Consider the following 57,671-nt stretch of genomic DNA (forward strand, 5'->3'; position numbering starts at 1 on the left):
AGCTTTCGCCTCCAGGTAGGTCAGGCGACCCAAGAACCTCCCTCCAAGTTCCTCCCGACTGCGTCGGGGATACAGCGAAGCGCCTCACGGCGCACACCGGACTTGACAGTCTCCCCCCGACGTCTCACCGCCAACTGCGCACGAGCTCGTCAGTCGTCGTCAAAGAGGGCCAGCTCGTCGTCCGTAAGCCGACCGAAGCAGGCTTCCTCTGTGATCACGACAGTGGACTGATTCAAGGACTTCAACCTGCTGTGCCGGGCGTTCAGGATCCAACCCTGCTTCTTGTACGTAGCCATGAAGTGCGAGCCGTCCTCTCCGATCGGCGCTTCCTCGGAAGGCTGTGTCTCTTGCCAACCTCGCGCTGCAAGGCCCGACAGCACGGTGTCGAGCTGCCGACGCACCTTGACCGGGTCGGTCTCGGAGGAGCTCCACGTCGCACTGGACGTCCAAGAGACCACACACGGTGTCAGTCGAGGCGCGAGGGCGGCCAGCGTCCGCTCTCTGTCAGTGGCTGCTGAGCGGGCCGAACGGTCGCCCACGGAGAATCCTGCCTTCGTCCTTCCTCCGGGCAGCCCAGCAGCCGAGATGGCCGCGTCCAGATCCGCATGCACTGCTTTCTGGCCGAAGGGTGCGGAGGATACAGCGGCGGTCGGAGCGGAACCCCCAACGCCGCCACCGCATCCGGCAACGAGAACGACCCATGCAGCGGCCGCCGCTACCCGTCCGACTCCGATCACGGTGGTGCGCATGCGCTCTTCTCCCAGTGCGAGGGCCGCCGGAAACGGCGCATCCGGTACCGGCTGAGGGATTCTCGCACGATGGGTTCCCGGCCTTCCCCGCAAGGGTGCCGAGGGAGGTAGGGAGGTCAGGGCCGGGGCCGACCACCAACGGGCCGCCTCGCGTCGATGCCGATCGCGCGGAACCCGGACATCCCCCGTCGAACGGCAGCCTGTTCCCTTGCTCGTCCAGTTCGTCGCTCAGTAGCACCGGGATCGCCGCGCCCCATTCCCGCATCGCGTTGGCCAGGCTGGACCCCATGTGCGCGATCCCGCTGCGGTCGGAGATCGACGGGAACAGGTACTTCCGGCTGCGGGAGGGAACCTCCAGCTGACGTCGACGGGCCTGCCAGGTCCTGATCACTGCGGCGGTCTCGCGGGTGATGGGCAGCTTGCGGCCGTAGCGGCGCTTCTTGACGTTGTCCCAGATGAGGGTGTTCTCGTCCGCGCGGGTCTCCAGGCACTTCAGCCGCAGGCGGGCGATCTCGATGGGACGGCGGCCGGTGTCGCGCAGGACCAGGTAGGCCGTCTGCATCATCAGCTCGATGTCCGCCGGCTCCATCTCTCCGTAGGAGAAGCCGACGCCCATCAGGGCAAGGTGGGCATCGAGTCGGGCGATGACGGGCTCAGGGACGGCCCGGCCGGCAGCATCCTCGCTCGTCTCCTCGGGCGGCAGGACCAGTGTCTTGTCCCGGTCGAAGCTTGGAGCACCCGCTTTGCGGTGCGCCGCGGTACGACCAACACCAGCCGCGGGGCGGCCAGGATGCTCATCGCCTGGTCGATGTACTCGAACGCCCCGAACAGGTAGCGGAGCATGCGGATAGCGCAGATCTCCGGCTCGTCGGAATCCAGGATGCCGCCGGCCAGCTCCAGGTTGATGGCCTCCTTCTCGCGTTCGTAGTCGTTGAGGAGCTCATCCGCCAGGTAATCCGGGTTACGCAGCCAAAAGTCGAGCTTCTGCAGCCGACCCTCAGCGCGCAGCACAGCTACCGCATCCTTTGGTGCAGCCTGCTGCTCTGCGCCGCTGACGCTGCTGGACCGGCTGCTGCCTGTGTACGCCGAGGTCCTCGCGGACCTGCGCGCGGCCGGCGCCGAATGGGTGCAGATCGACGAGCCCGCCCTCGTCCAGGACCGCTCCCCCGCCGAGCTCAACGCCGTCGCCCGCGCCTACCGTGAGCTCGGCGGCCTCACCGACCGCCCCCAACTGCTGATCGCCTCGTACTTCGACCGCCTCGGTGACGCGCTTCCTGTACTGGCCAAGTCTCCGGTCGAGGGCCTCGCCCTCGACTTCACCGAGTCCGCGGCCGGTAACCTCGAAGACCTGGCAGCGGCTGGCGGCCTGCCCGGCAAGCGCCTGGTGGCGGGCGTCGTCAACGGCCGCAACATCTGGATCAACGACTTCGAGAAGTCCCTCGCCACGCTCGGCACACTCCTCGGGTTCGCCGAGCGCGTCGATGTCGGCGCCTCCTGCTCCCTGCTGCACGTCCCGCTGGACGCCGCAGCCGAGCGCGACATCGGTCCGCAGATCGCCCGCTGGCTCGCCTTCGCCCAGCAGAAGACCGCGGAGATCACGGTCCTGGCCCGCGGGCTGACCGACGGAACCGACGCCATCACGGCCGAACTCGCCGCCAACAAGGCTGCTCTGCAGTCCCGTTCACGGTCCGAGCTGACCAAGGACCCCGCCGTACGGTCCCGTACCGCGGCGATCACCGACGCGGACGGACGCCGCTCAGCGCGCGCACCTCAGGCTGCCCCTGCTGCCGACAACCACCATCGGTTCCTTCCCGCAGACCACCGAGCTGCGAACCGCACGGGCGGACCTGCGAGCCGGACGGATCGACTCGGCAGGATACGACGAGCGAATCAAGGACGAGATCCGCGAGGTCTTCTCCTTCCAGGAGAAGGCCGGGCTCGACGTCTTGGTGCACGACGAACCCGAACGCAACGACATGGTGCAGTACTTCGCCGAGCAGCTCACCGGCTACCTGGCCACCCAGCACGGCTGGGTCCAGTCCTACGGCACCCGTTACGTCCGGCCGCCCGTCCTCGCGGGCGACATCTCACGTCCCGAGCCGATGACGGTGCGCTGGACGACGTACGCGCAGTCACTGACCGAGCGGACCGTCAAGGGCATGCTCACCGGGCCGGTCACCATGCTCGCCTGGTCCTTCGTCCGCGACGACCAGCCACTGGGAGACACAGCCCGCCAGGTCGCCCTCGCCCTGCGCGACGAGGTGAACGACTTTGAGAACGCAGGCACTTCCGTGATCCAGGTCGACGAACCGGCCCTGCGCGAAAACCTGCCACTGCGTACCGCCGATCACACCGCATATCTCGAATGGGCCACCGAGTCCTTCCGGCTCACCACCAGTGGCGTGCGACCGGACACCCAGATCCACACCCACATGTGCTACGCGGATTCGGCGACATCGTCCAGGCCATCGACGACCTCGACGCCGGCGTCATCAGCCTGGAAGCCGCCCGCTCCCACATGCAGGTCGCCCACGAACTGGCCGAGCACAGCTACCCGCGCGAGGCCGGCCCCGGCGTCTACGACATCCACTCACCCCGCATCCCGAGCACCGAAGAGGCAGCAGCACTCCTCCGCAAGGGACTCGATGCCATCCCGGCCGAGCGGCTGTGGGTCACACGGGCTGCGGCGACGAGGTTCTCGAGGGATGCCCGGGTCTCGGGCCAGCCGCGGGTCTTCTGGCCGCAGTCAGATCCGCACGGATCTGGCCACCAAGGACGCCTGACCGCCCTGCGTTGGGGCCGGACACCTGCGGGTGCCCGGCCCCGGCCGGCCGCGCCGGAGCGCCGCAGACCCGAAGCCGCGTCGCGGAAGGACGGCGTGTGGCGTAGCCGCGACCCCGGCGCATGGTCATGGACGGTCAGCCCATGGTGGCCCTGACTCCCAACGAATACAACAGTCTTGCCGCCTGTGGGGGGCCGGTGCGGGGCTATCCAGTGGGGAGGATGGCAGGTATTACGACCAATCACGCTGCAGAGCACATCGGCATCAGCGGCCGTGAACTCATGAACGCCCGTGCCGCGACACCATCGACTGCCCACCCCAAAAGGGCGATATGTGCCAGCGCCTGGACCGCCTCGCGATTGCCGAAGGGGCTGAAGGCCACACAGCCCGTAAGAGCTCGAAGCAAGCGTCATCCGAGCGTCAAGAATCTTCAGCAGCGCCACTCCGCTCACGGCCTCAGGACCACACTCTGCCGCGAACTCGCAGGTCGAAGCGTTTAGTGCAGGCGCTCTCCCCCTCGACCCGTTGCACGGAGGGAAACAGGTCGAGTGACCCACCCGAGCCACATAACCGCAGGTCAGGCGCCCTTGTCGGCAGGCTCCAGAATGGCTACGCACTCCACGTGCGAGGTCATCGGAATCACGTCGGCCGGAGCAGGATCAGGAACCCTCAGTTCGCATACTGGCAGATCCCTCGCGGCAGGTAGGTGCCGTGCCCCGCGTGACCCACGTAGCTGCGGTTGTCGATCACCGGAACGCCGCGGGAGAGCACCGTCTCCACCCGCCCCGTCACGCGCTTGCCCTCGTAGGCCGAGTAGTCGACGTTCATGTGGTGCGTCTCAGCGGACACGATTTGCTCGGCATGCGGGTCGTAGACGACGATGTCGGCGTCGGCCCCTGGGGCGATCGTGCCCTTCTTCGGGTACAGGCCGAACATCCGCGCCGGCGTCGCGCAGGCGATTTCAATCCAGCGACGACGACTGATGTGCCCGTCGACAACGGCCTGATGAAGCAGGTCCATGCGGTTCTCGACACCCGGCATGCCGTTCGGAATCTTCGAGAAGTCCCCCCGCCCCATCTCTTTCTGGCCCTTGAAACAGAACGGACAATGGTCCGTGGAAACCACCTGCAGATCATTCGTACGCAGTCCACGCCACAATGCCGCCTGGTGTTCCCTCGGCCGCAGCGGAGTGGAGCAGACGTACTTAGCGCCTTCGAAGTCAGCTTCCGCCAGGTTGTCAGTCGACAGGAAGAGGTACTGTGGGCAAGTTTCGCCGAAGACAGGAAGGCCCTCGTCCCGAGCTCGCGCCAATTCGGCGACGGCCTCCTGCGCCGACACGTGCACGACGTAGAGAGGAGCGCCCGCCACCTGGCTCAGCTTAATCACTCGATGCGTCGCCTCCGCCTCAAGAAGCGCCTTCCGAACCTCACCGTGATAGCGCGGATCCCTCTCACCACGTGCCAGCGCCTGCTCCACCAACACGTCGATTGCGAGGCCATTCTCCGCGTGCGTCATGACCAGCCCACCGTTCGAGCCGGCACGCTGCATCGCCCGGAGAATCTGACCGTCGTCGGAGAGAAATACCCCCGGGTACGCGGTGAAGAGCTTGAACGAACTAAGGCCGGCCGAGACGAGTCTGTCCATTTCCTTGAGCGAGGACTCGTTCACGTCTGACATGATCATGTGGAACGCGTAGTCGATCGCGCACTTTCCATCCGCTTTCTCATGCCACGCATCGAGCCCCTCGCCAAGCGATCCGCCCTTGGGCTGAATGGCAAAATCGATGATGGTCGTCGTGCCGCCCCAGGCCGCAGCCCGGGTACCGGTCTCGAAGGTGTCGGAGGCGAAGGTGCCACCGAACGGCATCTCCATGTGGGTATGGGCGTCGACACCCCCTGGGATCACGTACTTCCCCGCAGCGTCGATGACACGGTCGGCCGTCCACTCATGGCTGTCATGGGTGGTCATGGCCACGACGCGGCCACCGTCGACGAGCACGTCGACATGCAGCTCGTCGGAGGCCGTGATGACCAGGCCGCCGGTGATCAGAGTGCGTGCCATAGCTTCTGCTCCATTCTCGTCGGATACGGGGTACTCGCTCGTGGGCCGTTCTGCATGCCCGATGCGTCCGATGGGGCGTCGCCGGCGGGGCGGATGAGGGGATACCGCCCCGCCGACAGGCTGAGATCAGCGCGTTCTTGCAGGTCAGATCCCTACTCGGGCTGAACTTTCCTGGTCACGCGAGCCAATGAAACCCTTGAAGGACGTGACGCCCTCCGAGACGAGGAGGTCCATCTCCTTGAGCGAGGACTCGTTCACATCGGAAAGGATCATGTGGAAGGCGTAGTCGATGGCGCAGTTGCCGTCGGCCTTCGCATACCAGGCGTCGAGTCCTTCGCGGACCGCGCGCCCCACGGTCTGGATGGCGAAGTCGACGATCGTGGTGGTGCCGCCCCAGGCGGCAGCCCTGGTCCCGGTCTCGAAGGTGTCGGCTGCATAGGTGCCGCCGAAGGGCATCTCCATGTGCGTGTGCGCGTCGACACCGCCCGGGATGACGTACTTGCCGGTGGCGTCGATGGTCCGGTCGGCGGTCCAGCTCGTGGCCGCGTCGGTGCCGTGCGCGGCGAGCGCGGCGATGCGGCCGCCCTCGATGAGTACGTCGGCGTGGAGTTCGTCGGACGCGGTGACGACGAGGCCGCCGTGGATGACGGTGCGGCTCATGTACCCCTCCTCACTCTGGCGGAATGGGTCTACGCACGTAGACATGGTGCGTGGTGAAGAACGTAGAAGTGGGTTACCCACTGTGGCAATACCGCTGCGGCTAACCGCTGAAGACGTTTCCGTTTCCGGGCATGGCGTACACCGTCGGCCCAAAGCCGGCGCGCCCTCACGACCGGATCACCGCAGGAAGGCCCCCGCACTCTGATCCGCCATCAGTATTTCCGCCCTGCGTGAGCCGACGCAGGGTCAGCCGCAGCGCGTTCGAACGCGTACGGCAGGATGGGCGATCGCGTCGGACCCCAGTCCGCACATCCGTGTCTCCCGACGCGAACCGCACACCCGAGAATCGAACAGGTAAAACGGTGACAAAGCATCCCGTCCGGCGCCCGGAAACGGCGGCGGTTCCCCCCATCGGTCGTGTTCCCCGGACAGCGGGGGCGGAACGGTGAACCGGGCCCTCACTCTGCACGACTTGATCGTCGCCGGTATTGCGGTGGCCGCCGGCATCGCGGCGGGCCTCCTGCTGCGCGTGACGCTGCGATGGCTGGGAGAACGAGCCAGCAGGACGCGATGGAGCGGTGACGACGTCATCGTCGACGCCTTGCGGACCCTGGCGCCCTGGGCTGCGCTGGCCGCCGGCGCGGCGGCGGCAGCCACGGCGCTTCCGCTGACCGCCAGGGTCGGGCACCACGTCAATATGACACTGACCGCTCTGCTCATCCTGGCCGCGACACGCACGGCGGCCCGGGTGATCACCGGTCTGGTGCGGTCCGTGGCGCAGTCCAGGTCGGGGGTGGCCGGATCGGCCACGATCTTCGTCAACATCACGCGCGTCGTGGTGCTGGCGATGGGTTTCCTCGTCATGCTCCAGACGCTGGGCGTCTCCATCGCGCCTCTGCTCACCGCGCTGGGCGTGGGCGGTCTGGCGGTCGCCCTGGCGCTGCAGGACACGCTGGCCAATCTGTTCGCGGGCGTGCACATCCTCGCTTCGAAGACGGTGCAGCCCGGCGACTACATCCGGCTCAGCAGCGGTGAGGAGGGCTATGTCGTCGACATCAACTGGCGGAACACCGTGGTGCGTCAGTTGTCGAACAACCTCGTGATCATCCCGAACGCCCGGCTCGCCGGCACCAACATGACCAACTTCAACCGGCCGGAACAGCAACTTTCGATCACGGTCCAGGTGGGTGTCGGCTACGACAGTGACCTCGAACACGTCGAGCGCGTCACGGCCGAAGTCGTCGAGAACGTGATGACCGACATCACCGGCGCCGTACCCGACCACGAACCGGCCATCCGGTTCCACACGTTCGGGGACTCCAGGATCAACTTCACGGTCATTCTGGGGGTCGGCGAGTTCAGCGACCAATACCGGATCAAGCACGAGTTCATCAAGCGCCTGCACGCGCGATTCCGGGCCGAGGGCATCACGGTCCCCGCTCCGACGCGCACCGTGACCGTGCAGCCGGGAGCGACACCGGTCACGATCCCCCACCAGCGCGAGGCGACGCAGTCGATGTCGTAGCCGTGGTCGCGTCGCCGTCATGCGGCCGATCGCGACTGCCTGGTCACACCACGCCCACGCCCATGCCACCTGACCTCAAATGAACCCGCCCGGACGGCCGGGCTGACCGAGCCACCCCGACCGGCCGGATCCCGCACCTCCGCGGGTCCGGCCGCGCTCCTCCCCCGCCGGGTCACCGTGTCAGGGCGCATCTGCGGGCCCCCGGGCGCAGCTCCCGAACCGGTGGGCGGGGGCGTGGTAGCGGTCCAGTCGCACAGGCACGACCGGCCCGCCGGCACACCCCCGTCGCCTCACCCCGCCGCCCGCAGCGCGGCGGCGAGGATCTCCGCGCCCTCCTCCGCCTCGGCGATGGACAGCGACAGCGGCGGGGCGATCCGGAGCACGCTGGTGTTGTGCCCGCCGCCCTTGCCGAGGAGCAGCCCGCCCTCACGGGCCGCTTCGAGCACAGCGGTTGCCGCCTCCGGGTTGGCCTCGTCGGTGCCGGGTTTCACCAGCTCGATGCCGATCATCAGGCCCCGGCCGCGCACCTCCCGCACGCACTCCGAGCCCGCGCCGATCGCCCGCAGCCGCTCGATGAGCAGCCCGCCGACGCGTCGGGCGTTGCCCTGGAGGTCGTGGTCCAGCAGGTACGACAGGTTGGCGAGGCCCGCCGCCATGGTGACCGGGGAGCCGCCGAACGTCGAAATGGAGTTGGCGTCCAGGCAGTTCATGACGTCGGCGCGGGCGACGACGCCACCGATCGACATGCCGTTGCCGATGCCCTTGGCGAAGGTGAGGATGTCCGGCGGGCCGTTCCGGGAGTGAGCCTGCCAGCCCCAGAAGTGTTCGCCGGTACGGCCCCAGCCGGTCTGCACCTCGTCGGAGATCCACAGGATGCCGTGCCGGTTCAGGACTTCGCGGAACGCCGCGAACAGGCCGTCGGGCGGGGAAGTGAACCCGCCGACGCCCTGGATGGGTTCGGCGATCAGCGCGGCGGCGCCGCGGGTGTGCCCGAGCAGGTCCTCCAGATCGGCCACGCACGCCTTGATGAACTGTGCGTCGCTGAGTTCCGCGTACGGGCCCCGGGTCCGGACCCCGCCGTGGACGTACAGCGTCTGCAGCGGGGACAGACTCGTCGGCGACCAGGCCTTGTTGCCGGTGATGGCGACGGCCGAGAACGACCTGCCGTGGTAGCTGTTGCGCATCGCGAGGATCTGGTTCGACCTGCGGTACGTGGTGGCGAGCAGCAGCGCCGTGTCGTTGGCCTCGGTGCCCGAGGTGGTGAAGAAGACCCGGGCGTCGGGGATGCCGGAGAGCGTGGCGATGCGCTCGGCAAGTTCGACCATCGGCCGGTTGAGGTACAGCGTCGAGGTGTGGATGATCCGCCCGGCCTGCTCGGTGACCGCCTTCGTCACTTCGGGCAGCGCGTGAGCGGTCATCGTGGTGAGGATGCCGCCGAAGAAGTCGAGGTAGCGCTTGCCGTCCGCGTCCCAGACATGGCGGCCCTCACCGTGGGTGATCTCCAGCGGATGCCGGTAGTAGAGCGCGAGCCATTCGGGGCTGACGGCGAGGTGGCGGTGGTGGAGACTGCTCACGGCTCCACCAGTCCCTCGTACGCGTCGGGGCGGCGGTCCCGGTAGAACGCCCACTGCTGGCGCACTTCCTCGATGAGACCGAAGTCGAGGTCGCGGACGAGGAGTTCCTCCTCCTTGTCGCTGGCCACCTCCCCGACGAACTGGCCGCGCGGGTCGACGAAGTAACTGGTGCCGTAGAAGTCGTTGTCGCCGTACTCCTCCTGGCCGACGCGGTTGATCGCGGCGACGAAGTACTCGTTGGCCACGGCGGACGCGGGCTGTTCCAGCTGCCAGAGGTAGCTGGAGAGGCCGCGCGAGGTCGCGGACGGGTTGTATACCAACTGGGCGCCATTGAGGCCGAGTTGACGCCACCCCTCGGGGAAGTGCCGGTCGTAGCAGATATAGACACCGACCTTGCCGACGGCGGTGTCGAAGACCGGCCAGCCGGCGTTTCCGGGCTTGAAGTAGTACTTCTCCCAGAACCCCTTGACCTGCGGGATGTGATGCTTGCGGTACTTGCCGAGGTACGAGCCGTCGGCGTCGATCACCGCGGCGGTGTTGAAGTAGAAGCCGGACTGCTCGATCTCGAAGACCGGCACGACGATCACCATGCCCGTCTCGCGGGCGAGCTCCTGCATCCGCCGGACGGTCGGCCCGTCCGGGACGGCCTCGGCCCAGCGGTAGTGCTCGGGCTCCTGCACCTGGCAGAAGTAGGGGGCGTTGAACACCTCCTGGAAGCCGATGATCTTCGCCCCCTGCCGGGCGGCCTCGCGAGCATGTTCCTCATGCTTGGCGATCATGGATTCGGTGTCGCCGGTCCAGGTCGCCTGGACGAGTGCGGCGCGTACGACGTGGGACATGAGCTGCTCCTTCGACGCGGCGTCAGAGAGCCTCTACGTGTTTTCTACGCACGTAGATTCGATGCACAGGAGGAGAACGTAAGCCCCGCCACACGGCGGGGCAAGACCATCGCCGTGAACCGGCCGAGTCGATCATGTTTCGTACCCGTGCGGTTCACACTCTCTCTTCCTTCCCCCGGGGAGAGCAGATGCCACGCCGACAGGCCAACCCGGCACGGAAGCAGGTACGGGTGATGGGCTCGTGAACCGCGCTCCACACCGTGCCGTCGGCGCTCGCCGCAAGGGCGTTCAAGGACAGCGCCCTGCCGGCCGTAAGCCGCCCCGGGCCGCGTGGGCGGCGGCCGACGCGGAGTACAGGGCGGCGGCGCGTACCGACTCGTGTTCCGCGAACCCCGTGCCGCGTTCTGCGGCCAGATCCTGGAGCGGCGACTCCACCACGTCCCACGGCGGGATCTCCGCCCCGTCGAGGCAGGCCCGCATACCCTCGGGGTCGCGCCGGCAGAACTCCCCGTACCAACCGCGCCCGGGGTCGAGCAGATCCGTGAGATTCCGCAGATACGTCACGAACTCGGCTATTTTCGCAGCAAGTTGATGCACCGTCATCGACGCCCTCACCCACCGTCGACTGGAGCGTTCCAGTCCGCAGGCATTCGACCGCAGGCGTGTTACGGGACGGCTACGCCCGCTTTCCACTGGGGTGCGGTCCGCGCACGGCCGGAAGCATGCACGCCCCCGCAGCCGCCGCTCAGAAGGTGACGGCGATCCCGGCGTGCGGCCGCTTGCCGAGGCGTACGACCATGGCCGGCCAGTCGACCAGCCAGAACTTCCAGGTGTACTTGCGGGCCAGCGCCCCGCGTACGGCACGCGTCCCCGCCTCGTCGAGCAGCCGCGCCGTACCCTCGGCGCCCGGCGCGCCGTCGGCGATCCGGCCCCGCACGTCGCAGACGGTCACCGTGACCCGGCTGTTGTTCCGGATCCTTTTGACCTTCCACGAGTCGCTCCGGGTCCAGATGAACAGCTCCTCGCCGTCGGCCGCCGCCCACACGGGCGTGGCGACGGGCGTGCCGTCCTTCCGGTACGTGGTCAGGCTGACGTACTCGCTGCGGTCGAAGTCCTGGAGTGTCTGAGGAGTCACGGGCGTGACCCTACGCGTCCTGTCTACGGGACACGTATGCCTCGCGCGCGCTCACCAGCTCCGGAAGATGCTCCCGGGTCCACGCGCAGGCCGTGTCGAGCGGGCCGAGCAGGGAGCGGCCCAGCGTCGTCAGTTCGTACTCGACCCGCGGTGGCCGCTCGTCGTGGACGGTGCGGGTGAGGAAGCCGTCCCGCTCCATGGCCCGCAGCGTCTCGCGGCACCTGGCACATCTCGCACCTGAACCTGGCGATCGCGCTGCTCGACGAGATCGACACACCGCGCCACCACCGCATTCAGCTGGCGGTCGCCGACTGAGCAGCCCCGGGACTGCCCGGCGCCACCCGGCGCCACCCGGCGTCACCCGGCGCTACCCGGCCAGCCGGACGGCCGCGTCCGGTTCCTCGGCGCAGCGGATCAGCAGATCGTCCATGGAGAGGCCGAGCGCGCCGGCCAGTGCCGCAACGGTGAAGAACGCGGGGGTCGGGGCGCGACCGGTCTCGATCTTGCGCAGCGTCTCGGCGGAGATTCCGGCGCTCGCGGCGATCTCGACCATGCTGCGCGCGCCTCGCGCCTCGCGGAGCAGGCGGCCGAGCCGTTCGCCGCGAAGGCGCTCTTCCGGGGTGAGAGGCGTTCGTACCATGCCGCCATTCTAGTGCCGGCGCCATTCTCATACCGCCGTTATTCTCATACCGCTTCGACCGGTATAGTAATTGGCATGGTGCAACTCAAGACGGATACATCCATAGAGGCGATGCGTGAGACCGGGCGGGTCGTGGCCCAGCTCCTGACAGCCGTACGGGAAGCGGCGGCGGTCGGTGTGTCGCTGCGCGAACTCGACGAGGTGGCGCGCGGAGTACTGCGCGAGGCGGGCGCCGGTTCGCCGTTCCTGAACTACAGGCCGCACTTCGCACCCACCCCCTTCCCCGCGGTGATCTGCACGTCCGTCAATGACGCGATCGTGCACGGTATCCCGACCGACCAGCGGCTGCGCGACGGCGATCTGGTGAGCATCGACGCAGGCGCGACGCTCGACGGCTGGGTCGGCGACTCGGCCGTCAGCTTTACCGTCGGCCGCGCCCGGCCCGCGGACACCCGGCTGATCGACACGGCGTTCGCCGCACTGGACGCGGGGATCGCGGCGGCGGTCGTCGGCAACCGGATCGGGGACATCGCACACGCGATCGGAACGGTCTGCCGGACCGCCGGATACGGCATTCCGGAAGGGTTCGGCGGCCACGGCGTGGGCCGCTCCATGCACGAGGACCCGGCCGTCCCCAACGAGGGACGACCGGGTCGTGGCATGCCGTTGCGGCACGGAATGGTGCTGGCGATCGAGCCGATGCTGATCGGCAGCGGCCGGGACGCGTTCCATCCGGACCGGGACGGCTGGACGCTGCGCACCTCCGACGGCAGCCGGGCGGCGCATGCCGAGCACACGGTGGCGATCACGGACGCGGGGCCCCGCGTCCTCACCGCCCTCTGAACAACCCGTACCCATGTCCCCGTCACGGCCACGGGGCCGGCCCGTGGCCGCCTTCCGGCCCCGAACCAGCCTCGTGGGTCACCTTATTGACGCATGATCATATTCAGTCGCTCGGCGTCACGACCATGGCGGATCCGCCGCCGCGCCGCACCTTCTCCGCCGCCGCGAGCCACCGCCCGTCCGGCAGCCGCTGCACACCGGTGGCCGCCCCGATCTCCGGGTTCAGTTTGAAGGCATGGCCGAGCGACTCCAGTTCCGCCCGCAGCGGACTGTTCCACAGCGCGGGTTCGAGCTCGGTCGTCGGCGAGTTGCGCTGACTGGCGCGTGGCGCCGCGATCGCATCGACGAGCGGAAGACCGCGGTCGACCGTGCCGATGAGCGACTGCAGCACCGTGGTGATGATCGTCGCGCCGCCCGGCGACCCCAGGGCCAGTACCGGCTGCCCGTGCTTCAGCACGATCGTCGGCGAGATCGACGACCGCGGCCGCTTGCCCGGACCCGGCAGATTCGGGTCGTGCACCGCCGGGTTGGCGGGCGCGAACGAGAAGTCCGTCAGCTCGTTGTTGAGCAGATATCCGCGCCCCGGCACGGTGATGGCGCTGCCGCCGGTCTGCTCGATGGTCAGGGTGTAAGCGACGACGTTGCCCCACTTGTCGGCGGCCGTCAGATGCGTGGTGTTCTCCCCCTCGTACGTCGTCGGGGCGGCCGTTCCACGGTTCGCACAGTCGGCCGGACGGCGCGGGTCGCCGGGGGCGAGCGGGCTGGTCAGCACCGCGTCATCCTTGATCAGGCACTCCCTCGAGTCGGCGAACCGCCGGCTCAGCAGTCCGCGCGTCGGTACGTCCTCGAAGGCCGGGTCGCCGACCCACCGCCCGCGGTCCGCGAACGCGATCCGGCTCGCCTCGATGTAGCGGTGCAGATACCGGGCCTCGCTCGCCCGCGAAAGATCGGTGTTCTCAAGGATGTTGAGCGCCTCGCCCACGCTCGTACCACCGGACGAGGACGGCGCCATGCCGTACACGTCGAGCCCCCGGTAGCCGACCTTGGTCGGGGCCTGCCGCAGAGCACGGTAGGAGCGCAGGTCCTTCGCCGTGAGATCACCGGGGCGCACCACCCGGCTCGCCTTCGGGTCGACAGGCGGGTTGCGGACGGTCCGGACGACGTCGTCGGCCAGGTCGCCGCGGTACAGCTCGTCGATGCCGTCGCGGCCCACCTTCTCGTACGTACGCGCAAGGTCGGGGTTCTTGAAGACGGAGCCGACCACGGGCAGTTGCCCGCCCGGCAGGAAGAGCTTCGCGCTGTCCGGGAAGTCGGCGAACCGGGCCTGGTTCCCCTCGGTCTGCGAACGGAATGTGGAGTCGACGACGAAGCCGTCCCTGGCGAGCCGCTCGGCCGGCTTCAGCAGCCCGCTCAGTGGCTTGCTGCCCCAGGCGTCGAGCGCGGTGGCCCAGGTGGCCGGGGTGCCGGGCGTGCCGACGCCCAGACCACTGGTGACGGCGTCCGCGAATGCGAGGGGCTTGCCTTCCTCCAGGAAGAGGGAGGAGTCCGCGCTGCGCGGCGCGGTCTCGCGGCCGTCGATGGTCTCCACGGTGTGCTTCTTGGCGTTGTAGTAGACGAAGTAGCCGCCCCCGCCCAGGCCCGCCGAGTACGGCTCCGTCACGCCGAGCGCGGCCGCGGTCGCCACGGCGGCGTCCACAGCGTTGCCGCCCTTGCGGAGAACCTCGATCCCGGCGGCCGTGGCGTCCGCGTCGACGCTGGCGACGGCGCCGCCGTAGCCCACGGCGACGGGCGACTTGGGGGGCGGCGATATCGGCGGTGCGGACGAGGGCGGTGCGGCCGCCCCGACCGAGACAACAGCGGCGAGAACACCCAACAACGACACATTCCGCGCGACGGAACGTCGCATGCGCACCTCCAGTGAAGGATCGTCCGCGCAGGGTAACTCCACCTCATACGTCTCGTCAGGACCGCAGTGACCATGGATCCGAATCACCGATTACATGCCCGCCCATGACTGACGACGTACGCAACATCGTGCTCGGCGTCATAGCCGCCGGCATCAGCACCGCCCTCGGCTGGATCGCCCGTACCTATCTCTGGGGCCGCAAGCTCCGCCGCAAACAGGCGTTCTTCGGACTGCCCGGGAACTCCGAGTGCCTGCTCGTCGTCAACCGCGACGCGGGCGGCGACGGCGCCGTCCACCGCCACGACGTCTACGCCCTGCTCGAACTCTCCGCGCTGATCAAGGACTGCTCGGCCCACGCGCAGATCCTCTCGCACGACGTCACCCAGCAAGCCTTCGGCGAGCGCACCGAGTTCTGCGTCGGCGGTCCGGTCTCCAAGGTGCTGAGTTCTCCACACCCGCACTGCGTCGGCCTGGCCAACGCAAATCCCGAGACGGGATGAGGCAGCGGCAAGCCTCCAGGGCCTCCCCGCCTGTTCCCGGCCGGTCGCCGATGGCTCCGGGCCGGGGACGGCACCGCAAGACCTGACGTGGGCGACTGCTTATAGATTGATCGAATGAGCGATCAACACGGTTCAGGTCTACGGTGGATCGGCGAGCACGCCTACAAGGACGCGAAAGGCCGTATGCCGGGGATGCTCCGCGGCATTTCCCTGACGGCTGCCCGCGGCGTGGACACGGAAGAGTTCCTCGTCCGGCTCGGCGCAGATCCTGAGCAGTTCGAATGCGGGGACCTGTACAAGGAGCGCCACGAGCTCGCCATACCCCCAGACATGCAGGACTTCAGCCGCGCCATGTACGGCATATGCGGCGGCTGGCTGTACGTCCTGGAGGACGCGTGGGCCGCCACCTGGTCCCTCGGCTACCGCGAGGTACCGGAGATGGATCCCCTCGTCGGCGAGGAGATCATCTGTCTCACCCTGAATCTCGGACCGGGCCCCTCCCGGATCCTGCACGCCCCGGGCGACGACGGCCGCACCTGGCAGGCCGAGTTCGCCGAGAGCACCAGCCGGAACTCGAAGCTCGACACCGCCCTGCATGCTTCCGGGGCCGTCTTCCCCACCGCCTACAACGGCGTGCACACCCAGGAGGAGGCGTCGCGGTACTTCGAGGAGCACCACCGCGACATCCCGGCCCGCGTGTTCGCCGGCGTAGGCGACTACTGCGGCCTCACGATCGACCGAGCCGCGGTGGAAGCCGGAACGCTTCCGCTCGTCCTGCTGCCGGTCCCGCAGCTCTGAGACGGGAAACGGCGCGGGCCCCCAAGGAGGAGCCCGTGCCGGCTGCTATCCGGTGGCGGCTACTTCGCGGTCATTGTGCAGATCACCGGGTTGAGCGGTGTACCGAACGCGTCGGTATGGTCGCACGGCCCGGTCATGCGGGAGTCGAGCCAGCAGGCGTCCTTGTCCATGATGCGCATCTGCTTCATGAAGCTGGTGAAGTTGCCGCCCATCGTCTCCTGGTTGTGGATTCCGGAGACCCCTCGGCCCTGCGGTCGCGTGAGTCTCGCGGAACGGGCCGCTGTGCGGTCAGGCTTTCTTGACCACGCTCGACTTGAGCTGCATCGCCCCGAAGCCGTCGATCTTGCCGTCGATGTCGTGGCCGTCGACGCCGTCCTCCCCGTCGCTGCCCAGGCGAGCGGCGCCTTTGGCGGTTCGGGCGGGGAGTGCGATGGGGTGCGGACGTCATGGTGGGTGGTTGCCGCCGAGAGGGAGAGGGCTGCCGCGCTCACGTCCCGGCGCGCTCAGCGCAGCGGCGTCCACCGCTCGGGCTCCATGAGGAACGGCTGCTCCGGGTTGTCCCATACGAGGCAGCCGTGGATGGTGCCCGGCACGTCACCGCCTACGGTGAGCAGAGGTCCTGTGCCGAACTCCAGTGCGTCGGCGTGTGCTTCGAGCAATGCAGCGATGGTGCGGGGGCCGCTGGCGATAAGGGTCGCGGGCTCGTACTCGTCCCATCGCGCGAGTGCCCCGGCGTTGGCGGGGTCCGCGGCGACAAGACAGCACGACATCATGTCGGTGGGTTCGGTGGCCAGCCAGGGCAGGTAGCTCCGCTGGCGGCCGCTGCCGATGTTCGGGTCGGTGAGCCGCCGGTACTGGGCGACGATCCGGTCCAGGTCGAGCAGGGCCTGGTTCGAGAGGAACTTGGTGTTCGCCACTTCGCCCTCCTCGTCCTCCTCGATCTCCGCGGGCTCGGCAGCCACGCCGTTGTGCAGCATGAGCAGGGTCGTCGGTTCGGCGGGGAACGTGAGGCCGAGTTCGTTTCCGCGGCGCGGATCGCGGCCTCGGAGGCGGGCGGTTGGAGGCTCTGCCAGGACAGCGGGGCGTTTTCTTCCAGCCAGCTTTCGATGCGGCCGAAGGCGCGCAAGACGTCGTCGCTCACCAGGTCTTCCTTTCGAAGGGGGCCGCTCCCCCGCCAGTCGAACCGGGGCCGCCAGCGGAACTTCGCCGCCCGGAGCGCGGGCACCAGGGCCAGCGTCTGCACGACGATCCCGGCGGTCGTCCCCCAGCCCAGCAGCCGGGCATGGGTGGCGGTCAACTCCCCGCCGGAACCTGCCACGACCACCAGATAGAGCCCGAACACCGCGATGATGACCACGTTGTTGAGGACGGGGGTCCACATCATCGCGCCGAACCGGTTCCGGGCGTTCAGTACTTGGCCGAGGAGGGTGAAGAGCCCGTAGAAGAGGATCTGCGGCAGGCAGTAGCGGGCCAGCGCGATCGTGAGCTCCGCCTGCTCCCCGGAGTAGTCCGTGTAGGTGCCGACGATCAGCGGGGCGCCGACGACAGCGAGCGCGGTGAGGGCGACGAGGCCGACCGTGCAGACGGTGAGCAGCCGGTCGGTGTACGCGGCGCCGTCGTCGCTGTGTTCCCTGGCGGCCCGCACCAGCTCCGGGACGAACACGGCGTTGAGGGCTCCGCCGATCAGGAGCATGTAGAGGATGTTGGGGACGGTGTTGGCGACCGTGTAGCCGTCGGCCGTGAGTCCGGTACCGAGGGCGGCGACGACGACCGCCGAGCGTACGAACCCGGTCGCCCGGGAGACGACCGAGCCCGCGGCCATGACGGCGCCGCTGCGCAGCACCGAGCCCGGCTTCTGCCGTCCCTCCGGCCTCTCCTGCACGACTGTCCCGGTCGTCCGCGCGGTGGTCACCGGCGGGCCAGGTACGCCTGGAACGCCCTGTACAGCGTGTTGTTGGCGGCTCCGCCCACCGATGTCTCCCACTCCCCGAGGGTCTCGACGACCTGCCCACCGGTGCCGAGCTTCCAGCGCAGCAGTCCGAAGGAGCGGTCGTCGGGGTCAAGGGTGGAGGGGACCCCGCGCATGTCGTACAGCTCGGCGCCGAGGGCGTGCGCATCGAGCATCATCCGCCACTGGAGGGCGTTGCTGGGGCGGACCTCGCGCCGGTGGTCGGCGGACGCGCCCGTCTGGTACCAGACCTGCCGCCCGGCGCTGATCATGGTGTGCGCCGCGAGGATCTCGCCCTCGTGGACGGCGAGATAGAGCTGCATCCGGCCGGGCTGTTCGGCGTTGAGCACGGCGTACTGCCGCTGGAAGTACGCGAGAGAGCGGCCGAGCCGGAAGCCGTCGCGCTTCTCGGTGATCCGCAGCAGCCGGTGGAACTCGGGCAGCTCCGCCGCGCCGCCGACGACGATCCGGACACCGGACTTCTCGGCCTTGCGGATGTTGCGGCGCCATTCCTGGTTGAGCCCCGCCCACAGGTCGTCAGGGGTGCGTCCGGCGAGCGGCACCTGGAAGACGTAGCGCGGCTGCGCGTCGGCGTCGTTGCTGGCGCCGCCGTCCCCGCCGCACCGCCGCCAGCCGCGCGCCCGGAGCCGGTCGGCGACTGCCGTGCCGAGCGGGTCCACCTCGGTCGCCAGCACATCGCGGACCTTCCGGCCCGGCCCGGTGGCCGCCTTGAGCCGGGCGGTGTCCCAGCGGCGGTACGCCGGTGACGGCCCCATCCGTACGGCGAAGGCGCCCGCCTTCCGCAGATGCGCCATCAGCGGCCGCAGCCAGCGGTCGATGTCGGGATCGGCCCAGTCGGCCACCGGCCCTTCCGGCAGATAGGCAAAGTATTTACGGGTGCCCGGGAATTGCCGGTAGAGGACCAGGGCACTGCCGGTCAATTCACCGTCGGCGCCGTGCCATCCGACCATTTCCGACGTCCATTGGTCCTTCACTCCGGCCCAGGAGGGATACTGCAGAAAGCTCGCCCCGGGCCGCGCGGTCACACCCGCCCGGTGCTCGGCGGCGGTGAGGCTGCGTATCCGCATCCCCTGTTCACCTCTGCGGTCACCGGTCGCGAGCAGCGCTGACATATCCGTGGCCCTCCCCTGGTCCCGCCCCTCCATTCGGCTCGGCGGGGCTGCACAGGATGCTCACAGCGGTCCATGACGGGTCCGAGCGGCGCATGTGACGAAACGATGACCGTTGCGCTCCATTCCTTGTCACACAACGGAATCCATGGTTTGTCAGGGATTCGAGGAACCTAAAGTCTGGTGAATGCCTCTCCACCGGTGAGAAGCACAGCCCTGGAGGTTTTTCGTTGTCCGCTGCACACCGGCACATACGCCGTACCGCACCCCTGGCCCGCCCGGCCCGGCTCACCCTGATAGCCGGAACGGTGGTGCTCGGCGCCGCCCTGACCGCCTGCTCCGGCGGCGCTGCCGCATCGGACGCCGGCTCCGGTCACGCCGCCGGGACTTCTCAGGCTCCGGACACCAGGATCTCGGTGAACCTCCAGGGCTCCAGGGCCAGCGCGGGCAAGCCGGTAAAGGTGACGTTGGCCGCCGGAAAGCTGAAGACGGTGAAGGTGACCGCCGCCGAGGGTGACGCGCTCACCGGCCGGATATCCGGCGACGGCCGCAGCTGGACCTCGGACCGGGTCGCCGCACCCGGCACCGAGTACAGCGTCGAGGCGACGGACACCAGGGGTGGCACGGACCGCGCCGGCTTCTCGACAGCCGAGGCCGACAAGGTCAACAAGCTGACGCTCGCCCCCGGCAAGAACACCACGGTCGGCATCGCCCAGCCGCTGTCGATCGTCTTCGACAACCCGGTGAAGGACAAGGCGGCGGTCGAGAAGGCACTCAAGGTGTCCACGTCGAACAACACCGAGGGTTCTTGGGGCTGGCTGCAGGACTACTCCGGCAAGGACCGCGTCGACTGGCGGCCCAAGGATTACTGGAAGTCCGGTACCCGCGTCACGCTCGACGCCGACCTGGGCGGCATCGACTCCGGAACGGCCGGCGGCTGGTTCGTGCGCGACTACCGGACGACCTTCACCATCGGCCGCAACCAGGTGGTCAAGGTCGACCTCGACCGTCACCGGCTGGCGCTGCACCGGGACGGGACGACGGTCATGGACGTGCCGATGTCGGCGGGCACCCCGGGCGGCCAGAAGGCGTCCTGGCGGGGCACGGCCGTACTGATGGCGAAGGAGGGCACGATCAACATGCGCTCCGAGACGGTCGGTCTGGGCGATGCGTACGACAAGATGGTCGACTCGTCGATGCGGCTGACCTGGTCGGGGATGTACGCCCATGCCGCGCCGTGGAACGCCGCGTACTTCGGGGTCGCCAATCACAGTTCCGGCTGCGTGGGAATGAGCAATGCGAACGCCGCGGAGCTGTTCAAGAAGGCCCAGGTCGGCGACCCGTTCGAGATCACCGGCGCGGACGCCAAGGGGACGGTCGCGGAGGGCAACGGCTACGGCGCGTGGAATGTGTCCTGGTCCGACTGGCAGGCGAAGAGCGCGCTCAGCTGACCCGTTTCCCTGCTCCCGGTCCCCGGCCGCCCGGCCGGTCATCGGCTCGCCCTGGTGATCGACACCGTCGACCCCCTGTACATCGAGCGCAACCCTGCCGGCGCACAGCTGACCTTCTCCTCGCCGGGCGCGGACCCCTCGTACCTGTCCGTCCCGTTGCGCGAGAAGTGATCACCGGCTGCTGCCGGGCGGGTACCGCTCCTCCGGACCGCCGTACGGCCGGTCCCGGGCTACTGCACTCTTGGCAGCAGCGTTCCTGGTTCGGCCGGTGCGACTTCCACGGCCTCCGTCTTCGGACTGCGCCGCTCCCGCTTGGCCACCCAGGTGGCGAACCAGGAGAGCAGCATGCACATCCCGATGTAGATCGGCGAGATCACCATCACCACGGGGATGAAGGGAAGATCGTAGTCGAGGTTGGACGCGATGAGTTTGCCCGCGTGGAGGAACTCCTCGTACGTGATCAGATAGCCGAGCGAGGTGTCCTTCAGGGCCACTACCAACTGGCTGATGATGGTGGGCAGCATGGCGCGAACCGCCTGCGGGGCCAGCACGAAGGTCATGACCTGCGTCTTGCGCATCCCCAGTGCGTACGCGGCCTCGCGCTGGCCGCGCTCCACCGAGTTGATGCCGGTACGGAACACCTCGGCGAGCACCGAGCCGTTGTAGAGGGTCAGTCCGGCGACCAGCGCGGGCAGCGGCTGTACCTTGAGCGCCACGAAGATGAAGAAGATCATCACCAGGACGGGCATGGCCCGGAAGAACTCCACGACGAGCGTCGCCAGCCGGCGCACCGCCCGGTGTTCGGAGAGCCGGCCGACGGCCAGGACCGCACCGAGGGCCAGTGAGAGCACCGCCGCGTAGGCGAATGCCTTGAGTGTGTTGCCCAGCCCGCGCAGCAGGAGTTCCTGGATGCCCTTGTACTCGAAGGGGGTCCACTTGGCGCTGGTGAACTGCTCGGTCTTGAAGAGCAGATAGATGATCCAGCCCACCAGGGCGACGATCAGGGCCGTCGAGACGATTCCGTACACGAAGTGGCGTTTGCGGGTCCGCGGGCCCGGGATGTCGTAGAGCGCGGTGGCGGCCGCCGTGTGGGTCATCGGGCCACTCCGTAGCGCTTCTCCAGCACGTTGAAGAGCGCGCTGATGGACAACGTGATGATGAGGTAGCCGACGGCGATCCAGACGAAGGTCCAGATGATGCTGTAGCCCAGCTCGTTGAGGGTCTTGTAGGTGCCGAGCAGTTCGGTGACGCTGAACGCCCCCGCGATCGCCGAGTTCTTGGCGAGCGCGATGAGCGTCGAACCGACTGGGGGGATCACCGAGCGGAACGCCTGCGGCAGCACCACGTTGCCCAGCGTCTGCCCGAAGGTCATTCCGAGACTGCGGGCCGCCTCGCCCTGCCCCTGCGGCACGGTGTTGATGCCGGAACGGATCACCTCGCAGATGAACGCGGAGGTGTAGCAGCCGAGCGCGAGGATCGCGAAGACCTTGAACGGCAGGACCAGACCGAAGCGCGGCAGACCGAGCAGGACGGCGAAGAAGAGCAGGGTCAGCGGGGTGTTGCGCAGCACCGTCACCCAGACGGTGCCGAACACCCGCAGCGAGCCGACGGGCGCCACTCGGAACGAGGCCATGACGAAGCCGAGGACCAATGCCAGGATCGAGGCGTAGACGGTGAGTTCGAGGGTGCCGAGGAAACCTTTGGCGTAGAGCGAGAAGTTCTGTGTGAGTACGTCCATGGTCCTGGCCCGTCCCCTCAGGTCGCCGGGTAGCGGTCGATGGGCGGCGGAGTCGGCGCGGGCACTCCGGACAGGCCGAGCGTGGCTTCGAACGCCTTCTTCCAGTTGCCGTTCTTCTCGTTGGCCTCAAGGGCGTCGTTGAGCGCGAACCGGAGCGCGTTGTCCCTGCGCGGGACGCCGATGCCGTACGGCTCCTCGGAGAACGGCTTGCCGACCACCTTCAGCTCCTTGGGCGCCTTGGCCGCGAAGCCCAGCAGGATGGCGTCGTCGGTGGTGACGGCGTCGACCTGGTACGTCAGCAGGTTGTCGACGCAGATCGAGTACGTGTCGTACGCGACCAGGATCGCCTTCGGGTAGTCGGCCGCGATGCGCTGGTACGGGGTCGAGCCCGCGGCCGAACAGACGGTCCTGCCGGCCAGGTCCTGCGGGCCGTTGATGTCGTGCTCGTCCGTGCGGACGAGCAGGGACTGGCCTGCCATGAAATACGGCCCGGCGAACCCGACGAGCTTCTTGCGCATGTCGTTGATGGTGTAGGTGCCGACGTAGTAGTCGATCTGCCCGTTCTGCAGCGCGGTCTCGCGGTTGGCGGAGGCGATCGTCCTGAAGCGGATCGTCTTCGGGTCGAAGCCGAGCGAGGCCGACATCATCCGGGCGATCTCGATGTCGAATCCGGAGTAGATACCCGTGGCCGGGTCCTTCTCGCCCAGATAGGGCTGGTCCTCCTTGGCCCCGACCCGGAAATATCCGCGCTTCTTGGCCTTCGTCCAGGTCTTCGATTCGGGCAGCCGGAAACCGGTGTCGACCTTGTAGACCGGCAGCTGGCCGGGCTTGGGCCCCTTCACCGGAGGGCTGCCCTCCTTCCCGCAGCCGGCGGCGAGGACGGCCAGCAGAAGGCCCGCGCAGGCGGCCAGAATTTTTCTCGTACGCAACAGGGAGCCTCCCGTCAGTGCTTGAGGATCTTGGACAGGAAGTCCTTGGCCCGGTCGGTCTCCGGCGCGGTGAAGAAGGCCTCCGGGGTGCGGTCCTCGACGATGCGGCCGTCGGCCATGAAGACCACGCGGTTGGCCGCGGACCGGGCGAACCCCATCTCGTGGGTGACGACGACCATGGTCATGCCGTCCCGGGCCAGCTGCTGCATGACCTCCAGCACCTCGTTGATCATCTCCGGGTCGAGCGCCGAGGTCGGCTCGTCGAAGAGGAGGGCCTTGGGGTCCATGGCGAGGGCGCGGGCGATGGCCACCCGCTGCTGCTGACCGCCGGAGAGCTGGGCGGGGTACTTGTCCGCCTGGGAGGCGAGCCCGACCCGCTCCAGCAGCTCCCGGGACCGCAGGTCGCACTGGTCCTTCTTGCGCTTGCGGACCTTGAGCTGGGCGAGCGAGACATTGGCCAGCACGGTCTTGTGCGCGAAGAGATTGAAGGACTGGAAGACCATCCCGACTTCGGCCCGCAGCTCCGCGAGTCCCTTGCCCTCCTCCGGGAGGGGCCTGCCGTCGATGGCGATGTAGCCCGACTCGATCGTCTCGAGCCTGTTGATGGTCCGGCAGAGCGTCGATTTGCCCGAGCCGGAGGGGCCGATGACCACCACCACCTCCCCGCGGCCGACGGTGAGATTGATGTCCTGCAGTACGTGCAACTTTCCGTAGTACTTATTGACGTCCCGCAGCTCGATCAACGGATCGACGGCCATACGCTGCCCTACCCACTTATCGCTGTGTCGAGGTCAGCGCAAACTATCCATCCGGCAAGGGACTTCGCACTCGACACGCACAAATGGGGTATAAGGCGTTTTATTAGCCTTCGGCTGACTCCGCGTACACCTGCGAGAGCTCAGGGCTGCCGGCCATCGCCCAGTCGAGCCCAGCCTCGACGACATCGATCTCCCGCCCGGAGGCGAGCCGCACCACCGGCTGCCCGCTGGGCCAGATGTGCCAGACGGCACCGGGGACGTTCCGCACCAGGACGGTTCCGAGGTACAGCCCGGCGTCGTTACCCAGCCAGGGCAGCTCCTCGGGGTCGTCCCGCCAGCGGGGCGGCAGTTGGTCGAGCGCCGTCAACGAGGCCGGAGTGTCGTCGAGTTCGAGCCCTCGCTGCCCCACTCGGACACGCAGCAGCTCGCACTCGGCGAGCAGCTCGGCCACGCCGTCCGGGTCGGCCTCGACGGCGGCCGCGAGGCCTGCTCCGCGCCTACCGTCGTGACGCTTACGCCAGTTGTCCAAGAAGGGGATGTTCATAACACTCAGGGTCGCATCCCGGCCCGGTTACGCACCACAGGGCGCGCGGCCTGTCGTTCGAGTGCTGAACCAGGTGCACGCCCACCCGTGCGCCGCCGCGCACGCTGCTCGCAACCGCCGGGCAGGCCGTCACACCTGCCCAACCCAACCGTCGGACGACGGGCCGGGGCCCGGGTCCGGCGCGAGGAAGGCCAGCAGCTCGTCGGCGAGTTCGCTGTCGACCGGCCGTCGAGCAGCGCGAAATACTCCGCCGTATCGGCGCGAGTCAACTCCCCGCAGGTTCAGGCCTGTCAGAAGAGTCCTCAGCACATGCGCACCCACGATGTCATCTGTCATGACCGCGCACCCTACCCAGGTACGTGTGCAGGCCATTCTCTTTGAAGGGGTGGAGGCGGAGTGATCCGGACTGGTACGTTCGCCATCATGTCCAGCCCCGAGGCGAACAGAATCTAGCCACCGGTCCCGCCGGTGGCCGACCCGCTGTCGAGTCGATCCCGCACGGCCGATCAGGCCGGAGGATCGCTTCTGCCCGGCTGCCGCCGCAGGACCACCGCAGTGTGGGCTGCGCTTCCCCCTATGCGCTCGTGCGCAGATTCCCGGCCACGACGGCTGCCTGCCGCGTTGTCGCGTCACGTCCGTGAACAGGCCTGACACTCTTCCGCGTTGCCGCTCGACCTGTCGGGCGGGCGCGGCCCACACCCCCTGCCTGGTCCGTCCATCAGTCTGCCCATGGGGTTCCTTCATGCCATTTGCTGTCTACGCGCTCGGGCTCGCCGTCTTCGCCCAGGGCACCTCCGAGTTCATGTTGTCCGGTCTGGTCTCGGACATCGCCGACGACCTGCACGTATCCATCCCGGCCGCCGGCCTGCTGACGTCGGCGTTCGCGGTCGGGATGGTGGTCGGCGCACCCGCGATGGCGCTCCTCAGCCGGAACTGGCCCCGGCGTCGCGCGCTGCTGTTCTTCCTCTCCGTCTTCACCGCCGTCCATGTCGTGGGCGCGGTCACCCCCGGCTACGGCGTACTGCTGGCGACACGGGTCGTCGGGGCGCTGGCGAACGCGGGTTTCTGGGCCGTGGCGCTGGTGACCGCGATCGCCGTGGCCGGACCCGGCGCCCGGGCTCGCGCCACGTCGGTCGTGGTCGGCGGTGTCACCGTCGCCTGTGTCGCGGGGGTGCCCGCCGGTGCGGTGCTGGGCGGGCACTGGGGGTGGCGCGCTGCGTTCTGGGCCGTGGCCCTCGTCTCCGTACCGGCCCTTGCGGTGATCGCCAGGGCGATCCCCGGCGAGCGGGCCGAGTCCCACGCGGTGGGCGGGCGTGCCGAACTGCGGTCCCTGACCGAGCCGCGGCTCGCTCTCACCCTGCTGACGAGCGCGCTCGTGCAGGGCGCGACCTTCTGCACGTTCTCCTATCTGGAGCCGCTGGTCACTCAGGTCACGGGGGTCGGCGCCGGGTGGGTGCCTGCCGTGCTCGCACTGTTCGGGGTCGGCTCGTTCCTGGGTGTCACCGTCGCGGGCCGGATCGTCGATGCGCGACCGGTCGCCGTCACCACTGCCGGGCTGGTGGCGCTCACCGCCGGCTGGGCCGGGCTCGCACTGACCGCGGGGAGCCCGGTCGCGGTCGTCGCGCTCGTCCTTGTCCAGGGCATGCTCGCGTTCGGCACCGGAACAGCGCTGATCTCGCGGGTGCTCCAGTCGGCGTCGGGCGCGCCGACGCTGGCCGGCTCGTTCTCCACAGCCGCCTTCAACGTGGGCGGCGCGCTGGGGCCTTGGCTCGGCGGCATCACGATCGGTGCGGGGTTCGGCTTCCGGTCGCCGCTGTGGGTGAGTGCGCTGCTGATGGTCCTGGCGCTCGGCGCGACCGCCGCGTTGTCCGCATATGACGCCCCGCCCTGTGCTGAACGGGCGGAGCGGTCCGAGTCTTCGCAAGCAGCCAGCAAGCGGGACAATGACAGGGATCACCGTATCGGCGACCACTGAAAATCGGCCCGGGCCGCCGGTTGGCCCGCCAGGTGTGTCCGCAGCGCGCACAGCGCTGCGAGGTATAGGCCGCGTCCACCTCTATGTACGGCACCCCGGCCCGGCGGGTCTTGTAGGCAAGGATTGTGCGCCAGGATCAGCGGGACGTCACCGGACGGCGGTCACAGATCCAGATCGACGACCACCGGCGCATGGTCGGACGCGCCCTTGCCCTTGCGCTCCTCGCGGTCCACATAGCTGTCCTTGACCGCCGCCGTGAAGGGGGCGTTGCCGTAGACCAGGTCGATCCGCATGCCCTTGTTCTTCGGGAAGCGCAGCTCGCGGTAGTCCCAGAAGGTGTACGGGCGGTCGTACTTGAGCGGTCGCGGCATCACGTCCGACAGGCCCTCCGCGCGGAGGGTGGCGAGGGCGGCACGCTCGGCGGGGGTGACATGCGTGGCGCCCTCGAAGAGGGCAGGGTCCCAGACGTCCTCGTCGGTCGGCGCCACGTTGAAGTCGCCGAGGACCGCGAACGGCTGGGAGCCCGCGGCGTCGGGGGCGACCGCCTTCTGCAGGGCCTCGAACCAGCGCAGCTTGTACGCGTAGTGCTCGTGGGCGACCTCGCGGCCGTTCGGCACGTACACCGACCAGAGACGGACCGGGCCGCAGGTCGCCGAGATCGCCCGGGGCTCCTGCACGCCCTCGTAATCGGGGCCGCCGGGCAGCCCCGTGACGACGTCGGCCAGGCCGGCCCGGGAGACCAGCGCGACCCCGTTCCACCGGCCCGTGGCGTTGACCGCGGACTCGTAGCCGAGCTCGCGCAGCTCGTCCGCCGGGAACTGCTCGGCCGCGCACTTGGTCTCCTGGATGCACAGCACGTCCGTGCCGGAGCTCTCCAGCCAGGCGAGCAGCCGCGGGAGGCGGGCGGTGATCGAATTGACGTTCCACGTGGCGATGCGCATGTACGTAAACCTAGCGGCTCCCACTGACAGTCGCCGGACCGGCGCCGGTCACAGGCCGGTCGATTCACCCGGGGTCAGCCGGCCGTGGTCGGCGCCGCCGAGGCTGCCGATCTGGTTGTCGTAGACCGGGCGGGCCAGATCGGCGAGCAGCGCGTCGTGGATATCGATGGCGCGGCGCGGCTTGACCTCGCGTACGTAGTCGATGACCTCGGAGATCTTGTTCCAGGGGGCCATCACCGGGAGCAGCAAGGTGTCGACCGGCTGGTCGGGGACGGTGAGCGCGTCGCCCGGGTGGAAGAGTGAACCGTCCACCAGGAAGCCGATGTTGGTGATCCGCGGAATGTCGGGGTGGATCACCGCGTGCAGCTCGCCGTGCACCTGCACGTCGAACCCGGCCGCGGAGAAGGTGTCGCCGTGGCCGACGGTGTGGACCCGGCCGGGGAAGGCCGCCGAGAGCTGGTCGGCGACGCTGCGCAGGGTCCAGATCTCGGCGGCCGGATTGGCCTCCATACCGGCGCGCAGCCGCCCCTCGTCGAAATGGTCGAAGTGCTCGTGCGTCACCAGCATCGCGTCGGCGCCGACGGCAGCGTCCTCCTCCGAAAGGCCGCCCGGGTCGATGACGAGCGTCTGCCCGTCCTTCTCCAGACGGATACAGGAGTGCGTCTTCTTAGTCAGTGTCAGGTGCATGGGGTTCACGGTGTTCATGGCCCCATCCTGCTACGGACGGGGCTTCGTTTCTTCCTGAATCACGGTCTGGGCGATCGTGAACGCGGCGCCCGCGGCCGGTATGCCGCAGTAGACGGCGGTCTGCAGCAGCACCTCCTTGATCTCCGCGGGGGTCAGCCCGTTGCGCAGGGCGGCCCTGATGTGCGCGGCCAGGCTCTCCAGATGGCCGGAGGTGACCAGCGCGGTGAGCGTGATGCAGCTGCGGGTGCGGCGGTCCAGGCCCTCGCGGGTCCAGGTCTCCCCCCAGGCGTAGCGCGTGACGAGCTCCTGGAACTCGCCGGTGAACTCGTCGGAGGCGGCCATGACCCGGTCGACATGGGCGTCGCCGAGCACCTCGCGGCGTACCCTCATGCCCGGTTCGTACGGGTCGGCGCGGCCGCTGGTCACGGCCTCCGGCAGATCCGTGGCGGGGGCGATCTCCGCGATGGGCAGCACGGGGGCGGAGAGCGCGGGGCCGGTGCTCGGGACGGGGATGGCGGCGAGGGTGTCCTGCCAGCTCGTCGAGAAGTGGGTGACGAGCAGGTCGGTGACGGCGGCGGGCTGCTCGACCGGGGCGAGGTGCGAGGCTCCGGGGACGAGGGCGAGCCGGGCGTCCGGTATGCCCGCGACCAGGGTCCGGGCCTCGGCGGGCCCGGTGACCCGGTCCTCGGCGCCGACCAGCACGAGGGTCGGGACGCCGATGCGGCTGAGCTCGGTACGGATGTCGAAGGTGGCGAGCGCTTCGCAGGCGGCGATGTAACAGCCGGGGTCGGTGGTGCGGACCATCTGGACGGCCCACTCGACGATCGCGGCCTGGGCGGCGGCGAAGCCGGGGGTGAACCAGTGTTCCGGCGCGCTGCGGGCCATCGGATCCAGGCCGTTGGTGCGGACGACCACCCCGCGCTGCCGGAACTCGTCGGCGCTGCCGAACCGGGGCGAGGCGGCGACCAGGGCCAGCGAGGCGACCCGGTGCGGATGGCGCAGCGCGAGGTCGGCGCCGATCGCGCCGCCGATGGAGCAGCCCGCGTACCCGAAGCGCTGGACACCGAGACCGTCGAGGGTGGCCAGCAGCCGGTCGGAGAGCTCACCGACGGCGGTGGCCGGGTGGGCGAGGGCGCCGCCGTGGCCCGGCAGGTCGAAGCGGAAGATCCGCCAGTGCTGGGAGAGCTCCGGTATCTGCCGGTCCCACATGTGCCATGAAGTACCGAGAGAGGGGCCCAAGACCAGGATCGGTGCGTCTTCTGGCCCGTCAAAGCGGTATTGGAGGGTGTTCGGTGTCGTCTCGCTCACTCGCCTCACGCTCTCATATCTCACAACTTCCCCTATGACGGGGGTCGTGACTGCATGGGTTCGACCAGGTGGAACACCTCGCGAGCGGCGTAGCGCTTGAGGCATCGGACGATTTCGCGTCGGGTCTTGCCCTCCTTGGTGCGGCGTTCGTAGTACGGCATTGTCAGGTTGAGCGAGAGGCTTCCGGCTCTTGGCATGCCGAGGCCGTTCCGGGCCGCTCTGCCCGGTGCGGGTGTGGTCCAGGCCATCGGGACGAGGTGTCCGGTGGTGGCAGTGATCTCGTTCCAGATGGTGAAGCGGTCCTTCATGGCGGTGCGGTACTCGGGGGCGAACATCAGGTGGCGTCCGGGGCGGAAGTGCGGGGAGATCCGACTGAACGAGGCCAGGAAGCGCTGCGCCCCACCGACGGAGCGGAAGCCCTTCATCGCTCGTTCGCGTTGCCTTGTCGGCTGGTGGGAGTTCTCCGCCCGGTTGTTCAACCCCTTGTGCGCGCGATGTTCCACCGAGGGCATCACCTCGCGATGCGCGGTCCCGTAGGAGGCGAGCTTGTCGGTGACCACCACCCGGGGCACCGCGCCCGCGCTCTTCATGAGCTTGCGGAAGAATCGTTTCGCGGCGGCCGTGTCACGCCGGTTCTGCACCAGGATGTCCAGGACGTTGCCGTCCTGGTCCACGGCCCGCCACAGGTACCTCTGCACGCCTCGGATCTTGATGAAGACCTCGTCCAGGTGCCACTTGCCCCCGGGGTGTATCTGGCGTTTCCTCAGGCCGGCGGCGTAGCCGGGGCCGAAGGTCGTGCACCACTGGCGGACCGTCTCGTAGGTGACCTCGATCCCGCGCTGCAGCAGGAGCTCTTCGACCTCGCGGTACGAGAGGGGGAACCGATGGTAGAGCCAGACCGCGTGGGCGAGCCCGTGGCACCACAGCCGCACGGGTGCGGCAGGTGCCCTGATTCCCGGAGGTGAAGGCCTCCTGGGGATCGGGGCGCCTGCCGCGTTCGTACGTTGCGCGGGGCGCGGGCGGACCGGTCCGCCGGCCGGTTACGCAGCCGGTTTCTCAGTGGTGTCCGAGCCGGTTTCTCAGCCGGTGCAGGTCACCTTCAGCGCGGATATCGCGTGGTGCTCGTAGTTGTTGTCCTCGCCCCGGTCGTGCAGTTGCACGGAGAGCTTCTTGGCGTCGACGGGGAAGGTGCCCGGCACGTTGTACCAGGTGCCGCGACGCTCCTTCTGGCGGACGTAGTAGGAGCCGACCAGGTTGCTGGTCCTGGGCAGGAACCGGTCGTACACGGTGTAGTAGCTCGGGTTGCCACCGACCCGCACGATGTCGGAACTCCCGGGCACGTGGACGGAGATGCTGCACTTCCTGGCGGTGGCGGGCAGGTCGAACAGCCAGGTCGCCGATCCGCCCGAGTCCTTGGAGGAACTGCCGGACATGGGCATGGAAAGGTACTTCCCCGCGCAGCCGTAGCCGCCGAAGCCGCCGCTGTGGGTGGCCCAGCCCTCCTTGCCGTCGCTGTAGTAACCCGACTTCTGGAAGCGCTGGGTGGGGCACTCCGGTCCGGACACGCCGCTGTACACCACGGCGGGTGCCGACTTGGGCGCCGAACCGGCCGAGGGGGCCTTGGTGGGAGCGTCCGAGCCCGTGGCGGCGGGGGCCTTGTCGCCGGAACCGCTCTTCTCCGTCTTGTCGGCCGCACCCGTGGTGCTGCCCTTGCTGCCCTTGGCGCCCTTGATCTCCGCCTCGGCCGACCCGTCCGCGGGCTTCCGCCCGTCCCCCGTGTCCGCGCGTACGTCACCGACCGGGCCCTTGTCGCCCCGCGCCGGGGTGCCGCCCGGCTTGTCGGCACCGGCGGCCCGCTTGCCCTCGGGACTGTCGGGGTCGGTGCCCGGTACGTAACCGCCGGCCCGGCCGTCCCCCTTCCACGCCGCCGCCGCTTCGCGGCTCTCGGGCTTGGCCTCGTCCTTCTGGGCGCCCGCCACGACGAACGGGGTCGCCAGAAGCAGCGCACCGGCGAAGGCGGCCGCGACCACCATCGGGCGCGACACCCGGCCGGGGCGCTCCGGGGCGCCGCCCTCCCCTGCCGCGGCACCGCCGGGCGGGGTGGAAGACGCTGCGGCCGAAACGACGGCAGGTGCGGCGGCGACGGCCGCCGCGGTGGAACCGTCCGTCGCGGCAGCGGCGGCCGGCTCCGTGGAAGCCGTCGCCGTGGGTGCGGAGGACCCACTCGCGGGAGTCGATTCCGCCGCGGCCGTGGCGGACAAGGACGTCTTCGCCTCGGCCGTCGTCCCGGCAGTACTCTCCGCGACACCCGACGAGGCCGCGGAGGCAGCGCCCGCAGCAACCGTGGAGGCGGCCACCGCGGCCAACTCTCCGGCCGTCGGCGCCTCCTCTTCCCGGGCGACCGCCGAGCTCTCACCGTCCGGTTGTCCCTCGGGCTCGGACGTGGTCCTGCCGATGGAGACCCCGGCCGCGTGCACCACCGTCGGGGTCTGGGCCGCAGGCTCCTCGGCCTCCTCCGGGCCGGGCTTCGACGAGGTCGGTGTCCGCGCGCCGCCGTCCTTGCCGCCGGTGACCGGAGTGCCGCCGCCCTCCGTCACCGTGCGGGACGACGGCGCGGACGGGGCGCCTATGCTCACCGGAGCCGCGCCCGCCGCACCGTCCGGAGCCGTTCCGCCCGAGGTCTCGCCCCGGCCGTTCCCGGACTCACTCTCCTCGCTGGACCGCTCTCGCTTCACAGGTCGCCCCTCTTTCCCTGCCATTGATTCTCGTCATTTTCTTCGATTGCTGCTGGAGGGGCTCGGTTCCCGCCCCTGTCAGGGAATGTGACATCACGTCACGTCTGCTCGTAGCTCTGGTTCTCGCTCTCGGCCGTCAGCCAGTCCATGGCCTCGTGGAAGTGCCTTCCCTGGCCCTGGAACCGGGCGAACTCGCCGCGTACGAGGTCCCTCACCCCGAACTCCTCACGCAGGTGGTAGTTGAGCACCTGGAGCATCGGGAACGGCCCCGAGGACGCCGGGCCCGACATCTTCATCTCCTTCGCGTTCTCGAGGAGAACGAGATTCCCGGTGACTTTTTGGATCATCCGCTCCATGAAGACCGAGTCCCGCTGCGCGGAAATGAAGTGGTTGCCGTAGCCACCGGTGTCGAGCAGATGGTCGGCTACGCGGCGGATCTGTTCCCTGGTCGGCGGCCCGGTCAGCGGCACATGAGGAACGTTCTCCAGCACGGCCATCTCTCTGAGCGCGCGGCCCAGGCCGTCCACGTCACGGATGAGCGGGCCGAACACAGGAAGGTCGTTCTGCCGGAGCAGTGGGGTGTTCCCGATGACGGAGAGGTCGACCGTTCCGGGGCCCAGGTCCACGTCGGCGTACACCCCGCCGTGCGTCTTGAGGATGCTGTACCGCGCGAGGTCGGAGGCGAAGGGGTACGCACCGCCCGCGCTGGCCTCCCCGAATGCTTCCGCCAGACGCGGGTCGACGACGGGGTCGATCTGCATCCGCGTGAGCCCCGCCGTGGTCCGGATCCTGAACAGTGTGGTCCCGCTCAGATGTGTCCGGGAGTCCGTCCACAGGTTGGTCCGCCATCCGGCGGCGCGGGCCTTGCGGACCCACGCGACGATGTTCGTGAGCGCGGCCGAGGGGAGGTCGCCGCCGAGCCAGACGAAATGGAGCTCCTGCGGAATGGGGGGAGCGGCCTCGGCACCGTCCGAGAGCGCGTCGACCTGCGCGCGCAGATTCTCCAGATAGCCCGGCGGATCGTCCAGTGCCGCCAGCCGGTCCAGGAGGAGCCCGACCGCGTCGTGATCTCCCCTGGCCAGCGAGGTGAAGACGTACTTGCGTACCCCTTCCTCGTTGTCGGCACCGAGCTGCTGCGGGTCTGCCCCTTCCTCCGTGTAGGAGATGTTCAGCGGCCGTTCGGGCTCCGGCTGAGCGGCTTCCTCATGGGCCTGCGCGGGTGGTACGGGCTCTGTTTGCTCGGCCTCCGGGCCGCTCTGCGCCAGGTCGTCGGACATCACCTGCTCCGCACCGTTCTGCGGGGCGGAGTTGAGAGTTTCGAAGATCATGTCCGAGAACGTGGCGGTGTGCGGCACCGGTTCCAGCCGCGGGGCGGGCACGGAGGCCGGGCCGGTTTCGCGTGACTCCCCTGCCACGATCCACTCACCGCGGCGCTGTGTGACGGGGTCCGCGAGCAGACCGAGCACTCCCGTGGCGCGGTCGGAATCGTTCGACGGTCCGGCGTGGCCGACCTCCGTATCGGGCGCGTACCAGAGGCGTCCGGGTATGGCGCCTGCCGCGTCCTTCGCCACGCTCCCGCCGTCGACGCTCCGGATCTTCGCCGTCTCGCACGCGACCAGCACCACCGGAGCCGGGGGCTGTGCCGGGTCCCTGAGCGTCTCCATGAAACGCGCGAACCGAGCGCCGTCGACGACCAGCGGCGTTTCGCCCACCACATGGAGTTCGATGCCGTTCTCGGTGCCGTGCGCGTCGAAGAACAGGGGCTTGACCGGCTCCTTCGTACCCTGCGCAGAGGCGCCGGCCTGCCAGGGGACCTCGCCGGACGGGGAGTCCGAGCCGCCGGCGGTGTCGAGTACGAAACTCCCGTCCTCCGTGGTCCGGTAGTGCGCGAACAGGGCCTCGTCCGAACCGTACGCGGCGTAGAAGTCCTTGCGGGGCGCCCAGTCCTGCGAGGTGTGTGACGCGTAGCCCAGCCTCCGGCCGTCAGCGTCACGGATCACCTGAAGGCCTTCGTAGACCTGGCCGTAGGAGACCTGGCGTCCGTCCGTGCCGGTGAGCACGGCGTCCGGTGTCCGATTGCCGGACGCGGGCGTGAACAGTGGTCCGGCCGAGGGCGACGGGAACGACGAGGGCGGCAGGGACAGACCGTCGTCGGCCGGGGGCGCGGTCCGGCTGTTGGGGAGGATTCCCGGGGACTCGGAGAACGAACCGGTGCCGTCCCGGTGACTGCTCCTGAACGTGCCGGCGAACTTCCTCATCTTCTCCCGCAGAGTGGCGGACCGCGAGACCGGCTCGGGTGCCGGTTCATTCGCATCGGTCAGCGACGCGGTCTCCTGGTTCGCGCTCTCCGAGGTCACCCAGGTCAAATCGATCCAGACGTTCCGGGCCGCGTCCGTGGGCTTGAACCTGTCCGATCCCCTCAGCTGCTGCTTCGCCTCGGTCGGATGCTCCCTCTCCCACTGTTTGTTGTACGCGTTCATCTGCGTGTCGATGTAACCCGGCCCCGAGATGCCGGCCACGTTCCGCGCCTTGATCTCCCCTTCCTTCGCCGCCCGCTCCAACGTCGTCAGGGACTTCATGTCGACCAGGTTCTGCAGCAGATGTTTCAGGAACGGGTTGTGCGCATGGGCCGCGATCAGCTGATTGCCGTACTGGCCTCGCCGGTAGCGGTCCTCGGCCGCCGCACGGATGACCTCGGGGGTGAGGACCTGGTCCGGGTCCGGTGCCTCACCGGGGGCCGGCTTGCCGAACACACTGGTCTCGTCCCGCAGACCGGGCCCGAACATGGGCAGGTTGTCCCCCGTCGGCATCTGCACACCGCCCGACGGCAGGGTGAACGCCCCGGGCGCCAGGTCCACGTCGAGGTACACGCCACCCTGCTTGTAGAGGAGGGCGTACCGGGCGGCGTCCGAGGCCATCGCGAAGCTCCGGTGCTCCTGGCCCGACTTGTAGAGGCGCCGGGCCTTCGACAGCACGTCGTTGGACAGCGCGCCCGTCCACGTTTTCTCGAACAGGGACTTGACCGACGGGCTCGTCACCGGTCCGCTTCCGGCGAGGCTGTCCAGGAACTGACGGTTGGCGGTGCCGCCGCTGTCGTCCGTCCAGATCCGCATGTTCCAGCCGGCTTCTTCGGCCTTGGCCGCCCAGCTCCGAAGATTCGCGCGGGCGGCGGCCGTCATCTCTCCGCCCAGCCAGATGAAGTTCAGTTCCTCGGGGATCGCCCGCGGCTCGCCCGTGCCGCCGCCCAGGCTCAGCCCGACGGATTCTGCGGACAACGGTTCCTCGGGCGGGAAGTTCGGCAGCAGCTCGTCAGCGTCCTGCCGCAGGCCCGGACCGTCCTGGAGTCTCGTCCCGCCTTCGGTGACCTCGCCGGTCCCTCCGCCCTCCCGCGTGAGCAGGGCTTCCAGTTCGGTGGGCTCGCTCGCGGTCACCCACTGGCCCTGTCGCCCGGTTGTCCGGTCCTGGAGAAGCGCCAGCACTCCGGTCGCTCCGCCCGCGGCGGCTCCGGCCGGCGGTCCCACATGGCCGACCGCGACATCGGGGGCGTACCAGCGGCGTCCGGGCACCGCCCGTGCCGCATCCATCACGACGCTTCCACCGTCCGTGAAGCGGACGCCCGCGGTGTCACAGGCCACCAGCACGACCGGAGCCGGAGGCTGGTCGGGGTCTCTCAAGGTCTCCATGAAACGCGCGAACTGGGCACCGTCGACCTCGAGCGGAAGGCCGTCGCCGATGTGGAGCTTGACGCCGTCCTGGGAGCCGTGCGCGTCGAAGAACACCGGCCTGGGTGTGCGCTGCCCGGCCGGGGCGCTCGTGCCGGTGTGCCAGGGAACCGTGTGGGGCGACGCCTCGTCCTCGGCCGCCGGGACGAACTTGCCGCCGTCCGTCGTCCGGTAGGCCTTGAAGGACGTCTCGTCCGCGCGGTAGTTCGCGTAGAAGTCCTTGCGTGGAGCCCAGTCCCGGTCGCTGTGCGAGGCGTATCCGATGACCTCGCCCGTGGCGTCACGGATCGTCCGAAGGCCCTGCCGCGCCTGCTCGAAGGAGACCTTCCGGCCGTCCTTGCCGACGAGTTCCTCCTTCGGTGTCCCACTCCCCTGCTCAAGTCGCTCCGTTGTCGGGTCGAAGCCGGTCAGCAACGTCCCGTCGTTCGGCAGCGGTGCTGTGTCCGAACCGGACCTGCCGCCACCCCACGGTGTCGAGCCCTTGATTCTCCTGACGGTGTCGCCGAGGCGCTTGACCAGCGTTCCCTGCCGGGACGGCGCGGACGCCGTCCCGGGGGCTTCCTGGTTCTCGCTCTCGGCGGTCAGCCAGTCCAGACGCGTCCAGTCCGCCCACTCGGCTGCCCGGACACGGAACTGGGTGGGCGGTGGCCTGAACCGGTAGTTCGTGGCCTCCGGGCCCTTGAGGGACTTGATGTGCACGTCGAACTGCCGTGAGAGGAATCCCGGACCGGTACTGCCGGCCACGTTCTTCGACTTCATGGCCGCCTTGAGGACACCCCTGACGTAGTCGTCCTTGTTGTTGATGTCCGGCAGATTGTCCAGAACCTGCTTCATGAAGCGGCTCCGGGGGTGCGCGACGATGAACTGATTCCCGAAGAGCCCCTGTTTGTAGGCGACTTCGGCGGCGTCCTGAATCCGGTCCGCTTCGACGGGCGCGTTCTCTTCGAGTCCGAGCACCTTCCGTACGCTGTCGAGGTCCTGAAGCATGGGACCGAACATCGGCAGGGTGTCGTCGCCCTTGGGCAGGGTCACGCCCTCGGGGCGCAGCACCACGGCTCCCGGCCCCAGGTCCACATCGAGGTACACCCCGCCGTGCTTGTGGAGGAGGGCGTATCTGGCGACGTCGGAGGCCATCGCGTAGCTGTTCCTGTCACGCGCGGCGTCGTACAGCGCGGACACCTTGGGGGACAGCTTCTCCCCGCCGGGGCTCTTGTCCTTGTCGAACAGGTCCTTGACCCGGCCCTGATGAACGGTGTCGGAATCCACCAGGCCCTTCAGGAATTCCTTATTGTTCTTCCGGCCGTCCCCGTCCGTCCAGATCGTCAGCTTCCACTGTGCTTCTTCTGCCTTGGCCGCCCACTCGCGGATGTTGGCGCGGGCGCCCTCCGTCAGTTCGCCGCCCAGCCAGATGAAGTTGAGTTCCTTGGGCACCGCGACGGGCGGACCGGCTCCGGCGCCCACGTAGTGGATCGGAACGGTGGGGGACGCCTCGCGGGCCGGCGCGGTCGTGGTGCTCTCGGACAGGACCGTGTCCGAGAGCTGCTGTGCGATCTCCGAGTCGGCGTTGAGCAGCAGGCCGTCCGTCGCGAGAGGCACGGCGGGCCGGTACAGGTCGTCCGCGAGGTGCAGCACCACGCCCGACCGCGTGTTCCCTGCCGTGTCCGTTCCAGGAGCGGCGAACGTCAGATGGTTCAGGTCCGACTGGACCACGGTGACCGGGACCCCGAGCACACGGGCCGCGAGCAGTGCCGCCAGGTCTCCCGCGGAGTGGTTCCAGCCCGCGTCCTTGCGGTCGCCGATCTGCCCGTCGCCGGACCGCAGCAGTGTCGTACGGGCCAGCTCCAGGCGCTGGTCGGGGGTCAGCCGGGCGGCCACGGTGTCCGGGAGGCGGCTGCGCGAGGCGGCGTGTTCGGCGGCTTGTGCCTCGCTGAGCACGATTCCCGCGTCGGCCAGTTCCTGCGCGGTGAACCGCTCCTGGGGATCGACCGCGAGGAACTCCGCGAGTTCGTCGCGGTCCGCCATCAGCCGGTCGGCGAGGCGTTGCCTCAAGTGCTCGACATCGGCGGCGGAAAGACTTCTGCCGGACGCGTGGAGCCCCAGCTCGGCGAGGGGCCCCGGATGGGCGCGCTCTACCGCGTCGAGGAGGGACCGGTGGAAGCTCGTACCGATGTCGAGGTGCGCGGGTCCGGTGGAGGTCGGCTCCACGAGGTGGAGGACGCGGCCGTCCGGCGACTTCAGACTGACCGGGCGCCCCTGTGAGTCCTCGCCCTCGGCGGTGTAGGGCTCGGGGGCGGACTTCGCGTCGGCCGGGCGGACGTAGCCCTCGGGTTCGGGCGCGGGGTGCCAGGGGGTGACGACGCGGGGGGCGCTGCCTTCGGCCTGCGGCTCCAGGACCCCTCGGGTGGATACGTCCACCGCTTCGAAGTTCGCCTGCACCAGGGCGAGTTCGCGGTAGTCGGCTGTCAGCTGTGCGACTACCCGGTCATACACCGACCGCGCGTTCTTCAGCTCGGCATCGACCGCGTCGAGCCGTCCCTCGGTCTCCGCCCGGTCCGTTGCCTTTCGGGCTCGGGCTTCCTGGAGCTCGGCAGCCCTCAGGGGTGACCGCGCGGCCAGTACGGCCTCCAGCGACGACCGGTAGGCGGCGTCCGCCGTCCCCAGGCGCTGCGCCCAGCCCGCCGCCTTGATCTGTTCCCGGCGTACGGCGTCCGTGTCCGACAGCGGCCCGGCGTTGTCGAGCCAGACCTCCGTACGGGCGAGGACGTCCTCCCGCGTGACGAGGCGCGGCGGTCCGGTGAGGTCGGCGGCCGGGCCCTCGTGGGACACCGTGCTTTCGAGGGACACCGGCCCTTCGAGGGCTTCGGTGAGCGGCGGGTATCCGGCGACGGTGGCCGGAGTCTGTTCGGTGGCCGCAGCGGCGGCCGGCTCGCTCCAGGCGACCGGCGGCGTGCCGGAGGGGCGGGTACCGGTGATCGTGTAGTGGTCGACCGCCTTCCAGGCGGCCTCGGATGCAGCGGCGAGGTGCTGCTCGGCGGTCGCGAGGCCGCGGCGATGGTTGGCCAGGTCCTGCTGGGCTTCGGCGTACCGGGAGCGGGCCCTGGCGAGCCTCTCCCGCGCCGCGGCCACGTCCGTGCCGGTGGGAGCCGGCATCTCCAGGAGGCGCCGGAGCTCCGTGTGGAGGGAGGTGACCTCGCTGTCGAGTGCGCGCAGGCGCCGCTCGGCCGTCTCCGCCTTCGTGGCGGCCTTGGTGTACTTCTTGGTCTGCTCCTTGACGGTGCCCGCAGCGGCCTCGACCTCGGGCGGCAGCAGTTTGTGCTCCCCGGCGACGTCGAACGACACCCACATCGTCACCCCGTCCTGCACCGTGTGCTCGACGGTGACCGGCGGCCGGGTCCCGGGCCTGAGCAACGACGGGACGACCGGCAGGTCCGCGATGCGGTGCGATGCCTTCGCCGTCTGGAGTATGTGCAGGGGTGCCTGGATGAGCACGGCGCCGCCGGCGAAGGGCTTGAGCGTGGTCAGCGCGGAGGTTCGGCGGTCGGCGGCACCGCCCGCCGCGTCGGAGTCCGTCCAGCCCGGCACGGTGGCCGTGGCCTGCACCAAGGGCTGCGTCTGGAAGGCCGGTCCCGCGGTCATCGACGGCATGTGCGATTCGGTGGTGTCACCCGTGTAGGTGTCGTTGTCCATGGTCCGCCGGCTGCCGCCGAGTCCCGCGCCCGGGTCCACGGCCAGCAGCCGGGCCCGCGACAGATCGACGTCGGCGGAGATCTTCAGGGTCGCGTCCGTCCCGCCGATCGTCGACGTGGTGTCGTGCAGCGTGACGGTCAGGCTGTCGCGGATCATCTGCGGAAGGTAGGCGCTCAGCACGTCGGTGCTGATGCCCCCCTTGAGGACTTCGCCGGCGGCGGTGCCGGGCCGCGTCAGTACCGTCTTCCGCACATAACGGCCATTGCTGTTCGTGGGCATCTCCGTCGCGGCGTCTGTCGTGGCGCCGCGTCCCTGGACAGCGAGGTCGACGGCGTACGCTGCGGCGTCCCGGAGTGCGGTGATGCCGCCAACGGTGGTGACGACGACACTCTCCGGGCCGGTGGCGAACAGGTTCCTGCCCGCCGCGTTGCGCTCCCGGAGCGCAACGGCCTGCTGCTGATCCGGGGGAAGCAGCATCGGGTGTGCGGCATCCCGGGGTGTGCGGGCCGCCAGCGGTTCGGTCTTCTGCGTTTCCGTCTTCTTCGGTTCGGTCGTCCGGGCTTGGGTTGTCTGCGGTTCGGTCTTCTGCGTTTCCGTCTTCTTCGGTTCGGTCGTCCGGGCTTGGGTTGTCTGCGGTTCGGTCTTCTGCGGTTCCGTCGTCCGGGTTTCGGTTGTCTGCTGTTCGGCCCTCTGCGGCCGGGCGAGGCTCAGCGGCAGCACCACCTCGGCTTCGCCGACGGGATACGTGCGAGGGACCACTGTCCCGTCGGGCAGCTCCAGGGTGAAGGTGACGCTGAACGTCGTCCGACCGGTCACCACCGGCCCCTCGAAGGCCACTTGGGCGCTGACGGCGTCGGTGACCGCGTGTGCCAGGGAGGACGAGTGCGTGGACCCGACCCGGTCGTCGAGGGTGAAGCCGCCGCTCCGGAGAGCCGGACGGTCCCAGATGGTGGGCACCTCGCCGAGCCGGTAGCCGGCCTCGTACCCGCGCGCCAGCTTCTCCGTGACGGTCTCCGCCGTGGACGTGGGCCGGGTGATCGTGGGCTTCACGTCGTGGCGCAGCGCACCGGGGGTGAAGCCGGACCGTTCCAGGGTCACCGTGAGACTGGCGTCCTTGGCCGGCCCGATCTTGTTCCGGGCCAGACGCAGGGAGGTGCCGCCGTTCTCCATGCCCGTCTGGAGAGCGCGGATACCGGACGGCGACAGGGTGGTCATCTGCCGTGCCAGGCCGCCGAGCTGGTCGGCCAGCAGGCTCTTGGGCCCGAGCCAGCTCTTGTGCTTCGGCAGGTCTTCCATCAGGGTGCCCATGAACCGGCTGATCGCCTCGGACATGTCGATGCGGCCAACTGTGAGCGTGGCGTGCGCGGCCGCATCGACTGCGGTGAAGAGCTGCTGGGGCGGCGGAGCGGTGAGACCGTCGTCGAAGAGACCGGCCTTCCTCGCCTCGGCGAGCGGCATCCACACGAGCAGGCCGTCGGGGATCTCCACGACCCGGCCCTGGGGCGGCCGTCCGCGCATCAGTTCCATGGGCGCCTGGAGGAGACCGGACGGCTGGGAGCGGGCCGCGAGGTGCCAGGCCACATCGGCGCCGACCAGGACCATCGGTCCGGTGTACTGGACCGTGTGGGCCGGGTTCGCCGAGAAGGTCTCGGCCGAGGTCGCGGTGCTGGTGCGCTGGTACGGCGACGCGGTGAGACCGTAGGTGCCGGAGGTCTGGAAAGCGTCGGTGTGCTTGGCCCGGAAAGCCAGCAGGGACGAGATGGCGTGACTGCGGACATGGGCGACCGAGTGTCCCGCCCCGCTGGTGCCCGAGCCGATGTTGGAGAGGGCGAGGTCGCTGGAGTCGACGACGGCGAGCACGCGCGTCCCGCGCACCTGGGGCCAGGCGCTGACCGACGCGGTGATGTCGGTGACGGCCGTCCTCCCGAACAGGTCGCTGACATGCTTGCCCGTCTGCGCCGCGTCGCTGAAGTCCGCCTCGTTGCGACCGGTGGTGAACGCCTCGGCCAGCGCGCCGGAGGCGGGGGTCCCGTCCGTCCCGTAGATCCAGGAGTTGCCGGAGACGGAGGCGAGCAGTTCCTTGAGGTGGTGCACCACGACCTCGGGCGAGGTGACGCTCTGCACGGAGTGCAGGCCGCCGAAGAGGGCGTGGGGCGTCCAGTCATCCGTGGAGACGGGTTTCCCGGAGGAGAGCAGTTCGGCCAGAGCCGGGTCCATCGGCACGGGCACGGGGGCCGTAACCGTCTCCGGCCGGTTGAGAGGCAGAGTGGAGGGGACGGACAGCGACGCGGGTACGGCAAGGGTGACGCGGCCGGTGACGGGGGCCGGGGCGGTCTGTCCGTCGCCCTGCCCGGTGGCCAGGACGTCGACGCTCCCGGCGGCCTGCTTCACGAACCACCGGGTGCTGAGCAGCTCCCCGGTCATGGTCCGCGCGATCTGGCGCGGCCGGGTGAAACTGGTGGCTTCAGCGGTGAAGGCCAGGTCGTACGACCACAGGTGCTGCGACCCGGAGCTGGTGATGCCGCCGTCCGGGGTCAGCGTCGGGCCGTACGTCATGCCGTAGGCGGTCTGCCTGCCGTACCGGTAGCCGATGCTCCCGGTGCCGCCGAAGCGCTCGATCCCGGTCAGTCCCACGTCGACGCCGACCGACCAGCCGTGGGTACGGGTGGTCGCGCTGTCCGCGCGGCGGGTCGACAGGACGTTGTTCGCCAGACCCAGATCGTGGTGGGCACCCACGAACTGACGGTTCGTCGCCTCCGCGCGCACGGTGAGAACGACGTACCGCTTGCTGACGGAGTCGAGCTGCTCCAGCTGGATCCGCAGTCCGGTGCTCGTCAGGCGGTCGAGGGAGCCTTCGAGCACCGTACGGGAGAGTGCCTGGCGCAGCAGATGGGTGTTGCGCACCGCGGTGTTGTACTTCCGGTCGCTGCCGCCGTTCCGGTCGCCGTCGACCGCGGTGTCCGGCCGGGGCGGGAGCACCAGGTCGGGGTAGGCGCGGTGCAGCCCGGCCTGGATGCGGTCGACCAGTTCGTCCGTCAGGGAGACCTGGGGCGGAACCGTTTCCGAGTCACGGGTCGCGGCGAGGTCCAGGACCGCGTGCAGGCCGAACGTCGCCGGATTCGACGGCGACAGATACGCGGGGGCGGGGGGCACCTCGGCGTCCGGGACGGGTGCGGTGCCGTCGTCCCAGCCGGCCAGTCTGCGTGCGTCGGCCCGTGGCAACTGCACGGTGGCGGTGAGGAAGGCGCCTTCCTCGTTCGGGCCGTTCCGGTTGGCCTGGGCGGTCCGCTCGGCCGGCTCGGGCGACTCCCATGCGCCGCCCTGCCTGCGCAGCTCGATCCGGAAGCGGACGTCGTAGAGCCCCGAGTGGCCGCGGCTGTTGAGCGTCCGCACGGACTCGGCCGTGTTGCCGCTGTAGCTGCTCTCCGCACGCTGGGTCGTCAGGGCGGCCGATCCCCCGATCTGGAGGCTCAGGGTGCCCGCGGGCTGGAGCAGCGCGAACTGCGGACCGGCGGAGATCCCGACCCCGGCGCCCTGGGTGTTCTTCTTCTCCGTGGTGGCGGTGGAGCGCTGTGCGTCGGCCTTCTTGACCTCGGTCTTGTCGGACGCCTGGAGCAGTGTGGCGTCGACCGGGATCAGCCGGAGCTCGACAGAGCCCAGTGACCGGTTGCCGAGACCGGCGAAGAGCGGGGCACTGACCACCGTCTCGCCGGAGCTCTGCGCGATCATCGTGCGCAGGCTCTCCTCGCCGAACAGATCGGCCAGTTGGTGGCGGAGGAAGCTGCCGGGGGTCGCCTCGGGAAAGTTCGCGAGCGCCCAGTCCAGCAGCCGGGTCTCCGTGGTGACGCTCAGCGGTGCGAGCAGGTGCGGCCGGGCGCCCGGCGCGAACTCGAAGGCGATGGGCAGCCGGTCCGGGATCGCCGGGTCGGTGACGCTGTCCGGGACCCGCCAGGTGACCCCGTCCTGGATGCGGTAGCGCCGCTGCGCGGCGGTGCCGGGCTGCTGCTGGTCCGGGGACAGCTCACGGCCCTTCTTGTCCCAGACGCGCGAGGACTCGACGACGATGTGCAGGTCGCTCACATGCAGATGACTGCCGTCCTTGCCGACCGCGGTCACACTGCTCTGGGCGCGGCTCTCCCGGGTGTACGTGTAGGAGGCCTCCATACGCCGTGCGCTGAGGGACACCGACCCGAACGCACCGACGGTCCCCGCGGAGGGCCCCAGCGGGACCGCCACTCCGAAGGCGCGGGAGGTGCCGAGGGTCTTGGTCTCCGTCGCACCGGGGCGGATACGGAGTTCCGTCTCGATCTTGACGGGGGCGTCGGTGGCCTTGACCTCGGCGGTCTTCGACGCGTCCTTCTTCGACTCGTCGGTCTCGGACTTGTCCGTCTTGGAAGCGTCCGTCCTGGAGGCGTCCGTCTTCGACTCGTCGGTCTTGGACGCGGCGGTCTTGGACCCCTCCGCCTTCGGCTCCTGCGTCTTCGACTCGCCGGTCTTGGACCCTTCAGCCTTCGGCCCTTCCGTCTTCGAGGTGGTCGAACTGCCCTCGTTCCCGTTTCCGTCCTTGTGCAGTACGGACTCGTCCACGGCGGCCAACGCCGACGGCTCGGCGTGGCGGCGCCAGTTGCCGTAGCTCTCCATCGAGAGGGAGATCTCCCGGTGGCCGCCGTCCATGGTCGGCAGGATGAAGGTCCGGGGGCTGAGCAGCGTATGCGGACTCTGGACGAGCACGCGCTTCAACTCGTCGAGCCCGTCGGGGCGCAGACTCCATCGCCTCGCGACGGATTCGGCCAGCACGTCGGCACCTCTGATGGTGATCCGTCCGTGCCCGTGGCCCTTCATCGACTTCGGCAGCATCGCGTTGTCGTCGAACGTGACGAATTCACTGGACTGCTCCTGCGGGAGCGGATCCACGTTGTCGCTCAGCAGCGGAGGGGCGAAGGCCGCCTTCTCCACCTTCACGCCCGGGTTCTCGATCCGGCGGAACACCTCGTCGCGGCGTGCCTCCTCTGTCGTCAGGTCCGGACGGTCGCGGCGTACCCGGTACATCCGCTGCTCGTACTCGTCCGCCGAGAGCGCGTTCAGGGCCTTGTCGCGGGCCGTGGGCTGCTGCGCGCCCGACGAGCCTGCCGGTGAGGAGCCGTCACCGCCAGGGCCGCCCGGCGGCTCCTCGTTCTCCTTCACGGGGATGTCGGAGTCCTTGGGCACGGAAGCCACGGAGTCGGCGTCGTCGTCGGACTTGAGGTCGGACGCGTCATCGGACTTGAAGTCGGACGCGTCGTCGGACTTGAGATCGACGTCGTTGTTCGGTTCGGATTCCGACGTGGTCCGCGTGTCGGTGAGGGACTGCGTGTCGTCCTCGGTCTGTGTACGTACACGACGGGCGTTCGGCGACGGCAGGTCGTCCCGCTCCCGCGAGTGAAGGCTGTCCCCGTCCTTCCCCCCGGACTCCGACGCATCGTCCAGATGCCGCGGAGCCTCCATCAGCTGCTCGCCCGGCTGCACCGGAGCACGCCTGTCCCGTTCGGAGTCGGCCGGCCGCGGGGTCTTCGCCGAGTTGCCGGCACCCTCGTCGACGTTCGTCCGGAAGGCCGGATTGCGCACGGTTGCCGACGGTCCGGCATTCGACGGGCCCGACGTGTTCGTCAGATCCGTGTCCTGGACATCCGTGCGCTTCTCCGACACGGCGTCGTCCACCTTGGGGGTACCGGGCTCATTGCCGGTCGTGACCAGGTTCCGCAGGCGTTCCACCAGCGTGCGGGCGTCGTGGGCAGCCTGTTCGCGTACCTCCTCGGGCAGCTTGTCGAGCGAGCGGTCGATACGGCGGTCGAGGTCCCGCAAGCGGTCCGGAGCACACAGTTCCTGTTCCAGGCGCTCCTGCCCCTCACGCCTCAGCTCCGCCGTCTCGGCGTCGTAGCTGTCGAGGACCCGGTCGATGGCCTGAGGGTCGCCCGCCGCCTCGTCCAGCCTGTTCTGCCATGCGGCGCGGCGTTCGGTGCCGCGCTCCGCCCCCTCGGGGTCGCCGTCCGAGATGGCCTTCAGCCGCCGGTCGCGCTCCAGCTGTGCCATCCGGTCGAGCTGTTCCCGCTCGATGGCCTGCCTCGCCGTGTCGTCCTCGGCGTTCGCGCGCCGGTCTTCCCACTGCTGCCGCTCCTCGCGCGACATCCCAGTGTCGTCCGTACCCTCGCGCAGCCGGTCGAGCCGCTCCTCCAGGATCCGGTCATTCTCCGCCCGGGAGTCCTCGGTCCGGTCCCGGCCGGGGGTGCCGTCACCGCCGGGACCGCCGTCACCGTCCTGCGGCGGGGGCAGCGGCTCCGAGGACTCCTGCTGGTGGCCGCCCTCGCGCATGGCGTCCAGCCTCGCCCGGAAGGACGCCAGTTCGGCCTCCCTGCCGAGGGTGACCGTACGACGTTCGTACTGCGCGTCGAGGTCGCTTCCCCACCCCGGTCCTTCGAACCGGTTCTTCCAGGTGGCCAGCTCCGTCTCGGATGCACCGAGATCCCGCAAGGTCGCGAGCCGTCGCGACGTCTCCAGCTCGGCGTCGTAGTCAGCCTGCACTCTGCGGAGATCCTCGGGGGTCGCCGCCTGCTCCCTGCGGTCCTCCCATTCGAGGAACCGCTCGCGGTCCATGCCCGCTTCTTCCGCATCGGCCCGCCGGTTGTCGGCCAACTGCTTCCGGAGCGCCTCGGGGGTGCTGTCGGCGCGGGCGCTCAGCTCGGACCCGAGGGTGCCGAGACGGTTCTCGAAGTCGTCAAGCAACTGGGTCGTCCGACGGGGATCGTTGGCGAGAGCCGACTGCTCGATGTCGAGGGCATGGCGCAGCCACTCCGTGCGGCGCATTCCCAGCTGCGCGGCCCGCGCCTCGTATCCGCCGTCCATGTGACGGCGGAACTGCTGGAGGCGTTCACCGAGGCCGTGCACGGCGACGAGGTCGCCGAGTTCCCGCAGGCCGTCGGCGGCGTCGGTGTGCCTGCCTGCCCCGGCGTCGTCCCGGATGCGCTCGCTCAGCCGCTGCCGTGTCTCCCTGTCGACGCCCACCCGCCGGGCATCCGCCAGCAGGGCGTCGGTCTCCCGCTCCACGTCCTTGGCCAGCCTGCGCTGCTCGGTGGGGGTCAGGCCTTCGGGTACGTCGGGCAACTGCTCCAGCCGGTTCACCGGGTCGTCGGTGAGGCTGCCCAGTTCGTCGAGACGCGCGATCAGCGAATCGATATCGCCGTCGTTGTGCACGTCGAAGCCGTCGCGGAAGGGAAGTTCGTCCTGTGTCTCCGTACGGAGAGAACTCGGCGGCTCCTCGGTGGCCCGTCCCCTCCCGTCGCTCTCGGTCTGCTCCGTCTCCAGCCGGCTGCCGGCCGGAGGTTCGGTGCCGGGCGGGGTCACGGGAACGTCCGGGAACACGAGGTCCGGTTCATCCGCCGTGAAGGGCTGAACACCGGGTTCGTTCTGCGGGACGTCCGGAAGCTTCACATCGAACCCGTCCGGGGACGGACCTGTGGATGTCCGCTGCTGTGGTCCGCCGGGGGCGATACCGGCTCCCGGGCCCGTGGACACGGTCGGTACGGGGCGCGGCGGCGGCGCGATGCCGCCCGCGCCGCCGAGCGGGAGCACTCCGTCGCCTTCGATACCCGTCGTTGTCCCGTCGGGCTCCGGTCCGTAGATGCCGTCCTGCTCCAGGGCCGCGCGGTACTGCTCACGGAGCTCGTCGACCCGCGCGGGGCGGCCGAGGCCGTCGGAGTCGCCCTCCCGCAGCTTCGCCAGCCGTGCCGCCAGGTCGGAGTCCGAGTCGTCGGAGTTCTGCCGGTCCTTCAGCCGGTCCAGGCGCTCCTGGAGGCGATCGAGGTCGCGCGCCGTCCGGTTTCCCGGCCCGGAGTCGTCGGACCGGCTGGACGACGCCACGCCCGAGCCGTCGTCGGACATCCGCAGAAGGTCGTTCCGGGGTACGTCGGGCAGGTCCGCCAACAGCCGCTCCGCCTCCGGCGACAGCACCGTGCCCAGCGGGGTGTCGGGTACGTCCGGGAGGTCCTCCAGGAGCCTGTTCACGTCCGTGAGGTCCTGCGTCACGTTCTCGTGCACCTGGTCCGGGGAGGGCAGCGTCTCGGGTATGTCCGGGAGGCTGTTCAGCAGGAGGTCCAGCTCCGTCACCGCGTCCGGCGGGACGGGGGGCTCGGGCGTGAGGGAGTTGGTGGTCGAGTCGCCGGAGTTGTTCGCGGTGTTGCTGTTGTTCGAGTTGTTGCCGTTGTTCGAGTTGTTGGTCTCGTCCGTGTTGTTCGTGAAGTTGCGGTCGTTGGCGAAGCTGCTGTCGTGCGTGAAGTTCGTGTCGTTCGTGAAGTTCGTGTCGTTCGAGCTGGTGGCGAAGGAAGGGGCGGACGCCCCGGACAGGTCGTACGGTGCGGCGTTCCCGTCGTCGTCGTGCGAATACAGCGTCTGACTGTCCGAGAAGTCGTCCGCGTCCAGGTAGTACAGGCTGTCGCCGTCCGAGGCGTTGTCGTCGCCGCTCCGCAGCGAGACGTTGTCCGAACCGGAGTCCGAGGCCGAATCCGTGAGCGTGCGGTTGTCGGCGTCGCTCCTCGGGGCGGAGCCGTCGCGCACCGTCGTGCTCGACTCGGTGCTCGGCCGGGACGCGCCGGACGGTGGGGTGGGCGAGTCGGACGAGAAGACCGGGGGGCGCGGCGGCGGCGCGGCCGGGGGGCCCTGGACCGCGTGGTGCACGGCCTGGAAGCCGTGGGCCACTCCCCGGCCCATGACGCCGCCCGCCGCGCCCGCGGCCGCGGTCCAGCCGCTGACCGTGAACTTGTGCTCGGGCCCGAAGATCAGGTTGTACATGCCTTCGGTGACCACGGCGTGGCCCGATTCACCGGCGATCTCACCGACGAAGTTGCCGATCCGGAAGCCGATGTTCCCTTCGATGTTCTTGCTGATCGTCTGTACGAACGAGCCGGGCAGGTCGTGCGAGAGCGCACGTACTCCGCCCTCCCCCAGGTCCTTCACGTACGGCTTGAGCGCGTCGTCCAGCGAATGGGTCAGACCCTGCCAGTCGGCCTTGCCGCCCCAGTTCTTGACCAGCGCCTCGCCGTAGTCGCGGCCCAGGTTCCGGGCGGTCTCGTTGCCGAGGGAGTCCCCGAGGTTCTTCTCGAAGGCGTTCGCGAAGTCCTTGACGACCTCCCGGCCGACCGCTCCGGCGGCCGCCCCCCGCGCACCGTCCACCCCCACATGATTCAGGGATTCGTTGGTCCGGCCCATGATGTTGCCCAGACGCTCGCCGAGCTTGCGGGCGGACTCCTCCGAGATCGCCTGGCCCGCGGCGCCCGCCCCGGCCCTTCCGCTCGCTCCGGCCGCGCCGTCACCCGCCGCACCCGCGCCCTTGCCCAGGCCCGCTCCTGCGGCACCCGCGCCCTTGCCCGCACCCGCACCCGCGCTGCCGGCGCCTTTTCCGGCGCCCGCACCCGCAGCACCCGCGCCCTTGCCCGCGGCACCGGCCCCCGCGCCACCGGCACCCTTACCGAGACCACCCGCACCCGCGCCACCCGCGCCCTTGCCGAGACCACCCGCACCCGCGCCACCGGCACCCTTACCGAGACCACCCGCACCCGCGCCACCGGCACCCTTACCGAGACCACCCGCGGCCTTGCCCGCACCGCCCGCGCCCTTGCCGCCCCCGGCCAGCCCCTTACCCAGCACGTTCGCCGCATCGTTACCGAGGATCTTGCCGAGCCCCTTGCCGGTGAGATTGCCGAGCAGCTTGCCGAGCCCGCCGCCCAGCAGTGCGAACGGCCCGCCCAGCGCACCGCCGATGGCGGCGAACTTCGCGGCGTCCGCGGTGAAGTTCTTGTTCCACTCCGTACGGTCGCCGCGGCCCATCTGGGTGAGCTGGAGGATGGAGTCGAGCAGCAGGCCGCCGACGAGACCGGTGATGGTCTGCATGATGATCTGGGCCAGCAAGAACTTGAGGATCAGCACCGCCATGGAACGGAACGCGGCGATCGCCGCGGCCGCCCAGATCTCCGACAGCCCGGCGGTCACCGGCATCAGGGCCTGGGCCAGGGCTATCTGCACGACGAGCAGGGCCAGTTGGCCGAAGATCATCCACTTGGTGTACTCGATGTCGGCGGCGGTCTTGTGGGCGTTCTTCGACAGCTTGATGGCATCCTCGTAGGCCCGTTCGAGGATGCTCTCATTGCCGTTCGTCCTCTCGACGAACTGCCGGGCGTACGTCACGAACCGCGTCGCGGTCTCGCCCTCGAAGTCCTCGTCGACGCGGCCGACGACCTGCCGCAGAAGCTCCTCCACCTCACGGAACTTCTCGGCCATCTGGCGATACTCGTCACTGACCACCCGCAGGGTGTCCTCGTTCGCCTGCGGGAAGGGCATGCCGGTCAGAGTCTTGAGGAGGGTCGCCCACCCCCCGGAAACCTCAATCGCCATTGTGTGGTGCCGCGTCTTCGGAGTTCGGCCGGCTCAGCCGGCGGCAATGTGGTTGGCGTCGTCCTCGGCGTCGTTCAGGATGACCGAGGCGTTGTTGCCGCTGATACCGACCATTTCGAGCAGATCGGAGAGGCCTTCGAGGCCGTAGGTGAGCCCCTTGCCCGCCGAGTCGACGAACTTGTGGTACTCCTTCGCGTACACATCGTCCTTGCCGCCCGCGGTCCTGTTCTCCAGGTTGATGTGGTCGTTGAGGACGCCCAGTTCACCGACGATCCTTGAGACGGCGCCGAACTGGGTGAACCGGCGCGGGAGATCCCCCGGAACGCTCAGGGTTCCGTCAGCCATAGAACTCGTCCTCCTCGCCGCGGTTGCCGGACGGCTTGCGCCCGCCGCCCAGCACCGTCTCCGTCAGCCCCTCGGGCTGCATCGCGCGCAGCGGAGCGAGCAGATCGTCGAGCTCACCACCGCCGAAGAGTCCGCTCGCCAGCTCCTCCTGACTGCCCATCAACGGCCGTACCGAGCCGCTGACCTTGGAGTTCATCTCCGTACGCGCCGCGTTGACGGTGGTCTTCAGCACCTCGGCGAGCTGGGCCCCCGGCATCGTGCGGTAGCCCTCGGTGTGGAACTTGAAGGAGAGGATCTCGCCGTGGGCGTTGACCGAGGCGGTCACCATCCGGTCCTTGGAGGTTGCCGAGGCGGACGCCCTGGCCAGTTCCTCCTGGACCTGCTGGATCTTCTTCGTCTGCTCCGCGAGGCCGGCCATGGCCTCCGCGAGCTGTTCCTGGAACGACACCATCAGTACTGCTCCTCCTTGCCTTCCGCCGCCGCTTCCAGCACGTCGACCGCGCGGGACAGGTCGTCCGCGGACAGCCGCAGAGCGACGGGGCCCGTCGGGTTGAGGTACAAATCCTGGCCTTCGGGTACGAGTGCGAACGCCTCCGAGACGGGCAGCACCCGGTGGGCGAGCGCGCCCGCCCGCTCCAGATGGGCGGGCGCGGTGAACACCGGCACCACCGGGTCGCCGTCCGGGGTGCAGGCGCTGACCGCGCCACCGCCGGGAGCGGTCAGGACGGCCAGTTCGGCCGTGACCACGGCCAGGGCGACGCCCTCGACCGGGCCGTAGCCGGTGGCCGCGAGCTGCATGGCGGCATCCACGTCGTCGGTCGGTTCGGGCCAGCCGAGCATGCCCGGCGAGGGCCGGTACTCGTCGTTCCGCTGCCATTCGACGATCTCGCCGTCGGCGTCCGAGCGCCACTGCCCGATCACCGCCCACAGCGGCGGCTCACCGTCCCCGCTCCACGCGGGGTCCACCGTGCCGAACCAGTGCTCGGGTGCGGTGCGCGCCGCCGCGCGGATGTCATCGGGCACCGGAGGCATGGCGGAGTCCTCACCCCCGGAGGGCGTTCCACCCGTCTCTGCACCTGCGGAACTCATCGTCCGATCACGCCCGTTCCGGCGTCGGGCTCGGTGCCCCACACCTCTTCGTCCTCCGAGAGCCATACGTTGCGCTGCCGGTCACCGCCGTTGCCTCCGCCGCCCGGGGCACCACCACCACCGCCCATGCCCATCGGGGGCATGAAGGGCATCCCGGTCCCCGTCCCGCCGCCCGCTCCGCCCCGGCCGAGGGCGCCGAGCGACTGGGTGGGCAGGTTGCCCCGTCCGGGTGGGACGGCCGGCGTCGCGGGCAGCCCCATGGCGGCACGGGCCCGGTTGCTGAGCCCGGACACCACGGACGACGCCTCGCGGATCGGGTTGCCGTTGCTGTCGACCATCTTGCGGAGGTTTTCGGAGGCGCCCTTCGAACCGCCGAAGAGGTCGCCGCTCGACGTGGACGGACGGCGCTGACCGTTCAGCAGCTCGTCGAGCGTCTTGGGGTTGCGGGTCTTCAGGTTGTTGCTGCTCTCGGTGATGTGCTTGCCCTGCGGGTCGGTGATGGTGCCGTCGGCGTTGATCCGGGAGCCCGGCGGAACGCTGAGCTTCCCGCCGTACATGTTGGTCAGGGGTTTGCCGTCCGCGCCGATCAGGTTTCCCTGAGCGTCCACCCTGGTGCCCTTGGGAACGATGACGTTGCCCTCGGCGTCGACTCCGAAGCCACGCGCCAGACCCCCTGAGGTGGAGCCGCTCGGAAGCGTCGGCGGCTTCGGGCCACCGGTCGCAGGCGAAATGATCTTACCGCCGGGGCCGATGGTGGAGCCGGACGGCACGATCAGGGGCTTGCCGTCCGCGCCGAGGACCGGCTTGCCCTTGGCGTCGGTGACGGCGCCGGTCTTGGGATCGATGCGCGATCCGGCCGGCAGCCCGCCGCCTCCCAGGGGATTGCCCGTGCCGGAGGTGCCGCCGCTGGGTCCGGTGACCGGATTCGGGCCGAGGCCGAGGTTATTGGTCTTCGGGAGGTTGGCGGAGGAGACTCCCCCGCTCGGACCGGTCACCGGCGGCGGGCCTCCGAGGCCCAGATCGCCGCCGCCTCCACCGCCGGAGCCACCGCCCTCACCGCCACCGCCCTCACCGCCCGCGCCGTCACCACCGGCGCCGTTGCCGAACATCTCCTTGAACTTGTTGAGGAAGTCGTCGGCGCCTCCCGTTCCGCCGTCGCCGCCGGTACCCGCGTCGCCGTAGAACTCCTTCTGCTCCTCGGACGTCAGCGAGATGGTGAACGTCGGCTTCACGACGGAGTTGGCGTCGGAGAGCTTCGCGCTCGCCTTGTCGTACGCCGTCGCCAGGGCGAGCATCGTCTGCGAGGACGCGTCGTCGAGCTCGGTCTTGACACCCGCGAGCCAGCTTTTCTTCGCTTCGCGCTCGATACCGTCCCAGTCGGGACCGCTGACCGTCGCATCGTGGTCCGAGGTGGGATTCTGGGTGCTCATCACCTTGAGGAACTGCGCACGCAGATGTGTGAAGGCCATGGAAATGGCACCGGCTTCGCGATGCTCGATGCCTGTGCCCACGGTTTCCAGCTTGTCGAACCAGTCCCAGGAGTTCTTCCGCAGCACCCCTATGGTGGCCTCCAACTGAGTGCTCACCGATTGGAGATCGTCCTTTACCGCACCGCTCATGTAGAAGGACTGCGTCTCCTGGAGCGAGCGCTTCACCGCCTGGAGGACGGCTTCGAAGAGGGCTGCGGACTCTCCTTGCAGTTCCTCCGATCCGTCCCCCACCTTCTCGGCCCATTCATTGAACTGGGTCGCCCATCCACCCGTCCAGACATCCATGTTGTTGAGGATCTCGGACGCTTTTCTCGATGACGCCGAATTGGCGTCCTTGTTCGTTCCGGATGCCACCGATCCAAGAATCGGACCGGCCGCTCCGGTGAATTCGGTCAACGCCCCGGAATCGTTGCCGAAGTCGGTCCAGTTGTAACCGAACCCGAACATGAGCCATTGCTCTTTCGGGCGGGTGGGGAAGGCGAACGCGTACCACCCGTCCAGCCCCCACTGCTGCGCCATGTGCGCCGGATTGCCTTCGAACCATTGACCGTTCGTCATCCTGGTGATCCACTTCTTCGCCCCCGGGCCCGCCACTTGGTCCCGGTCAGGAAGCTTGGTGGTCCCGTCGTGAAACATGGCGAGGATGTCCTCCCACTTGGCCGGCATCCCGGGGGGCACCTCAGCCATGGTTTCACTTTCCCTTCGGGGTCAGGATCTCGGAGAACTCGTCGGCGAGGGTGCCACCGATGCTCGTGGATTCGTCCTCGGCGTCCTTGTGTTTGGTCTCCACGTCACGCAGGCTGGCGGAGAAGTTGTTCAGGAGCGTGATGGCCGTCTCGTACCGGGTGCGCATGCTGGCGCGGTACGCCTCCATCTGGCCTTCCAGCGCCTTCGCCTGCGAGCACTTCTCGGGGTTTCCGACAGCCAGCGGGATCTTCGACCCCAGGCTCACGTAGTTCGCGTTGACCGTGAGGTCGCGGCGGAACCTGGGAATCTCCTGGTTGGCGTACCTGAGATAGACGCCGTCGGTCGACTGGAAGATATCGCCCGGATTCTCGTCAGCAGCCATGCTCACACCTCACAGAAGTCGGTTCGGTCGGTCGGCTCAGCTGCCCTGAAGGCCGTTCAGGCCGCGCCCGCCGTCGATGTCTCCGTCGATCTGCCGGGCGTGCATCCGCTGGAGAGTCGTCCGGGCGACCCCGTACTGCTCGTCGAGCTGAAGCTTGATCTTGGCCAGCTCCGCCTGGAATTCCTCCCAGGAGGTACGGGTCTGACCGCTCAGGGTGTCGCGCAGCGCGCCGAAGTTCTTCTCCATCCAGGCGAGCGCCTCCTTCATCTCCTGCTGGGCCGCGTCCATGTTCTTGATGGCGTCCAGGACCCCTTGGTGGCTGATCTTGACGGTCATGGCGGAACTCCTCGTGAGGCGGTTAAGAGAGCGGGGAAGAAAAGGCGGGGACAAAGGCGGAGAAGGTCACCCGGGGTTGATCGTGCCGGCGATACCGGCGGCGTAGCCCTTCGCCTCGTGCTCGGCGTCCGTGAGGAGCCGGTTGGCCATCGCGGTGCCTTCGCGGAAGAACTGGGTGCGCTCCATGACCCGGCCGTGCGCCCTGAGCCACTCGTCGATGCCCGCCGCGTGGGTCTCCGAGGAAACCGCCTGGTAGGCAGCCCGGACCTGACCCTGGATGGTCCTGACCTTGCGGCCCGCCTCATCCATGTCGCGAAGATGCTGGTCCAGCGTCTTCAGCGTCTCGAGCATCGCTGTTTCATCGTTGGACAGGCCGTCGGCCGAGTTGACGTTGAAGCCGGAGACATCAGACATGGGGGTCCTCCTGGACACTGCGGGAACACGGCGGCACCACGGGCGCACGACAGGCCGACCACACCGGAATCACACCCTCCGGGAGTCGACGGATCATCAGGTTAATACGTCGTACGGGATCTTGGCACGAATGTCCCCCGACAATCTGAGTGTTCATCTGCGATACGTGTGTGAGCTGTGGAAATGCCGGGAAACGCGCATGCCTCCCGGCCCTCCTATCCTCAGAGAAACCTCAATTCCCTTAAGACCGAGGAAAATCGGCTATCGGGGCATCGTGTTCTTCGACGCTTCCACGAGTCCCTGCGTCAGCAGGGCCGTGTCGTCCAGTGCGGGCCCCGACGCGAGCATCCCGAGGACACCGGACGGGATGGGCACGGACTGATCGGCTCTGTACCCGAGCGGCTGGAGTCCCTTCTCGCCCCCGGGGACCGGGTACTTGGCACCCGACTCGGTGACCAGGTAGTAGGCCGTGTCGGTGCCCGCCGAGGAGAGTGCCGTGACGAGGGCGCCGCCTTCCGGACGTACCGCGAACAAGTCGGCGGCTCCGGAACCCGCCGTGATTCCGGGCTGGTTGGACACCGCCCGGCCGCCCACCGCGTCCGCGCGGGGCAGGACGACCGAGACCGTCGGCCTGCCGTCCGCGGTGCCGACGACGGCACATACGCCCTCCCCCGCGCCGACCGGGCTGGGCCTGGGCAGACCGGTCGGGACCGTACCGCCCCCGGCTCCCACGAGCCGGGTCGCCTTCGGGTCCTGGTGGCGCGCCAGGTCGTCCGGACCGATCTTCTGGAGTACGACTGCTCCTCCGGCGTAGGCGGTCCGCTGGGTACGCGGATCGCCCTTCAGCAGTGCCTCCTCCAGCGCGGTGACCTTGGTCAGCCCGCGCTCCGTCAGCAGGTAGTGGCCGCCGGAGCCGTCGAAGAGCTGCCCGATCCGTGTCGGGCGGCCGGCCAGCGAGGGGCCCGCCTTGCCGCGTCCGGACACTTCCGGCACCGCCAGATCCGGGCCCGCCGGCAGGGCGTTGAGGAACGCGTCCGGGACCGGATGCGCCCCGTCGGGGTCGTAACCCAGTGCCTGGACCGCGTAGTTCGCGGTGTTCAGCCGCAGCCGGGTGCCGTGCCAGAGGAGGTACGTGGTGCCGCCCGGGACGGTACGGACCAGGGTGGCCCCGTCCGAGGTCACGGGCCTGCCCTTGGCGGTCAGGCCGACGGCCAGGGTGAGGAGCGGCTCCGAGGCGGCGTCGGGCCGGGTGGTGCACACCGACCAGGCCTCGCGGCTGAGCGCGCCCGCCTGCGGCAGCGGGTCCGGCGCGCCGACGATGCCCAGGGTCGCGCCGCGCGGGGCGTCCTCGATGGAGGCGGGCTTGACGCTCACCACCTTCATCCGGTCACCCGCCAGCAGTCTGGCCGATGTCTCGTTGAGGACCGGGTGGAGGACTCCGTCGAGCGTGAGGTAGCGGGCGCCCGAACGTTCGTCGAGCACCAGCGTTCCGGTGGCCTTCCACGCGTTCGAGCCGCCGGGCACCACCAGCCCGTACACCGCGACGATGAGCGCGGCCAGGGCCGCGACCACGAGGCCGATGACGAAGCCCTTCGTGGTCCGCCGGTGTGCGGACTCGGGGGCGTCCGGGTCGTCCCGGAGCATTCCCAGTGACAGCCGGCTCATGACGAACATGTGCGCGTGGACCTGGTCCCGCCTGGACTGCATTCCTTGCCTTTCCGACCGGGCATCGGCCCGGCGCGCGAGGGCCCGGGGTACCGCGGCTCTCGGCCGCCGGACCCCGGGATCCGCCGGCTGTCCGGCGGCGGACGCCGGACAGCGGGCTCAGCTGTTGAGGCCCCGCAGGTACTGGTAGAGACCGGCGACGAGCAGGGCCAGCGGGACGAGGACGATGGCGAAGAGCAGGTGGAGCAGGTCGACCGCGCGCCCCCAGTAGGGCACCAGGCGACGGCCGGGGAGCGTCCAGCCCGTGATGGCGAGCACGGCCGCGACGGCCAGCAGACCGGCGAGCAGCAGCGGCCGTGACCCGTCGTCGGTCCGCAGGACCAGCTGCACCGTCAGCAGTACGGAACCGTAGGCGGCCGGCAGGACGACGGCGAGACGCTGCCAGGCGCCGCCGATCGCCCGTGCGTGCGTGAACATCAGCGCGCACAGGACCGCCGCCAGGGTGAGCGGTGCCCAGGACGTCTCGAACGCCAGCGCCGTGAGGCAGCCCGCGGCCACCAGCCCGGTGGCGCCGTAGAGGCCCGTGAGGTAGCTGTCGGCGACGGCGCCGCGGGCGGCGATCCGCTCGTCCGGGGTGGGCTCGATGCCCTCCTGGAGCTGGCCCGCGTTGGTGGGCAGCAGCGGCACCTTCAGTCCGGACAGGCGGAACGCCAGGGACGGCAGGAAGTGTCCCAGCAGGACGACCGCCAGGATCAGCGGGGCGGCCGTGCCGGTGGCCGGGACGCCGAAGAGCATCACGGCTCCGCCGACCGCCCCGAGGACCGCGGCCAGGGCGGCGGCCAGGAACAGCGGGGCGCACGCGCCCACGGCGGCCAGTGCGAGCACGGCGGCGCCGGCCGCCGCAGAGCAGCCCGCGAGCAGCCGGGCGCCCAGTTCCGCGTCGGACTCGGCCCCTTGGGGCACCAGAGCTCCGGCCAGGGCGAGGTAGGGGACGGCCGCCGCGCCGAGCGCGGCGCCCGCGCCGATGTCGCCGACCGCCCGTGAGGCTGCCGCAGCACCGGCCAGCAGGAGGATCGCGGTCGCCGCCGCGCAGACCGTCCTGAGCCCCGTGGAACCGGGCAGCAGCAGGAGCAGCAGGCCGGTGGCGAGGGTGCTCAGGGCGAGCGCGGTCATGAGGTGGTGCGACCACACCGGCCGCCAGGAGTCGGGGCGTTCGCGCAGCCGGCTGGAGAGCCCGTCGACGAGGTCGTCGTAGTGGATCTCGGGGAGGGCGTCCCCG

The 57,671-nt window shown here is 69.4% G+C and carries 37 protein-coding genes and 8 pseudogenes (1 of these 45 running past the window's edge); 7 read left to right on the plus strand and 38 right to left on the minus strand.

Annotated elements, in window-relative coordinates; genetic code table 11:
• Window positions 1–149: 149 nt before the first annotated feature.
• Window positions 150–749: a hypothetical protein gene (locus ACWD6R_RS21015; RefSeq protein WP_451820080.1), complete on the minus strand. Its 600-nt coding sequence runs from the start codon at window positions 747–749 to the stop codon at window positions 150–152.
• A 615-nt stretch (window positions 750–1,364) separates the two neighbouring features.
• A complete protein-coding gene (locus ACWD6R_RS21020; RefSeq protein WP_451820081.1) occupies window positions 1,365–1,760 on the minus strand; it encodes a hypothetical protein in 396 nt (131 codons plus the stop codon).
• A gap of 34 nt (window positions 1,761–1,794) precedes the next feature.
• Between ACWD6R_RS21020 and metE the strand changes: the two are divergent.
• Window positions 1,795–3,532 (plus strand): annotated as a pseudogene (gene metE, locus ACWD6R_RS21025) (5-methyltetrahydropteroyltriglutamate--homocysteine S-methyltransferase); the annotation flags it as partial.
• A 668-nt stretch (window positions 3,533–4,200) separates the two neighbouring features.
• On the opposite strand, the gene hydA reads toward metE, so the two are convergent.
• Entirely contained in the window at window positions 4,201–5,592 is a 1,392-nt protein-coding gene (gene hydA / locus ACWD6R_RS21030; protein WP_451820082.1) for a dihydropyrimidinase, read from the minus strand.
• A 186-nt stretch (window positions 5,593–5,778) separates the two neighbouring features.
• A pseudogene (locus tag ACWD6R_RS21035) lies at window positions 5,779–6,252 on the minus strand (amidohydrolase family protein); the annotation flags it as partial.
• A 445-nt stretch (window positions 6,253–6,697) separates the two neighbouring features.
• Here ACWD6R_RS21035 and ACWD6R_RS21040 point away from each other — a divergent pair.
• Entirely contained in the window at window positions 6,698–7,777 is a 1,080-nt protein-coding gene (locus ACWD6R_RS21040) for a mechanosensitive ion channel family protein (protein WP_451820083.1), read from the plus strand.
• A gap of 290 nt (window positions 7,778–8,067) precedes the next feature.
• On the opposite strand, the gene ACWD6R_RS21045 is transcribed toward ACWD6R_RS21040, so the two are convergent.
• From ACWD6R_RS21045 to ACWD6R_RS21070, 6 genes and pseudogenes are all read right to left on the minus strand, one after another.
• Entirely contained in the window at window positions 8,068–9,351 is a 1,284-nt protein-coding gene (locus ACWD6R_RS21045; protein ID WP_451820084.1) for an aspartate aminotransferase family protein, read from the minus strand.
• The gene (locus tag ACWD6R_RS21050; protein ID WP_266979781.1) at window positions 9,348–10,190 is read right to left on the minus strand and encodes a nitrilase-related carbon-nitrogen hydrolase; all 843 of its coding nucleotides are present in this window, start codon (window positions 10,188–10,190) and stop codon (window positions 9,348–9,350) included. Before ACWD6R_RS21050 ends, ACWD6R_RS21045 begins: the two co-directional genes overlap by 4 nt.
• A gap of 309 nt (window positions 10,191–10,499) precedes the next feature.
• Window positions 10,500–10,793 (minus strand): annotated as a pseudogene (locus tag ACWD6R_RS21055) (hypothetical protein); the annotation flags it as partial.
• Window positions 10,794–10,935: 142 nt separating this feature from the next.
• Complete coding sequence (locus ACWD6R_RS21060) at window positions 10,936–11,325, minus strand: PPOX class F420-dependent oxidoreductase (RefSeq protein ID WP_451820085.1); 390 nt, start codon at window positions 11,323–11,325, stop codon at window positions 10,936–10,938.
• A 10-nt stretch (window positions 11,326–11,335) separates the two neighbouring features.
• On the minus strand, window positions 11,336–11,524 hold the full coding sequence (locus ACWD6R_RS21065; protein WP_451820086.1) for a winged helix-turn-helix transcriptional regulator: 189 nt from the start codon (window positions 11,522–11,524) through the stop codon (window positions 11,336–11,338).
• A gap of 168 nt (window positions 11,525–11,692) precedes the next feature.
• Window positions 11,693–11,965: a helix-turn-helix domain-containing protein gene (locus ACWD6R_RS21070; RefSeq protein WP_451820087.1), complete on the minus strand. Its 273-nt coding sequence runs from the start codon at window positions 11,963–11,965 to the stop codon at window positions 11,693–11,695.
• 75 nt (window positions 11,966–12,040) lie between these two features.
• Here ACWD6R_RS21070 and map point away from each other — a divergent pair, with 75 nt between their 5' ends.
• Entirely contained in the window at window positions 12,041–12,808 is a 768-nt protein-coding gene (gene map / locus ACWD6R_RS21075; protein WP_451820088.1) for a type I methionyl aminopeptidase, read from the plus strand.
• A gap of 103 nt (window positions 12,809–12,911) precedes the next feature.
• On the opposite strand, the gene ggt is transcribed toward map, so the two are convergent.
• Window positions 12,912–14,714, minus strand: coding sequence for a gamma-glutamyltransferase (gene ggt / locus ACWD6R_RS21080; protein WP_451820089.1), 1,803 nt, complete (start codon window positions 14,712–14,714; stop codon window positions 12,912–12,914).
• A gap of 104 nt (window positions 14,715–14,818) precedes the next feature.
• On the opposite strand from ggt, the pseudogene ACWD6R_RS21085 reads away from it, so the two are divergent.
• Window positions 14,819–15,169: pseudogene (locus tag ACWD6R_RS21085) on the plus strand (hypothetical protein); the annotation flags it as partial.
• Between the two features lie 159 nt (window positions 15,170–15,328).
• On the plus strand, window positions 15,329–16,012 hold the full coding sequence (locus ACWD6R_RS21090) for a hypothetical protein (protein ID WP_451820090.1): 684 nt from the start codon (window positions 15,329–15,331) through the stop codon (window positions 16,010–16,012).
• Window positions 16,013–16,071: 59 nt separating this feature from the next.
• On the opposite strand, the gene ACWD6R_RS21095 is transcribed toward ACWD6R_RS21090, so the two are convergent.
• The 5 genes and pseudogenes from ACWD6R_RS21095 to ACWD6R_RS21115 form a co-directional block, all read right to left on the minus strand.
• The gene (locus tag ACWD6R_RS21095) at window positions 16,072–16,224 is read right to left on the minus strand and encodes a hypothetical protein (protein ID WP_451820091.1); all 153 of its coding nucleotides are present in this window, start codon (window positions 16,222–16,224) and stop codon (window positions 16,072–16,074) included.
• 76 nt (window positions 16,225–16,300) lie between these two features.
• Window positions 16,301–16,381, minus strand: a pseudogene (locus ACWD6R_RS21100) (PhnA domain-containing protein); the annotation flags it as partial.
• A gap of 134 nt (window positions 16,382–16,515) precedes the next feature.
• A complete protein-coding gene (locus ACWD6R_RS21105) occupies window positions 16,516–16,929 on the minus strand; it encodes a hypothetical protein (protein WP_451820092.1) in 414 nt (137 codons plus the stop codon).
• Between the two features lie 236 nt (window positions 16,930–17,165).
• Window positions 17,166–17,894 (minus strand): annotated as a pseudogene (gene murJ, locus ACWD6R_RS21110) (murein biosynthesis integral membrane protein MurJ); the annotation flags it as partial.
• A 26-nt stretch (window positions 17,895–17,920) separates the two neighbouring features.
• Entirely contained in the window at window positions 17,921–19,093 is a 1,173-nt protein-coding gene (locus tag ACWD6R_RS21115) for a lipid II:glycine glycyltransferase FemX (RefSeq protein ID WP_451820093.1), read from the minus strand.
• A gap of 227 nt (window positions 19,094–19,320) precedes the next feature.
• Here ACWD6R_RS21115 and ACWD6R_RS21120 point away from each other — a divergent pair, with 227 nt between their 5' ends.
• A complete protein-coding gene (locus ACWD6R_RS21120) occupies window positions 19,321–20,541 on the plus strand; it encodes an Ig-like domain-containing protein (protein WP_451820094.1) in 1,221 nt (406 codons plus the stop codon).
• 230 nt (window positions 20,542–20,771) lie between these two features.
• On the opposite strand, the gene ACWD6R_RS21125 is transcribed toward ACWD6R_RS21120, so the two are convergent.
• From ACWD6R_RS21125 to ACWD6R_RS21150, 6 genes are all read right to left on the minus strand, one after another.
• Window positions 20,772–21,638 carry an amino acid ABC transporter permease gene (locus tag ACWD6R_RS21125; protein WP_451820095.1) on the minus strand — a complete coding sequence of 289 codons (867 nt, stop codon included), beginning with the start codon at window positions 21,636–21,638 and terminating at the stop codon, window positions 20,772–20,774.
• Entirely contained in the window at window positions 21,635–22,279 is a 645-nt protein-coding gene (locus ACWD6R_RS21130) for an amino acid ABC transporter permease (protein WP_451820096.1), read from the minus strand. Before ACWD6R_RS21130 ends, ACWD6R_RS21125 begins: the two co-directional genes overlap by 4 nt.
• A 17-nt stretch (window positions 22,280–22,296) precedes the next feature.
• On the minus strand, window positions 22,297–23,208 hold the full coding sequence (locus tag ACWD6R_RS21135; protein ID WP_451820097.1) for a glutamate ABC transporter substrate-binding protein: 912 nt from the start codon (window positions 23,206–23,208) through the stop codon (window positions 22,297–22,299).
• Window positions 23,209–23,222: 14 nt separating this feature from the next.
• A complete protein-coding gene (locus tag ACWD6R_RS21140; protein ID WP_266979813.1) occupies window positions 23,223–23,966 on the minus strand; it encodes an amino acid ABC transporter ATP-binding protein in 744 nt (247 codons plus the stop codon).
• Between the two features lie 103 nt (window positions 23,967–24,069).
• Entirely contained in the window at window positions 24,070–24,510 is a 441-nt protein-coding gene (locus ACWD6R_RS21145; RefSeq protein WP_359110648.1) for a DUF6278 family protein, read from the minus strand.
• Between the two features lie 129 nt (window positions 24,511–24,639).
• Window positions 24,640–24,846: a hypothetical protein gene (locus tag ACWD6R_RS21150; RefSeq protein WP_451820098.1), complete on the minus strand. Its 207-nt coding sequence runs from the start codon at window positions 24,844–24,846 to the stop codon at window positions 24,640–24,642.
• Between the two features lie 406 nt (window positions 24,847–25,252).
• Between ACWD6R_RS21150 and ACWD6R_RS21155 the strand changes: the two genes are divergently transcribed.
• Window positions 25,253–26,485, plus strand: a complete 1,233-nt coding sequence (locus ACWD6R_RS21155; RefSeq protein WP_451820099.1) for a Cmx/CmrA family chloramphenicol efflux MFS transporter — start codon at window positions 25,253–25,255, stop codon at window positions 26,483–26,485.
• Between the two features lie 16 nt (window positions 26,486–26,501).
• On the opposite strand, the pseudogene ACWD6R_RS21160 reads toward ACWD6R_RS21155, so the two are convergent.
• The 16 genes and pseudogenes from ACWD6R_RS21160 to eccD all read right to left on the minus strand — a co-directional run.
• A pseudogene (locus ACWD6R_RS21160) lies at window positions 26,502–26,579 on the minus strand (zinc ribbon domain-containing protein); the annotation flags it as partial.
• 67 nt (window positions 26,580–26,646) lie between these two features.
• Window positions 26,647–27,426, minus strand: a complete 780-nt coding sequence (locus ACWD6R_RS21165) for an exodeoxyribonuclease III (RefSeq protein WP_451820100.1) — start codon at window positions 27,424–27,426, stop codon at window positions 26,647–26,649.
• 48 nt (window positions 27,427–27,474) lie between these two features.
• Entirely contained in the window at window positions 27,475–28,131 is a 657-nt protein-coding gene (locus tag ACWD6R_RS21170; protein WP_451820101.1) for an MBL fold metallo-hydrolase, read from the minus strand.
• 12 nt (window positions 28,132–28,143) lie between these two features.
• Window positions 28,144–29,421, minus strand: a complete 1,278-nt coding sequence (pcaDC, locus tag ACWD6R_RS21175; protein ID WP_451820102.1) for a bifunctional 3-oxoadipate enol-lactonase/4-carboxymuconolactone decarboxylase PcaDC — start codon at window positions 29,419–29,421, stop codon at window positions 28,144–28,146.
• A gap of 272 nt (window positions 29,422–29,693) precedes the next feature.
• Window positions 29,694–30,374: pseudogene (locus ACWD6R_RS21180) on the minus strand (IS6 family transposase); the annotation flags it as partial.
• Window positions 30,375–30,500: 126 nt separating this feature from the next.
• Entirely contained in the window at window positions 30,501–32,156 is a 1,656-nt protein-coding gene (locus ACWD6R_RS21185; RefSeq protein ID WP_451820103.1) for a hypothetical protein, read from the minus strand.
• A 98-nt stretch (window positions 32,157–32,254) separates the two neighbouring features.
• The gene (locus ACWD6R_RS21190; protein ID WP_451820104.1) at window positions 32,255–49,984 is read right to left on the minus strand and encodes a glycosyltransferase; all 17,730 of its coding nucleotides are present in this window, start codon (window positions 49,982–49,984) and stop codon (window positions 32,255–32,257) included.
• 33 nt (window positions 49,985–50,017) lie between these two features.
• Window positions 50,018–50,329 (minus strand): hypothetical protein, encoded by a 312-nt coding sequence (locus ACWD6R_RS21195; RefSeq protein WP_451820105.1) that lies wholly within the window; start codon window positions 50,327–50,329, stop codon window positions 50,018–50,020.
• Window positions 50,322–50,780, minus strand: coding sequence for a YbaB/EbfC family nucleoid-associated protein (locus tag ACWD6R_RS21200; RefSeq protein WP_266364628.1), 459 nt, complete (start codon window positions 50,778–50,780; stop codon window positions 50,322–50,324). The genes ACWD6R_RS21195 and ACWD6R_RS21200 overlap by 8 nt, the downstream gene beginning before the upstream one ends.
• The gene (locus tag ACWD6R_RS21205) at window positions 50,780–51,361 is read right to left on the minus strand and encodes a type VII secretion system-associated protein (RefSeq protein ID WP_451820106.1); all 582 of its coding nucleotides are present in this window, start codon (window positions 51,359–51,361) and stop codon (window positions 50,780–50,782) included. Before ACWD6R_RS21205 ends, ACWD6R_RS21200 begins: the two co-directional genes overlap by 1 nt.
• 53 nt (window positions 51,362–51,414) lie before the next feature.
• Window positions 51,415–53,595: a hypothetical protein gene (locus ACWD6R_RS21210; RefSeq protein ID WP_451820107.1), complete on the minus strand. Its 2,181-nt coding sequence runs from the start codon at window positions 53,593–53,595 to the stop codon at window positions 51,415–51,417.
• A gap of 4 nt (window positions 53,596–53,599) precedes the next feature.
• The gene (locus tag ACWD6R_RS21215; protein ID WP_451820108.1) at window positions 53,600–53,977 is read right to left on the minus strand and encodes a hypothetical protein; all 378 of its coding nucleotides are present in this window, start codon (window positions 53,975–53,977) and stop codon (window positions 53,600–53,602) included.
• Between the two features lie 36 nt (window positions 53,978–54,013).
• Window positions 54,014–54,313, minus strand: coding sequence for a hypothetical protein (locus ACWD6R_RS21220; RefSeq protein WP_451820109.1), 300 nt, complete (start codon window positions 54,311–54,313; stop codon window positions 54,014–54,016).
• A gap of 66 nt (window positions 54,314–54,379) precedes the next feature.
• Entirely contained in the window at window positions 54,380–54,727 is a 348-nt protein-coding gene (locus ACWD6R_RS21225) for a hypothetical protein (RefSeq protein WP_451820110.1), read from the minus strand.
• Between the two features lie 261 nt (window positions 54,728–54,988).
• Window positions 54,989–56,434, minus strand: coding sequence for a type VII secretion protein EccB (gene eccB / locus ACWD6R_RS21230; RefSeq protein WP_451820111.1), 1,446 nt, complete (start codon window positions 56,432–56,434; stop codon window positions 54,989–54,991).
• 117 nt (window positions 56,435–56,551) lie between these two features.
• Window positions 56,552–57,671, minus strand: the 3' portion of a protein-coding gene (gene eccD, locus ACWD6R_RS21235; protein ID WP_451820112.1) for a type VII secretion integral membrane protein EccD. Its footprint extends 263 nt past the window's final position; 1,120 of the gene's 1,383 nt are visible here — the last part of the coding sequence; its start codon lies beyond the right edge, outside the window; the stop codon is at window positions 56,552–56,554.

This window comes from Streptomyces sp. NPDC005151, from assembly GCF_053599875.1.

Bases quoted from the DNA above. Each gene is read 5' to 3' on its own strand.
- hydA (WP_451820082.1), bottom strand. From the start codon at position 5,592: ATGGCACGCACTCTGATCACCGGCGGCCTGGTCATCACGGCCTCCGAC.
- ACWD6R_RS21200 (WP_266364628.1), bottom strand. From the start codon at position 50,780: ATGGTGTCGTTCCAGGAACAGCTCGCGGAGGCCATGGCCGGCCTCGCG.
- map (WP_451820088.1), top strand. From the start codon at position 12,041: ATGGTGCAACTCAAGACGGATACATCCATAGAGGCGATGCGTGAGACC.
- ACWD6R_RS21205 (WP_451820106.1), bottom strand. From the start codon at position 51,361: ATGCCTCCGGTGCCCGATGACATCCGCGCGGCGGCGCGCACCGCACCC.
- ACWD6R_RS21015 (WP_451820080.1), bottom strand. From the start codon at position 749: ATGCGCACCACCGTGATCGGAGTCGGACGGGTAGCGGCGGCCGCTGCA.
- ACWD6R_RS21070 (WP_451820087.1), bottom strand. From the start codon at position 11,965: ATGGTACGAACGCCTCTCACCCCGGAAGAGCGCCTTCGCGGCGAACGG.
- ACWD6R_RS21225 (WP_451820110.1), bottom strand. From the start codon at position 54,727: ATGTCTGATGTCTCCGGCTTCAACGTCAACTCGGCCGACGGCCTGTCC.
- ACWD6R_RS21210 (WP_451820107.1), bottom strand. From the start codon at position 53,595: ATGGCTGAGGTGCCCCCCGGGATGCCGGCCAAGTGGGAGGACATCCTC.
- ACWD6R_RS21125 (WP_451820095.1), bottom strand. From the start codon at position 21,638: ATGACCCACACGGCGGCCGCCACCGCGCTCTACGACATCCCGGGCCCG.
- ggt (WP_451820089.1), bottom strand. From the start codon at position 14,714: ATGCGACGTTCCGTCGCGCGGAATGTGTCGTTGTTGGGTGTTCTCGCC.
- ACWD6R_RS21215 (WP_451820108.1), bottom strand. From the start codon at position 53,977: ATGGCTGCTGACGAGAATCCGGGCGATATCTTCCAGTCGACCGACGGC.
- ACWD6R_RS21095 (WP_451820091.1), bottom strand. From the start codon at position 16,224: ATGGGCGGCAACTTCACCAGCTTCATGAAGCAGATGCGCATCATGGAC.
- eccB (WP_451820111.1), bottom strand. From the start codon at position 56,434: ATGCAGTCCAGGCGGGACCAGGTCCACGCGCACATGTTCGTCATGAGC.
- ACWD6R_RS21220 (WP_451820109.1), bottom strand. From the start codon at position 54,313: ATGACCGTCAAGATCAGCCACCAAGGGGTCCTGGACGCCATCAAGAAC.
- ACWD6R_RS21155 (WP_451820099.1), top strand. From the start codon at position 25,253: ATGCCATTTGCTGTCTACGCGCTCGGGCTCGCCGTCTTCGCCCAGGGC.
- ACWD6R_RS21150 (WP_451820098.1), bottom strand. From the start codon at position 24,846: ATGACAGATGACATCGTGGGTGCGCATGTGCTGAGGACTCTTCTGACA.
- ACWD6R_RS21190 (WP_451820104.1), bottom strand. From the start codon at position 49,984: ATGGCGATTGAGGTTTCCGGGGGGTGGGCGACCCTCCTCAAGACTCTG.
- ACWD6R_RS21145 (WP_359110648.1), bottom strand. From the start codon at position 24,510: ATGAACATCCCCTTCTTGGACAACTGGCGTAAGCGTCACGACGGTAGG.
- ACWD6R_RS21050 (WP_266979781.1), bottom strand. From the start codon at position 10,190: ATGTCCCACGTCGTACGCGCCGCACTCGTCCAGGCGACCTGGACCGGC.
- ACWD6R_RS21065 (WP_451820086.1), bottom strand. From the start codon at position 11,524: ATGGAGCGGGACGGCTTCCTCACCCGCACCGTCCACGACGAGCGGCCA.
- ACWD6R_RS21195 (WP_451820105.1), bottom strand. From the start codon at position 50,329: ATGGCTGACGGAACCCTGAGCGTTCCGGGGGATCTCCCGCGCCGGTTC.
- ACWD6R_RS21170 (WP_451820101.1), bottom strand. From the start codon at position 28,131: ATGAACACCGTGAACCCCATGCACCTGACACTGACTAAGAAGACGCAC.
- ACWD6R_RS21115 (WP_451820093.1), bottom strand. From the start codon at position 19,093: ATGTCAGCGCTGCTCGCGACCGGTGACCGCAGAGGTGAACAGGGGATG.
- ACWD6R_RS21140 (WP_266979813.1), bottom strand. From the start codon at position 23,966: ATGGCCGTCGATCCGTTGATCGAGCTGCGGGACGTCAATAAGTACTAC.
- ACWD6R_RS21165 (WP_451820100.1), bottom strand. From the start codon at position 27,426: ATGCGCATCGCCACGTGGAACGTCAATTCGATCACCGCCCGCCTCCCG.
- ACWD6R_RS21130 (WP_451820096.1), bottom strand. From the start codon at position 22,279: ATGGACGTACTCACACAGAACTTCTCGCTCTACGCCAAAGGTTTCCTC.
- ACWD6R_RS21090 (WP_451820090.1), top strand. From the start codon at position 15,329: ATGAGCGATCAACACGGTTCAGGTCTACGGTGGATCGGCGAGCACGCC.